Source organism: Microbispora sp. H11081 (genome assembly GCF_012999535.1).
GTDB lineage: Bacteria > Actinomycetota > Actinomycetes > Streptosporangiales > Streptosporangiaceae > Microbispora.
Genome location: NZ_JABBWV010000002.1, coordinates 401007 through 458677, shown reverse-complemented (window position 1 = coordinate 458677; position 57671 = coordinate 401007). Strand labels below are relative to the sequence as shown.

47 protein-coding genes (2 of these 47 cut by a window edge) are annotated in these 57671 nt (G+C 72.7%); 24 read left to right on the top strand and 23 right to left on the bottom strand.

Annotated features, from left to right (window positions below):
* A protein-coding gene (locus HHX31_RS07165) for a helix-turn-helix transcriptional regulator (RefSeq protein WP_249345682.1) crosses the window boundary here: on the bottom strand, nucleotides 1-1253 show its 5' portion. It extends 220 nt beyond the left edge of the window; only the first 1253 of its 1473 coding nucleotides appear in the window; its start codon is at nucleotides 1251-1253; the stop codon falls past the left edge of the window.
* A gap of 244 nt (nucleotides 1254-1497) precedes the next feature.
* Here HHX31_RS07165 and aceA point away from each other — a divergent pair, with 244 nt between their 5' ends.
* Complete coding sequence (gene aceA, locus HHX31_RS07160; RefSeq protein WP_169946292.1) at nucleotides 1498-2790, top strand: isocitrate lyase; 1293 nt, start codon at nucleotides 1498-1500, stop codon at nucleotides 2788-2790.
* Between the two features lie 120 nt (nucleotides 2791-2910).
* Here the strand turns inward: aceA and HHX31_RS07155 are convergent, their stop codons facing one another.
* The 6 genes from HHX31_RS07155 to HHX31_RS07130 all read right to left on the bottom strand — a co-directional run bounded on the left by HHX31_RS07155 (nucleotide 2911) and on the right by HHX31_RS07130 (nucleotide 11001).
* Nucleotides 2911-3723, bottom strand: a complete 813-nt coding sequence (locus HHX31_RS07155; protein WP_169946290.1) for an ABC transporter ATP-binding protein — start codon at nucleotides 3721-3723, stop codon at nucleotides 2911-2913.
* A gap of 45 nt (nucleotides 3724-3768) precedes the next feature.
* Nucleotides 3769-5481: a serine/threonine-protein kinase gene (locus HHX31_RS07150; protein WP_169946288.1), complete on the bottom strand. Its 1713-nt coding sequence runs from the start codon at nucleotides 5479-5481 to the stop codon at nucleotides 3769-3771.
* Between the two features lie 227 nt (nucleotides 5482-5708).
* Complete coding sequence (locus tag HHX31_RS07145; protein WP_169946286.1) at nucleotides 5709-8249, bottom strand: ABC transporter permease; 2541 nt, start codon at nucleotides 8247-8249, stop codon at nucleotides 5709-5711.
* Nucleotides 8250-8999, bottom strand: coding sequence for an ABC transporter ATP-binding protein (locus HHX31_RS07140; RefSeq protein ID WP_169946284.1), 750 nt, complete (start codon nucleotides 8997-8999; stop codon nucleotides 8250-8252).
* 242 nt (nucleotides 9000-9241) lie between these two features.
* A complete protein-coding gene (locus tag HHX31_RS07135) occupies nucleotides 9242-9889 on the bottom strand; it encodes a TetR/AcrR family transcriptional regulator (RefSeq protein ID WP_169946282.1) in 648 nt (215 codons plus the stop codon).
* Nucleotides 9890-10020: 131 nt separating this feature from the next.
* Nucleotides 10021-11001, bottom strand: coding sequence for an alpha/beta hydrolase (locus tag HHX31_RS07130; RefSeq protein WP_169946280.1), 981 nt, complete (start codon nucleotides 10999-11001; stop codon nucleotides 10021-10023).
* Between the two features lie 306 nt (nucleotides 11002-11307).
* Here HHX31_RS07130 and HHX31_RS07125 point away from each other — a divergent pair, with 306 nt between their 5' ends.
* Genes HHX31_RS07125 through HHX31_RS07115 form a run of 3 tightly spaced genes read left to right on the top strand, consistent with a single transcriptional unit; the run spans nucleotide 11308 to nucleotide 13713 of the window.
* Nucleotides 11308-12108, top strand: coding sequence for an ABC-2 family transporter protein (locus tag HHX31_RS07125; protein WP_169946278.1), 801 nt, complete (start codon nucleotides 11308-11310; stop codon nucleotides 12106-12108).
* A 6-nt stretch (nucleotides 12109-12114) separates the two neighbouring features.
* Nucleotides 12115-12903: an ABC transporter permease gene (locus HHX31_RS07120; RefSeq protein WP_169946276.1), complete on the top strand. Its 789-nt coding sequence runs from the start codon at nucleotides 12115-12117 to the stop codon at nucleotides 12901-12903.
* A 3-nt stretch (nucleotides 12904-12906) separates the two neighbouring features.
* Nucleotides 12907-13713 carry an ATP-binding cassette domain-containing protein gene (locus tag HHX31_RS07115; RefSeq protein ID WP_169946274.1) on the top strand — a complete coding sequence of 269 codons (807 nt, stop codon included), beginning with the start codon at nucleotides 12907-12909 and terminating at the stop codon, nucleotides 13711-13713.
* On the opposite strand, the gene HHX31_RS07110 is transcribed toward HHX31_RS07115, so the two are convergent.
* Nucleotides 13637-14113, bottom strand: coding sequence for a hypothetical protein (locus tag HHX31_RS07110; RefSeq protein WP_169946272.1), 477 nt, complete (start codon nucleotides 14111-14113; stop codon nucleotides 13637-13639). The two genes, HHX31_RS07115 and HHX31_RS07110, sit on opposite strands and share 77 nt — an antisense overlap.
* Before the next feature lie 241 nt (nucleotides 14114-14354).
* On the opposite strand from HHX31_RS07110, the gene HHX31_RS07105 reads away from it, so the two are divergent.
* The 3 genes from HHX31_RS07105 (at nucleotide 14355) to HHX31_RS07095 (ending at nucleotide 20130) form a co-directional block, all read left to right on the top strand.
* Nucleotides 14355-15773: an aspartate aminotransferase family protein gene (locus HHX31_RS07105; RefSeq protein WP_169946270.1), complete on the top strand. Its 1419-nt coding sequence runs from the start codon at nucleotides 14355-14357 to the stop codon at nucleotides 15771-15773.
* A 63-nt stretch (nucleotides 15774-15836) separates the two neighbouring features.
* Nucleotides 15837-17570, top strand: a complete 1734-nt coding sequence (locus HHX31_RS07100) for a GAF domain-containing protein (protein ID WP_169946268.1) — start codon at nucleotides 15837-15839, stop codon at nucleotides 17568-17570.
* A gap of 142 nt (nucleotides 17571-17712) precedes the next feature.
* The gene (locus HHX31_RS07095) at nucleotides 17713-20130 is read left to right on the top strand and encodes a hypothetical protein (RefSeq protein ID WP_169946266.1); all 2418 of its coding nucleotides are present in this window, start codon (nucleotides 17713-17715) and stop codon (nucleotides 20128-20130) included.
* A gap of 29 nt (nucleotides 20131-20159) precedes the next feature.
* Here HHX31_RS07095 and folP read toward each other — a convergent pair whose 3' ends face one another.
* The 3 genes from folP to HHX31_RS07080 form a co-directional block, all read right to left on the bottom strand.
* Nucleotides 20160-21041: a dihydropteroate synthase gene (folP, locus tag HHX31_RS07090; protein WP_249345680.1), complete on the bottom strand. Its 882-nt coding sequence runs from the start codon at nucleotides 21039-21041 to the stop codon at nucleotides 20160-20162.
* Between the two features lie 247 nt (nucleotides 21042-21288).
* Nucleotides 21289-22158, bottom strand: coding sequence for a LysR family transcriptional regulator (locus tag HHX31_RS07085; RefSeq protein WP_169946264.1), 870 nt, complete (start codon nucleotides 22156-22158; stop codon nucleotides 21289-21291).
* A gap of 617 nt (nucleotides 22159-22775) precedes the next feature.
* Entirely contained in the window at nucleotides 22776-23024 is a 249-nt protein-coding gene (locus HHX31_RS07080; protein WP_169946262.1) for a hypothetical protein, read from the bottom strand.
* Between the two features lie 171 nt (nucleotides 23025-23195).
* On the opposite strand from HHX31_RS07080, the gene HHX31_RS07075 reads away from it, so the two are divergent.
* From HHX31_RS07075 to HHX31_RS07055, 5 genes are all read left to right on the top strand, one after another.
* Complete coding sequence (locus HHX31_RS07075; RefSeq protein ID WP_249345678.1) at nucleotides 23196-24275, top strand: neutral zinc metallopeptidase; 1080 nt, start codon at nucleotides 23196-23198, stop codon at nucleotides 24273-24275.
* A gap of 231 nt (nucleotides 24276-24506) precedes the next feature.
* Nucleotides 24507-26135, top strand: a complete 1629-nt coding sequence (locus HHX31_RS07070; protein WP_311931641.1) for an LCP family protein — start codon at nucleotides 24507-24509, stop codon at nucleotides 26133-26135.
* A 149-nt stretch (nucleotides 26136-26284) separates the two neighbouring features.
* Nucleotides 26285-27646 (top strand): S8 family serine peptidase, encoded by a 1362-nt coding sequence (locus HHX31_RS07065; protein WP_169946256.1) that lies wholly within the window; start codon nucleotides 26285-26287, stop codon nucleotides 27644-27646.
* Between the two features lie 31 nt (nucleotides 27647-27677).
* Nucleotides 27678-27941: a hypothetical protein gene (locus HHX31_RS07060; RefSeq protein ID WP_311931640.1), complete on the top strand. Its 264-nt coding sequence runs from the start codon at nucleotides 27678-27680 to the stop codon at nucleotides 27939-27941.
* On the top strand, nucleotides 27938-28504 hold the full coding sequence (locus HHX31_RS07055; protein WP_169946254.1) for an AAA family ATPase: 567 nt from the start codon (nucleotides 27938-27940) through the stop codon (nucleotides 28502-28504). The genes HHX31_RS07060 and HHX31_RS07055 overlap by 4 nt, the downstream gene beginning before the upstream one ends.
* Here HHX31_RS07055 and HHX31_RS07050 read toward each other — a convergent pair.
* Nucleotides 28501-29088 (bottom strand): TetR/AcrR family transcriptional regulator, encoded by a 588-nt coding sequence (locus tag HHX31_RS07050; RefSeq protein WP_169946252.1) that lies wholly within the window; start codon nucleotides 29086-29088, stop codon nucleotides 28501-28503. The genes HHX31_RS07055 and HHX31_RS07050 overlap by 4 nt on opposite strands.
* A 127-nt stretch (nucleotides 29089-29215) precedes the next feature.
* Here HHX31_RS07050 and HHX31_RS07045 point away from each other — a divergent pair, with 127 nt between their 5' ends.
* A complete protein-coding gene (locus HHX31_RS07045; protein WP_249345676.1) occupies nucleotides 29216-30130 on the top strand; it encodes a zinc-binding dehydrogenase in 915 nt (304 codons plus the stop codon).
* Nucleotides 30131-30214: 84 nt separating this feature from the next.
* Here the strand turns inward: HHX31_RS07045 and HHX31_RS07040 are convergent, their stop codons facing one another.
* Entirely contained in the window at nucleotides 30215-30982 is a 768-nt protein-coding gene (locus HHX31_RS07040) for an ion transporter (protein ID WP_311931639.1), read from the bottom strand.
* Between the two features lie 93 nt (nucleotides 30983-31075).
* On the bottom strand, nucleotides 31076-32227 hold the full coding sequence (locus HHX31_RS07035) for an ROK family transcriptional regulator (protein ID WP_169946247.1): 1152 nt from the start codon (nucleotides 32225-32227) through the stop codon (nucleotides 31076-31078).
* 241 nt (nucleotides 32228-32468) lie between these two features.
* Here HHX31_RS07035 and edd point away from each other — a divergent pair, with 241 nt between their 5' ends.
* The 3 genes from edd to eda are packed head-to-tail and all read left to right on the top strand — an operon-like array spanning nucleotide 32469 to nucleotide 35868.
* Nucleotides 32469-34298, top strand: coding sequence for a phosphogluconate dehydratase (gene edd, locus HHX31_RS07030; RefSeq protein WP_169946245.1), 1830 nt, complete (start codon nucleotides 32469-32471; stop codon nucleotides 34296-34298).
* The gene (locus tag HHX31_RS07025) at nucleotides 34205-35254 is read left to right on the top strand and encodes a glucokinase (protein ID WP_311931638.1); all 1050 of its coding nucleotides are present in this window, start codon (nucleotides 34205-34207) and stop codon (nucleotides 35252-35254) included. The genes edd and HHX31_RS07025 overlap by 94 nt, the downstream gene beginning before the upstream one ends.
* Nucleotides 35251-35868 carry a bifunctional 4-hydroxy-2-oxoglutarate aldolase/2-dehydro-3-deoxy-phosphogluconate aldolase gene (gene eda / locus HHX31_RS07020; RefSeq protein WP_169946241.1) on the top strand — a complete coding sequence of 206 codons (618 nt, stop codon included), beginning with the start codon at nucleotides 35251-35253 and terminating at the stop codon, nucleotides 35866-35868. Before HHX31_RS07025 ends, eda begins: the two co-directional genes overlap by 4 nt.
* A gap of 339 nt (nucleotides 35869-36207) precedes the next feature.
* Here the strand turns inward: eda and HHX31_RS07015 are convergent, their stop codons facing one another.
* Genes HHX31_RS07015 through HHX31_RS06995 form a run of 5 tightly spaced genes read right to left on the bottom strand, consistent with a single transcriptional unit; the run spans nucleotide 36208 to nucleotide 42002 of the window.
* Entirely contained in the window at nucleotides 36208-37230 is a 1023-nt protein-coding gene (locus tag HHX31_RS07015; RefSeq protein ID WP_169946238.1) for a LacI family DNA-binding transcriptional regulator, read from the bottom strand.
* Nucleotides 37231-37240: 10 nt separating this feature from the next.
* Nucleotides 37241-38854: a glycoside hydrolase family 13 protein gene (locus tag HHX31_RS07010; protein ID WP_169946236.1), complete on the bottom strand. Its 1614-nt coding sequence runs from the start codon at nucleotides 38852-38854 to the stop codon at nucleotides 37241-37243.
* A 26-nt stretch (nucleotides 38855-38880) separates the two neighbouring features.
* Nucleotides 38881-39747, bottom strand: a complete 867-nt coding sequence (locus HHX31_RS07005; RefSeq protein ID WP_169946234.1) for a sugar ABC transporter permease — start codon at nucleotides 39745-39747, stop codon at nucleotides 38881-38883.
* Nucleotides 39741-40703 (bottom strand): carbohydrate ABC transporter permease, encoded by a 963-nt coding sequence (locus tag HHX31_RS07000; RefSeq protein ID WP_169946232.1) that lies wholly within the window; start codon nucleotides 40701-40703, stop codon nucleotides 39741-39743. Before HHX31_RS07000 ends, HHX31_RS07005 begins: the two co-directional genes overlap by 7 nt.
* Before the next feature lie 3 nt (nucleotides 40704-40706).
* Nucleotides 40707-42002, bottom strand: coding sequence for an extracellular solute-binding protein (locus HHX31_RS06995; protein WP_169946230.1), 1296 nt, complete (start codon nucleotides 42000-42002; stop codon nucleotides 40707-40709).
* Nucleotides 42003-42315: 313 nt separating this feature from the next.
* Between HHX31_RS06995 and HHX31_RS06990 the strand changes: the two genes are divergently transcribed.
* On the top strand, nucleotides 42316-43593 hold the full coding sequence (locus HHX31_RS06990; RefSeq protein ID WP_169946228.1) for an ABC transporter ATP-binding protein: 1278 nt from the start codon (nucleotides 42316-42318) through the stop codon (nucleotides 43591-43593).
* 6 nt (nucleotides 43594-43599) lie between these two features.
* Here the strand turns inward: HHX31_RS06990 and HHX31_RS06985 are convergent, their stop codons facing one another.
* On the bottom strand, nucleotides 43600-44256 hold the full coding sequence (locus HHX31_RS06985; protein ID WP_311931637.1) for an amino acid-binding protein: 657 nt from the start codon (nucleotides 44254-44256) through the stop codon (nucleotides 43600-43602).
* Nucleotides 44257-44581: 325 nt separating this feature from the next.
* Here HHX31_RS06985 and HHX31_RS06980 point away from each other — a divergent pair, with 325 nt between their 5' ends.
* From HHX31_RS06980 to HHX31_RS06965, 4 genes are all read left to right on the top strand, one after another.
* On the top strand, nucleotides 44582-46003 hold the full coding sequence (locus HHX31_RS06980; protein ID WP_169946226.1) for a cell wall metabolism sensor histidine kinase WalK: 1422 nt from the start codon (nucleotides 44582-44584) through the stop codon (nucleotides 46001-46003).
* Between the two features lie 124 nt (nucleotides 46004-46127).
* Nucleotides 46128-48212, top strand: coding sequence for an N-acetylneuraminate synthase family protein (locus HHX31_RS06975; RefSeq protein ID WP_311931636.1), 2085 nt, complete (start codon nucleotides 46128-46130; stop codon nucleotides 48210-48212).
* Nucleotides 48209-49159, top strand: coding sequence for a glycosyltransferase family 2 protein (locus HHX31_RS06970; protein ID WP_169946222.1), 951 nt, complete (start codon nucleotides 48209-48211; stop codon nucleotides 49157-49159). The genes HHX31_RS06975 and HHX31_RS06970 overlap by 4 nt, the downstream gene beginning before the upstream one ends.
* Nucleotides 49152-50426, top strand: coding sequence for a polysialyltransferase family glycosyltransferase (locus HHX31_RS06965; RefSeq protein ID WP_311931635.1), 1275 nt, complete (start codon nucleotides 49152-49154; stop codon nucleotides 50424-50426). Before HHX31_RS06970 ends, HHX31_RS06965 begins: the two co-directional genes overlap by 8 nt.
* Here HHX31_RS06965 and HHX31_RS06960 read toward each other — a convergent pair.
* Nucleotides 50415-51026, bottom strand: coding sequence for a helix-turn-helix domain-containing protein (locus tag HHX31_RS06960; protein WP_169946220.1), 612 nt, complete (start codon nucleotides 51024-51026; stop codon nucleotides 50415-50417). The genes HHX31_RS06965 and HHX31_RS06960 overlap by 12 nt on opposite strands.
* 62 nt (nucleotides 51027-51088) lie before the next feature.
* Here HHX31_RS06960 and HHX31_RS06955 point away from each other — a divergent pair, with 62 nt between their 5' ends.
* Nucleotides 51089-52321 carry a benzoate/H(+) symporter BenE family transporter gene (locus tag HHX31_RS06955; RefSeq protein WP_311931634.1) on the top strand — a complete coding sequence of 411 codons (1233 nt, stop codon included), beginning with the start codon at nucleotides 51089-51091 and terminating at the stop codon, nucleotides 52319-52321.
* Between the two features lie 206 nt (nucleotides 52322-52527).
* Complete coding sequence (locus tag HHX31_RS06950) at nucleotides 52528-54183, top strand: TIGR03767 family metallophosphoesterase (RefSeq protein WP_169946219.1); 1656 nt, start codon at nucleotides 52528-52530, stop codon at nucleotides 54181-54183.
* A 7-nt stretch (nucleotides 54184-54190) separates the two neighbouring features.
* On the opposite strand, the gene HHX31_RS06945 is transcribed toward HHX31_RS06950, so the two are convergent.
* Both HHX31_RS06945 and HHX31_RS06940 read right to left on the bottom strand, forming a co-directional pair.
* On the bottom strand, nucleotides 54191-55654 hold the full coding sequence (locus tag HHX31_RS06945; RefSeq protein WP_211589372.1) for a class I adenylate-forming enzyme family protein: 1464 nt from the start codon (nucleotides 55652-55654) through the stop codon (nucleotides 54191-54193).
* A complete protein-coding gene (locus HHX31_RS06940; RefSeq protein WP_169946217.1) occupies nucleotides 55638-57191 on the bottom strand; it encodes an NAD(P)-binding domain-containing protein in 1554 nt (517 codons plus the stop codon). Before HHX31_RS06940 ends, HHX31_RS06945 begins: the two co-directional genes overlap by 17 nt.
* A 62-nt stretch (nucleotides 57192-57253) precedes the next feature.
* Between HHX31_RS06940 and HHX31_RS06935 the strand changes: the two genes are divergently transcribed.
* Nucleotides 57254-57671: the start of an aromatic amino acid ammonia-lyase gene (locus HHX31_RS06935; RefSeq protein ID WP_169946215.1), read on the top strand. The gene runs 1088 nt beyond the window's last position; the window shows 418 of its 1506 coding nt (coding positions 1-418); its start codon is at nucleotides 57254-57256; the stop codon falls past the right edge of the window.

Sequence of the window (57671 nt, the reverse complement as noted above, 5' to 3'; positions counted from 1 at the left end):
AACCACCGCGACTCGCGGTAGGGCACGCCCAGGGTGATCGCGAAGTCCTTCTCCTGCGACGGGTCCACGTGGGCGACGCAGAAGTACGTGCCGGTGGGCGAGTCGCAGTACTGGTAGTACAGCGAGAAACGGTCCGGCGAGTGGAAGACCTGGCGGCCCGACCACTGCTGGCACAGCCGCTGCCCCTCGATCGCGCCCTGCTCGTCGGCGGGGAAGACGATCCCGTCGTTCTCGTACGCCTTGTAGATGATCCCGCCGGCGTCGTTGCGGACGAAGTGGCACACCAGGTCGAGGTGGCGGGTGGCCAGGTTGGTGAACCGGTGCGCCGCCATCTCGTAGGACACCGCGAACACGTCGCGCAGGTCCTCCACCGACAGCGCCTTGTCCTGCTTGGCCTCCCGCAGGTACGGCACGGCCGCCGTCTCGGGCACGAGAACGGCCGCGGCGAAGTAGTTGGCCTCCACCCGCTGCCGCAGGAAGTCGGCGAAGTCGCCCGGCTTGTGGTGCTGGAGCGCGATGTGCCCGAGCGTCTGCAGCAGCACGGTACGCGGCGTGTGCATGCCCAGGTGCTGGCGTTTGACGTAGATGCGCCGGTTGCGCAGGTCGGTCACCGAACGCGCCGACCGCGGCAGGTCGGGCGCGGTGTGGACGGTGAACCCGAAGTGCGACACCAGCGCCTGGACGGTGCTCTCCGACAGCGCGCCGGCCCGGTAGCCGACGGCGGTCAGCGCCACGGCGGCGGCCTTCTCGATCTCCTCGAAGTAGTTGCCCAGCTCGCGCTGCCTGCGCCGCAGCTCGGCGTTGGCCGCCCGCGCCTCCTCCGGCGTGGCCGTGCCCTTCGCCTCCCTGGCCTTGAGCTCCTCGAACAGGCCGAGGATGTGCTCAAGCACCTCGTTGGGCACCCGCGCGGAGACCTTCAGCCGGCTCAGGCCGAGCCCCGCGTAGAGCGGGTCGCGCTGGGCCTCCTCCAGGGCGATCTCCAGCTGGGCCCGCCGGTTCGGCGCCTGCCTGCGCAGCAGCTCCTCCACCGGCACGTTCAGCGCGGCGGCCAGCGACTTCAGCAGCGAGAGCTTGGGCTCGCGCTTGCCGTTCTCCAGCAGTGAGAGCTGGCTGGGCGCCCGCCCGACGCGGTCGCCGAGCTCGGAGAGCGTGAGACCGCGCTGCTTGCGCAGGTGCTTGAGCCGCTGGCCGAAGGCCAGCAGATCGAGCTCCTGCGTCAAAGACAGCGGTTCTTCGCCCAGCACGGAGGTCATGAACCCGATCCTATGTGGAAAATCGGTGGTTCTTCCAGAGGCACATGATCCAGGCCACCCGATTGGTCTAGTCCAATCGTAAAACTTCGCGTTTCTTCGCTGACTAATACCGCCCAGTCTTGCATCTCAAGGAAATTTTGTCATTCTTTCGGTAGCCGTCGGCTTGTGGGTGTCTTGATATCGACACAAACTCGGAAGCAAGCCCCAGGTGACGCCAACGTACGCAACAAGGGAGTGACCGGAGATGTCGGATCGCCTCACCGCAGCCGCTCAGCGGCTGCAGCAGGACTGGGACACCAATCCACGATGGAGCACCGTCGAGCGGACCTACACGGCCGAGGACGTCGTCCGGTTGCGCGGGTCGGTGCAGGAGGAGCACACGCTGGCCCGGCTCGGCGCGGAGCGCCTCTGGGATCTCCTGCACCACGAGGACTACGCGCACGCCCTCGGCGCGCTGACCGGCAACCAGGCGGTCCAGCAGGTGAAGGCGGGCCTCAAGGCCATCTACCTGTCGGGCTGGCAGGTGGCGGCCGACGCCAACCTCAGCGGCCACACCTACCCCGACCAGAGCCTCTACCCGGCCAACTCGGTCCCCGCCGTGGTCCGCCGGATCAACAACGCGCTGCTGCGGGCCGACCAGATCAGCTGGGCGGAGGGCGACGAGGACGCGCCGCACTGGCTGGCGCCCATCGTGGCGGACGCCGAGGCCGGCTTCGGCGGCGTGCTCAACGCGTTCGAGCTGATGAAGGCCATGATCGCGGCCGGCGCCGCCGGCGTGCACTGGGAGGACCAGCTCGCCTCGGAGAAGAAGTGCGGCCACCTCGGCGGCAAGGTGCTGATCCCCACCGGCCAGCACATCAAGACCCTGAACGCGGCCCGCCTCGCGGCCGACGTGGCGGGCGTGCCCTCACTGGTCATCGCGCGGACCGACGCCCAGGCCGCGACGCTCCTGACCAGCGACGTGGACCCCCGCGATCGCGAATTCTGCACCGGCGACCGCACCGCCGAGGGCTTCTACCGGGTCCGCAACGGCGTCGACGCCTGCATCGCCAGGGGCCTCGCCTACGCGCCGTACGCCGACCTGCTGTGGATGGAGACCTCCACGCCCGACCTCGACGTGGCGCGCGAGTTCGCCGAGGCGATCAAGCGGCGCCACCCCGAGCAGATGCTCGCCTACAACTGCTCGCCGTCGTTCAACTGGCGCAAGCACCTCGACGACGCGACGATCGCCAAGTTCCAGCGTGAACTCGGCCACATGGGGTACAAGTTCCAGTTCATCACCCTGGCCGGCTTCCACTCGCTGAACTACTCGATGTTCGACCTGGCCAGCGGCTACGCCGAGGCGGGCATGACCGCGTACGTCGGCCTCCAGGAGGCCGAGTTCGCCGCGGAGCGGCGCGGCTACACCGCCACCCGGCACCAGCGGGAGGTCGGCACCGGGTACTTCGACCTGGTCAGCACGGCCATCTCGCCCGACTCCTCCACGACGGCCCTGAAGGGCTCGACGGAGGAGGCGCAGTTCGCCGGGACGCGCTGAGCGCGGCCCGGCACGGGCCCGCGGCGCCCGTCGCCGATCCGCAGGCCACCCCCGTGGGGATCTGACGGATCGGCGGCGGGGCCGCCGTGTACGGCCGGGCACGACCCCCCGGCGCCGTGGTCAGACGCGCAGCGCGCGGGCGTACCAGCGGCCGTCCAGCGAGTCGATGCGCAGCCGCCGGCCGAAACAGTCCGACAGGTTCCCGCCGGTGAGCACCTCATCCACGGGACCCGCGGTGACGATGCGGGTGTCCCGCATCAGCAGCGCGTGCGTGGTGGTGGCGGGCACCTCCTCCAGGTGGTGCGTGACCATCACGGTCGTGAGCCCCGGGCGGGCGCGGGCCAGGTCCTCAAGCGCCTCGATCAGATCCTCCCGCGCCGGCAGGTCGAGACCCGCGAACGGCTCGTCCAGCAGCAGGATCGCCGGGTCCGCCATCAGCGCCCTGGCCACCCGGACCCGGGCCCGCTCCCCCTGCGAGCACACCTGGAACCGCCGGTCGGCGAGGTCCTTGCAGCCGAGGTCGGCCAGCAACCGGTGGGCGCGTTCCCGCTCTTCGTCGCCGTACCTGTCCCACAGCGGCGCGCTCGTCGCGGTGTGCCCGGTGAGCACGACGGTCAGCGCGGTGGCGCCCTCCTCCTCCAGCAGCGACTCGTCCACGAGCCGCTGGCTCGCCGCCACCAGGCCGATGCTCCTGCGCAGCTCCCGCAGGTCGACCTGGCCGAGCCGCCGCCCGAGCACCGTCGCCGTCCCCGAACTCGGATGGCGTACGGCCGCGGCGACCGAGAGCATCGTCGTCTTCCCCGCGCCGTTGGGGCCGAGGATCACCCAGTGCTGCCCGTGCTCCACCCGCCAGCGGGCCCCGCTCACCAGGGTCCTGCCGACCACGCGGACGGTCACGTCGTCCAGTTCGAGAGCTGCGTCCTTCGCGTTCATGAGCAGACAGCATGCTCCATGGGCGCGACCGCTCACGACCGCGTTTCAGGGAATGGACGGCGCCGGGGTGGTGATCACCCCGGGCGACTCGCTCACCGTGGGCGGGGCCGGGGTGGACGGCTGCGGCTCCCCGTCTCCCCACTGCGGCTCGGCGGTAACCCCCGTCGTCGGCACGGGGGGATGGCCCTGCCCCGGATGTCCTGGCTGTCCCGGTGGCCCGGGATTCCCCGGATTCCCGGGCTTTCCCGGCTGTCCCGTCGGGGCCGGCCGACCGGGGCGGCAGTCCCTCCCCCGCCCGGGGCCGCAGTGCCCGTCCACCGGCGGGCGCACGGTCACGTCCGGAGACGGCGGCGTGGGCACGGTGGTGCTCCGCGCGCTCTCCGGGGTCGCCGGCCCCGGCGGCGGCATGGTCCGGGTGGCCGTCACGGTCACCCTGGGCCTGGCGGCGTCCGCGATCGGCACCACCGGCGGCCGCGAGGTGCCGATCTTGTCCTCGGGCGGGATGGCCGCGTCCTCACCGGGGACGACCACACGCAGCGAGGGCGGCGGGTCCGCCGTGCTCTCCATGCGAGCCGCGCCGGTGCCCGCCGCGACCACGGTCACCGCGGCGATCGTCACGGTGGCGAGCGCCGCGAAGCCCGCGTGGGACAGTTGCGCCCCCGAGCGCGCCGCCCTGCGCCGGGCCGCCCTGCCCTGCGCGTCGCCCTCCGCCGTACCCGATGGCGTTCCCTGAGCCGCTCCCCGCGCCGGTGCGGCTGCCCCGGTCGCCCGCGCCGCGGCGGCCCGGGTGCGCGCCCCGCGTACGGCCGCCCGGCCGGGGGCGGCGCCCGACGGATGGGGCACCGGCTGCCAGATCTCGTCGAGCACGGCGGCGACCGCGCGCCGGGGGTCCGCGGTCGCGTGCACCCCGCCCTCGGCGAGCAGGAAGGCCAGCAGCCTTGCCGCGTCGGGGCGCTCGGCGGGCTCGCGCCGCAGCGCCACCGCCACGGCGTCCCACAGCGGCTTGGGCACGGCGTCGATCCTGGGCTCCTCGACCAGGATGCGCCGCGTGAGCACATCGAGGTCGCCGGCGCCGAACGGATGCCGCCCGGTCGCCGCGAACGCGACCAGGCAGCCCCAGGAGAAGACGTCCGAGGCGGGGATGGCGTGCCCGCCCCGCAGCCGCTCGGGCGCCACCCACCCGGGGCTGCCCATGATCTGCCCGGCCTGGGTGTGCGCCATCGCGACGTCGAGGTCGCGGGCTATGCCGAAGTCGATGACGAAGGGCCCGCGCGGTGACAGCAGCACGTTGCCTGGCTTGAGGTCCCGGTGGACCAGCCCCGCCTCGTGCGTGGCCACCAGCGCCGCGGCGGTGCCGAGTGCCACGCCGTACGCGAGGTCGGGTGTGAGCGGCCCCCGGGCGGCGACGACCTGGGAGAGCGCGGGCCCGGGGACGTACTCGGTGACGAGGTAGGGCCGATCGCCGTCGAAGCCGTCCTCGATGACGGCGGCCGTGCAGAACGGCACCACGCGGCGGGAGAGCGCGACCTCCTCGGCGAACCTGGCCCGCAGCGTCGGGTCGCCCAGGTGCACCGGATGCGGCGTCTTAAGTGCGGCGTATCCCCCGCCCGGATGCTCGGCCAGGTAGACCACGCCCATGCCGCCGCTGCCCAGCCGGCCGAGCAGCAGGTAGCGCCCGACGACGACCGGGTCGCCCACGGTCAGCGGGCGCACACCGGGAGGCATGCCGTTCTGGAAGGCCGATCCGCCACGTGCCATACGGACGCTACCTCTCTCGAAGTGCCGCACAGCAACTGTGGCCGGTTGGAACGCGCCACGTGTTCAACTAGCGCCAAGCGGCATGAGAGGTAAGGCCAATGGCACCAGAAGGTAAGGTCCACCCGCGATACCGCAGGTCACATATGCCTCAATAGTTCCAAACTCCACTAACTCGGGCCGGGAACCACCGTGGTTCCCGGCCCGAGCCAAGGGTCACGCCCCGGCCGTCACTCGGCGACGACGGCCCTCAGGACGTCCACCTTCGCGGCCTTGCGCGCCGGGGTGATGGCCGCGAGCACGCCCGCGGCCGCGGCGGCCACGGCGTACACCAGCGGCAGCGCCACCGGCACCTGGAGCACGGTGATCCCCTCGTCGGCCAGGGCCCGGGCCGCGGCCGTGCCGAGAGCGAGCCCCAGCACTGTCCCCAGCACGGACCCGATCGCGGCCACCAGCACCGCCTCCCAGCGGACGCAGGCGCGCACCTGCCGCCGCGTCATCCCGACCGCGCGCAGCAGGCCGAGCTCCCTGGTGCGTTCGAGCACCGACAGCGCCAGGGTGTTCACCACGCCCAGCAGCGCGATGAGCACGGCCAGGCCGAGCAGCACGTTGACCAGCCCGAGCAGCTGGTCGACGGTGGCGCTCTGGGCGGCGTTGAACTCGTCGGTGTCCTGGACCGCGACGTTCGGGTAGCCGGCCAGCGCCGCGCGCACCGACCGCTTCAGGTCGTCCGCGGGGACACCCTCGGCCGCCCTGACGAGGACCACGGCGTCGAGCCGCCCGCTGAAGTTCGCCTCGTGGGCGGCGAGCGTGACCAGGTAGCCGGCGCCGAGGAGCGTCGTGTCGGTGTAGGTGCCGGCCAGCCGCATCACCTGGTCCCCGGTCTGCGGGAACCGCAGCGTCACCTCGTCGCCGAGCCGCCAGCCGTGCGTCTTCGCCTCGTCCGCCGCCACCATGACCTCGCCGTCGGCGAGCTTCGGCAGCGAACCGGAGCTGACCCCGATGTCGGCCACCTGCTCCGCCGTACGCGGGTCCACCGCCGCCACCGAGGTGGTCTTCCCGGCGACCTGGATCCGGCCGTACCGCATCGGCGAGACGACCCCGGCCTCGGGCAGCCCGCGCAGCTCGTCCGCCGCGTCCGCGGGGATCCCGGCCGCCAACTGGCTGCTCGCCTTGAGGATGAGGTCGGCCCGGTTGGCACGTTCCATGACGTCGGCGACCGAGGCCTTCATCGAGGTCGCGACCACCGTCATGGCCACCACGACGGCGAGCCCGATCATGAGCGCGGTGGCGGTGGACGCGGTGCGGCGTGGCGCCCGTCCCGCGTTCTGCCTGGCCAGGGCCCCGGCCATGCCGAGCCGTGCGACCGGCGCGCCGAGCACGGCGACGAGCGGACGGACCAGCGCGGGAGCCAGCAGGATGAGCCCGAGGAAGGTGGCCAGCGAACCGATCGCCGCGGCGCCGCCGCGGGACGGGCCGGCCACCGCCCAGGCGAGCGCGGGCAGGCCGGCCACGAGCAGGACGCCGCCCGCGATGATCCGGCCCTTCGGCAGCGTCCTGGCGGGCGCCGCCGACTCGCGCAGCGCCGCGATGGGCGGGATGCGCGTGGCCTTCCACGCCGGCACGAGCGCCGCCGCCAGCGTCACGCCGAGCCCGACCACGAGCGCGGCGACGACCGTGCGGGGCTGGAGTTCGATCGTCGTGGTCGGCACGTCGATCCCGACCGAGGCGAGCAGGCCGCGCAGCGCGCCCGCGACGAGCAGGCCCAGGCCGAGCCCGAGCGCCGACGCCAGCAGGCCGATCGCCACCGCCTCGGTCAGCACGGAGCCGAGCAACTGCCGCCTGCGGGCGCCGATGGCGCGCAGCAGCGCGTGCTCCCGCCCTCGCTGCGCCACGAGGATCGAGAAGGTGTTCCAGATCAGGAACGCGCCGACGAGCAGCGAGACGCCCGCGAAGCCGAGGAAAGCGGTGGTGAAGAAGCCGAGACCGTCGCGGACCGCCTTGCTGGCCTCGCCGGCCACGGTCGCGCTTGTCACCGCCTCCAGGTCGGCGGGCAGTACGGCCGCGACCCTGGTCCGCAGCTCGTCGGGACTGATCCCGTCGGACGCGCGGACCGAGATCTCGTCCACCTTGCCCTCCATGCGGAGCACCGTCTGCGCGGTCCGCAGGTCGAACGCGGCGAGTGTCGCTCCGGCGAGGTTGTCGGCGTCGCCGAACCCGAGGACGCCGGCCACGGTGAACTCGGCCGGTTTGCCGGACTCGAACACGATCCGGATGCGGTCGCCCGGGGCGAAGCCGTACTTGCGGGCGGTGGCCGCGTCGATGGCCGTCTCCCCAGGCCCGGACGGCCCGCGTCCGGCCCGTGGAGCGATGGCGCCCGCGAGCCCTCTGTCCTGGGCGTAGCTGACCCCGAGGGTCGGAGCGCCACCGGGCTGGATCGGCGTGCCCGACTTGTCGAGCATGAGCGCGTAGCCGGTCAGGCCGCCCTCGGCCGCGGCGACGCCGGGCACCTTCCTGACCGTGTCCACCACGGCCTCGGGCATGGCGCGGCCCGACCCGAGGGTCGTGGTGTCGGTGAAGGCGGGCCGGCCCCGTACGGTGACGTCCGTGCCCTGCCCAAGGTCGGAGTACATCTTGTCGAAGGTGGCGGTCATCGTGTCGCCGAGGACGAACGTCCCGGTGACGAACGAGACGCCCAGGGCGATGGAGATCGCCGTGAGCACCAGCCTCAGCTTGCGTGCGGCCAGGCCCTTGAGTGCGACGCGCAGCATCTAGCCACCCAGCTTCTTCATCGCGTCGAGGATGCCGTCCGCGCCCGGCCGGATCATGTCGTCCACGATGCGGCCGTCGGCGAGGAACACCACCCGGTCCGCCCGTGCGGCGGCGAGCGGGTCGTGGGTCACCATCACGATGGTCTGGCCGAACTCGTCGGCCGCACGCCGCAGGAAGGCCAGCAGTTCGGCGCCGGAGCGCGAGTCCAGCGCTCCGGTGGGCTCGTCCGCGAAGAGGATCTCCGGCCGGGTGATCAGCGCCCTGGCCGCGGCCACCCGTTGCTGCTGCCCGCCGGACAGCTCCGCCGGCGTGTGCCGGAGGCGCCGCGCGAGCCCCACCGCGCCGACGACGGTCTCGAACCACGCCGGGTCCGCGCGCCGGCCCGCCAGGCGCAGCGGCAGCTCGATGTTCTCCGCGGCGGTCAGCGTGGGGACCAGGTTGTAGGTCTGGAAGACGAATCCGAGCCGGTCGCGCCGCAGCAGCGTCAGGTCGTTGTCGGACATCCCGGAGATCGGGGTGTCGGCGATGTAGACCTCGCCCGAGGTGAGCGTGTCCAGTCCCGCGAGGCAGTGCAGCAGGGTCGACTTGCCCGACCCCGAGGGGCCCATGATGGCCGTGAAGGCGCCCCGGGCGAACTCCACGCTGACGCCGTCGAGGGCGCGGACGGCGGAGTCGCCCTGCCCGTACAGCTTGGTCGCGTTCACCGCGCGGGCGGCCGTCGTGAGCAGGGTCGTGCTGGGGGGAGACAAAAGAGAAACTCCATCTTCCGAGCAGGCGGGATCCTCACACCTGCCATACGTACATCGTTAAGGAGAAGCCTTACGGCGCACGGAATGTTACTGGTCGGTCTCTGCCTGGTGCCACGCGGGAGGGGGTGGAAGCCACGGAAGGACCCGAGCGCGGGTGCGGGAGGCCCGGGCCCCGGGGCGAATGCGGGTGCGCGCCGGGCACCCGTGACGGCGAGCCGCGGGCCAGCCGCCCGCGGCACTGCTCAGCCGGCGGCCGGCTCCGCCGCCGCCAGGCCCGCGAGCACCAGCTCCAGGCCGAACTCGAACTCCGCCTCGGCGTCCTGCTCGCCCAGGATCGGGAAGATCTCCGCCACGTTGGGCAGGTGGCGGCCGAAGGAAGCCGTGCCGAGGGTCTGCGGCTCCTCCGCGGCCAGCGGAAGCCGCGGGGCGATGGAGTAGCCGCCGAGCTCGATGTCGAAGGCGCCCAGGGAGTAGGCGACGAGGGCGCGGTAGGCGCGGGCGGTCTTCTCCGGGGAGAAGCCGCCACGGCGGCAGGCGCGGAACGCCGCCTCGGCGACGGCCAGCGCATCGGGGGTGCGCGGCGGGAAGCGGGCGATCAGCGGGGCGGCCTTGGGGTGCGACAGCCCGACCCGGCGGATCGAGCGCATGATGATCCGCAGCGCGTCCTTCCAGCTCGCGTCCTCACCGGGCACCGTGACCTCGGCGAGGAGCAGCTGGGTGACGGCGTCCAGCACGGCGTCCTTGTCGGAGTAGTGGTGGTAGAGCGCCATCGCGGAGGAACCGCAGGCGGTGGCGAGCTTGCGCATGCTGAACGCGTCCACGCCCTCGTGGTCGACGAGGGCGAGCGCCCGCTCGGCGATGCCGCGCTCCGACAACCCGCGATGCGGCATCGAGCCCTCCCCTCGGTCACGCCAACGGCCCTCACGGCCTTCCGGGAGCCAGGGCGCAGTGGCCTTTACTGGGTCGACATCGTACAGCCCGCCCTTAACGGCGTACGCGGTAAGACGGAAAGGGGATCGGGTCAGGCGGCCTCGACGCCCGGGGTGGCCCGGTGGACGTCGACGGCGTCGGTGAAGCGCGCGACATGTTCGAAGAAGAGGCGGCCCTCGGGGAGGACGTCGGCGAGGAGGGGGAAGATGTGCGGCATGCGGTTCCACTCCTCGTAGGTCACCTGCACGCCGTTCTCCCTGGCGCTGACGGCGACGTGGCGGGCCTCGTCGCGCAGGACCTCGGTGGAGCCGGTGACGATCATCAGCGGGGGGATGCCGGTGTAGTCGCCGTACACGGGGGACACGAGGGGGTCGTGCGGGTCGAGGCCGTCGGTCCAGCGGCGGGCGAGCCAGTCGACGCGGCCGGCGGGGAGCATGGGGTCCGCCCAGACGTTGGCGCGGCGGCGGCTGGAGCTGAGGTCGGCCCACGGGGACAGGCAGATCCCGGCGGCGGGGAGTGGCAGGCCGCGGTCGCGCAGGGACAGCAGCGTGGCCAGGGTGAGGTGGCCTCCGGCGGAGTCCCCGGCCAGCACGATGTCCCGGGAGTCGTACCCGAGGCCGAGCAGCCGCTCGTACGCCTGGAGCGCGTCCGTCAGCGACTCCGCGAGGGAGTGGACCGGCCCCTGGCGGTAGTCGAGCGAGAAGACGGGGCGGCGGGTGGCGGCCGACAGCCGCCACGTGATCGGCCGGTGGGTGGCCGGGGAGCAGACGAAGTAGGCGCCGCCGTGGAAGTAGAGCACCACCTTGCCCTCGTCCAGGCCGGGCCCGCCGTGCACCCATTCTCCCGTGCACGAGCCGACACCGTCTGGAACGATGGACACGTGCTTGGGGAGCATGCCGGGGACCCGCTCGCCGAGGCACATGAGGCGGCTGGCCACGGCCATCCCGGCGGTGTTGCGCACGAGAATGGTGGAGATCGGCTTCATGGTGCCCCGCAGGACTCCGTTGATCGCGGCGGCCTGCCAGCTGACCGGATATTCCGGACGAACATCTACATTCAGCTTATGCTCCATGCAAGCCTCCCAAAAGGGACATTCCCCATTAGGTCAACCGTTCTACCTGCTGGGATGTTTCACTCCCCTTACAGGCGTGTTACGAGAAGGTAACGTCTGCAGGTCATGGAGCACCGCCGGAGGTCATTCGGCGGCTCCGCTGCCCTGGGCGTCTCCTGTCAAGCCCTATTTCGGCGCGGTGCCGGTAAACGCTGCGCAAAGAATCCGTATAAATGACCATAAGAAAGGCGGCGGGGGCCCTGCGGACACCGGCGTACGGGCGGTGACCGGGACGGAGCCGCGCCGCGTGCGCCGCCCCGCCCGCCGATGAGCCCCGGCCACGGCGCGGCCGTCTCCCTTTACCCGCTCCTGGCGTGGTACGGCTTCCGCAGGCACGCCACCTACTGGACCGCCGCGCTGGCCGGGGCGTTCACGAACACCGTCTTCGGGGTGCTGCGCGCGTACGTGCTGATCGCGCTGTGGCAGGCGAGGCCGGGCCTCGGCGGGTACGACGTCGCGGCGGCGGTGACCTTCACGTTCCTCACCCAGGCGTTCATCGGGCCCATGCAACTGTTCGGCGGCGGCCTCGACCTGCCCCAGCGCATCCGCAGCGGCGACGTGGCGCTCGACCTGGTCCGCCCCGCGCCCCTGCAGGCGTGGTGCCTGTCGGAGGACCTGGGCCGGGCGGCGTACCTGTTCGCCGTCCGCGGCCTCCCGCCGGCCCTCGTGGGCGCGCTGCTGTTCGGCCTCGCCGCCCCGCGCGCGCCGGCCGCCTTCCTCGCGAGCGTCGTCCTGGGCGTGGTCGTGAGCTTCGGGTGGCGCTACATCGTCGCGCTGGCGACGTGCTGGGTCATGGACGACCGGGGCCTCGCGACGCTGTCGATGGTGCTGACCACGTTCTTCAGCGGGCTCATGCTGCCTCTGGCGATCTTCCCGGGGTGGTTCGGCGACCTCGCCCGCGCGCTGCCGTGGTCGGCGATGGCGCAGGTGCCGGCCGACGTCTACCTCGGCACGGCCGAGCCCGGCGGAGCCCTCGCCTTCCAGGCCGGGTGGGCCGCCGTGCTGATCGCCCTGGGCGCGCTCATGACCGGCGCGGCCCGCAGGAAGGTCGTGATCCAGGGTGGGTGAGCGGACGTGATCAGGACGTACGCGCTGCTCGCCTGGACCTGGACGCGGGCCGCGGCGCAGTACCGGCTCTCGTTCACGCTGGTCACGCTGGGCGCCTTCGTCGTCGGCGGCCTCGACATCGCGGTGATCTGGGTGATCTTCGCGAACACCGACACCCTGGCCGGGTTCGCCCTGTCCGAGGTCATGCTCCTGTACGGCGCGTCGCAACTGGCCTTCGCGCTCGCCGACCTGCTGTTCGGCAACGTCGACAGGATCAGCCAGCACATCAGGGCGGGCACCCTCGACGTCATGCTGATCCGGCCGGCTTCGCCCTTCGCGCAGGTGGCGGCCGACCGCTTCAGCCCGCACCGGATCGGCAGGGCCGCCCAGGCCGCCGTGGTGCTGGGCGTGGCCCTGGCCCGGCTGGAGATCCCCCTCGGCCGCGTCTGGATGGTGCCCGTCATGGTGGCGTCGGGGGCGGTGATCTTCACGGCGCTGTTCACGCTGGGCGGCGCGCTGCAGTTCCTGCTCACCGACGCCCCCGAGGTCGCCAACGCGTTCACCTACGGCGGGGCGATGCTCAACCAGTATCCGCTGAGCGTCTACGACGCCCGCATCGTCCGGGGGCTGACCTTCGTGCTGCCCCTGGCGTTCGTGAACTGGCAGCCGGGCCTGTACGTGCTCGGCCGGCCCGACCCGCTCGGGCTGCCGTCCTGGACGGGCCTGCTGTCCCCCGCCGTCGCGCTCGCGCTGGCCGCCGTCGCCGCGCTGGCCTGGCGGGCGGGGATCCGCCGCTACCGATCGACGGGGAGCTGAACAGTGATCGAGGCAGACGGGGTCGGCAGGACCTTCACGGTCCGCCGCCAGGTCGTGCACGCCGTACGGGACCTGTCCTTCCGCGTCGCGGCCGGGGAGTTCGCCGCCTGCCTCGGCCCGAACGGCGCGGGCAAGTCCACCACGATCAAGATGCTGACCGGGATCCTCACGCCCACGTCTGGCCGGGTCACCGTGGCCGGTCTCGACCCCTCACGGCGACGTACGGCTCTCGCCCGCAGGATCGGCGTGGTCTTCGGCCAGCGGACGACGCTGTGGTGGGACCTGCCGCTGCGGGACAGCCTGGAACTGGTCCGGCTCCTTTACAAAGTAGATCGCAAGGTGTTCCGCGAGCGGCTGGACGAGATGGCCGACCTGCTCGACCTGGGCGGCTTCCTGCGGACGCCGGTGCGCCAGCTCAGCCTCGGGCAGCGGATGCGGGGCGACATCACCGCCGCCCTGCTGCACGACCCCGCCGTGCTGGTGCTCGACGAGCCGACGATCGGGCTCGACGTCGTCAGCAAGGCGGAGGTGCGCGACTTCCTGCGGCGGCTCAACGCCGAACGCGGCACGACCGTGCTGCTGACCACCCACGACCTGGGCGACGTCGAGCGGCTGTGCCGCCGGGTGCTGCTGATCGACCACGGCCGGCTCGCCTTCGACGGGACGGTGGACGACCTGCGCGCGACGGCGCCGGGACGGGCGTCGATCGAGGACGTGGTGGCCGACCTGTATCTCAGAAGCCGAGGGACTCCTCGTACTCCTCATCCTGCTCCTCTTCCCGCTCGCGACCTGCCCAGCGAGACGGCATGAGCACCGGGAGGAACAACGCGACGCCGAGCAGGCCGTACACGCCGGTGGACAGCAGCGTGAGCATGCCGCGGCCGGCCTGCAGCAGTTCGGCCTCCACCGACGGCCCGGTGGGCACGAGGCTCGCGGCGCGCGACACGTCGAGCACGTAGACCACGGTCCAGGCCAGCAGGGCCATCGACGGGACGAACGCCGCCAGCGGGGACACCCTGCCGACCAGCACCAGCCCGAGCAGCAGCCCCGCGACGGCCATCACGCCGAGGGCGATCAGCATGCGGGTGTCGTTGGCGGGGTCGACGCTCTGGGCCGCTCCCCGGACCGCCTCCTGTGACGCCCATCCACCACCGAGGAGAAGAGCCGCCGCGACGACAACGCCCACGAGCAGCCCGAAGAAGTGCCGCATGCACACCGCCTTGGGTGAGAGGTCCGGCGCAACACTAGCGACAAAGAACGGCAAAAAGCAGCACTTACGCCATACATGATCGGCGGCATCGTCCGGCGCCGTCGCGCCCGGCTTCCGCCCGCCCCTCACGCCGGTCACCGGCGCGCGGGCCCACGGCCACCGGCGGTACGGTCCACCTGGAGGACGCCTCCCCCGGACCGCGCGCCGTCGTCCGGATCCCCCTGGCACGTTGAGGAGTTCCATGCTTCCCGACCACGGCATGCCCGTCGCCGAACTGCTCGCCGAGCTGACCGCGCTGAAGGCCGCCGACCTTCCGGTCCGCGGCGGCAAGGTGACGGCCTACGTCTACGACACCGGCCTGCCGGAGGTGCACGAGGCAGCGCATCGGGCGTACGCGGAGATGCTCGAGGTCAACATGCTCGACCCGACGGCCTTCCCCAGCATGGTCGCGCTCGAGCGGCAGGTCGTCGGGGCGGTCGCCGAGCTGCTCGGGCGTCCCGGCGCGCCGGGCATCTTCACCGGCGGCGGCACCGAGTCGATCATGCTGGCGGTGAAGGCCGCCCGCGACGCCCGCCCCGGCGCCACCCGGATCGTGCTCCCTGTCACCGCGCACCCGGCGTTCCACAAGGCCGCGCACTACCTCGGCATGGAGATCGTGCCGGTCCCGGTGGACCTCGCCACCTACCGCGCCGTCGTCCCGGCGTTCGAGGACGCCCTGGACGAGCGGACCGCGCTGGCGGTCGTCTCCGCGCCGTCCTACCCGCAGGGCGTCGTCGACCCGGTCGAGGAGGTCGCCGCGCTCGCCGCCGCCCGCGGCGTGCCGTGCCACGTGGACGCCTGCGTCGGCGGCTGGCTGCTGCCGTGGCTGCGCGCGGCGGGCGCCACGGTCCCGCCCTTCGACCTGAGCGTGCCCGGCGTCACCTCGATCTCCTGCGACCTGCACAAGTTCGGGTACGCGCCGAAGGGGGCGTCGGTGCTGCTGTTCCGCGACGCGGAACTGCGCCGCAGGGCCTACTTCGCCTCGGCGGCCTGGCCCGGCTACACGATCGTCAACGCCACCGCGCAGAGCTCCCGGTCGGCCGGCCCGCTCGGCGGCGCCTGGGCGACCCTGCGGGCCCTCGGCCGGGAGGGCTACCTGGAGCTCGGCCGCAGGACGCTGGAGGCGACCAGGCGGCTGGTGGAGGGCGTGCGCGAGATCCCCGGCCTGCGGGTGCTGGGCGAGCCGGAGGCCGCGCTGGTCGCCATCGCGGGCTCCCCCGAGGTGGACGTCTTCGTGCTCGCCGACGAGGCGCGCAGGCTCGGCTGGTTCCTCCAGCCGCAGCTGTCGTACGCCGGGATCCCGGCCAACATCCACGTGACGGTCACCGGCGTGACGCTGGCGGGGGTCGGCGCGATGCTGGAGGTGATCGCGGAGGCGTCCGAGGCGGCGCGGAAGAGAGGGCTGGCCGAGGTGCCCGACGGCCTGCCCGAGCTCATCGCGTCCCTCGACCTCGACGCGCTGGACGACGCCACGTTCGCCGAGCTCGCCGCGTCGGTGGGGATCGACCTCGCCGGCGCCGGCCAGTCCGGGATGGCGGTCGTGAACGCCGTGCTCGACGCGCTGCCCGCCGCGTCCCGCGAGGCGGTCCTCGTCCGGTTCCTCTCCGTCCTGTACGCCTGAGTCGCCTCTCACGGGGGGACGCCCACTGGGCACCCGCCCTCCGGCGATGCCAGACTTCGCGTCATGAGGGAGAACGAGCAGGGGCCGCTGTTTCCCGGCATGCGGCTGGATGATCTGCTGGCCGAGTTGCAGTCGCGTCTCGAAGCGGTGCTGGCCACGCGCGACCGGGTGCACGCGCTGCTGGAGGCGGTCGTGTCGATCGGCAGCGACCTCGACCTGGAGGTCGTGCTGCGCCGGATCGTGGGGACCGCGACGACGCTGGTGGACGCGACCTACGGGGCGATGGGCGTGATCGGGGAGGACAACACCCTCATCCAGTTCGTCCCCGTTGGGCTCAGCGAGGAGGAGATCGCCAGGATCGAGCACTGGCCGCACGGGCTGGGCCTGCTCGGCCTGCTGATCAAGGAGCCGCAGACGCTGCGGCTGTCGCACATCTCCACCCACCCGGAGTCCTACGGATTCCCCCCGGGGCATCCCCCCATGGGCAGCTTCCTCGGGGTGCCGATCCGGGTGCGCGACGAGGTGTTCGGCAACCTGTACCTGACCGAGAAACGCGGCGGCGGCGACTTCGACGAAGACGACGAGGCGATCGTCGTGGCCCTGGCCACCGCCGCGGGCGTCGCGATCGAGAACGCCCGGTTGTACGAGGACAGCCGGCGGCGGGAGACCTGGTTGCAGGCCTCGTCCGACATCACGACCCGGCTGCTGTCCGGGGGCGAGCCGCAGGACGTCCTGACGCTCATCGCGCGGCGGGCGCGGGAGATGGCAGACGCCGACACCACGGCGATCCTGCTGCCCGGCCCAGGCCGCGAAACCCTGCGCGTGGCCCTGCGGGACACCGCCCCCGCCGACACCACCGGCGACGGCGCCGCCCCCGGCGAGAGCGCCCCCGGCGAGGGGCAGGTGCCGGTGGAGGGTTCGCTGGCGGGCCGCGCGTTCCTCAGCGGCGAGCCGCAGGCGCTGGACGACCCGGGCGGCGAGGTGTGGCCGGCCGGTTCCGAGAGTCCTGACGCGGGACCGGTGGCCGTGGTGCCGCTGGGCGCGCCGGGGGCGGTGCACGGGGTGCTCGCCCTGGTCAAGCGGCCGGGGCGGATGCCGTTCAGCCAGTCGCAGCTGCGGATGCTGCACGCCTTCGCCGGGCAGGCGGCCATCGCGCTCGAACTGGCCGAGGCCCGCCGCGACGCCGAACGGCTCGGACTGCTGGAAGACCGCGACCGGATCGCCAAGGACCTGCACGATGTGGTCATCCAGCGGCTGTTCGCCGTGGCGATGACGTTGATGAGCGCGGTGCGCCTGGTCGAGCGGCCCGAGGCGTCCTCGCGGCTGCAGACCGCCATCGACGAACTCGACACCACGATCCGCCAGATCCGCTCGACGATCTTCGCTCTGCAGACCCCCCGGGAGCACAGCGCGCCCAGCCTGCGGGCCCAGGTCGTCGATCTGGTCGAGGGCGCCCGCGGTCATCTGGGCTTCATGCCGGGTCTGAGCCTGGAGGGCCGGCTCGACAACGACGTGCCCGCCGAGATCGCCGGGCATCTGCTCGCGGTGCTGCGCGAGGCGCTGTCGAACCTGGTGCGGCACGCCAAGGCCGGCCGCGCGGACGTCACCGTCCGCGCCGCCGGCGGGCGGCTGACACTCCTGGTCGTCGACGACGGCGTCGGCATCCCCGCCCAGGGCCGCCGCAGCGGCCTGCGCAACCTCGCGGAACGCGCCGAGCAACTCGGCGGCGCCTGCACCGTCACCTCCCCGGAGACCGGCGGCACCCACCTCGAATGGAGCGTCCCCCTGCCCGGTTGAGATCGCCCCGCCCGCGCCGTACGCGGAAGGGGCGACGGGCCTCCGCACGCCGGGACCTCCGGCCGGCGGTCCTGCCCGTCCGCCTCTGCCCGCGACGGCCTCACGGGCAGGACGCTGGAGGCCCCGGCGAGAGGAAGGGGCGATGCGCGCCTCGGTGGCCCGCCCGGAGCCGAACCCGCTGTTCGAGGACCCGGCGTTGTTCGACATGTACATGACCGCGCTGGATCGGGTGATGGCGCGGCCGGAGATCAGGAGCGCGCTGACGGACCTCCGCCTGCCCGGGAGCGAGGTGCGGTCGCGGCTGCTGACCGGCGCGCACCGGGTGCTGAGCCTCGCGCCGGACGAGTACGCCGCCTACCTGGCCGAGCTGTCCAGGCGTGCCCGCCCCGGCCTCGGCGACCTCCCCGGTCCTGATCGGCAGCCCGAGCAGGCCGCACGGACCCGGCTCGGCCTCGGGCTCACCGGCGCGGGCGCCCTCATGCTCGCGTTCGGCGCCGTCACCTGGTGGTGGGACTGGTCCTGGATCGGGTTCTGGGCGGGGGGCACGACGATGGCGGCGGCCGCCGCGACCCGCCTGCTGTCCGGGCCGCGTACCAGGCTCGTCGCCGGGCACACGGTCCTGCGCCCGGGACTCGTCCCCGACCGTCACTCGGCGCTGGCGCTCGCGCGCGACCGCCTGATCGTGGCGGTGAGCCGGGTCGAACTCCTCGCCCAGGTGCGGACCATCCTCAACACGATGCGGGAGAACCGCTTCGACCACGCCTTCTCGGTGAGCCGCAGCCCCGGCCTGAGCGAGGTGTACGACAGCGCGTACAACGTGGACACCCGGACCATCGGCGAGGTCGACGCGCTGATCAGGAGCGTCGCGGGGATCAGCCTCGGCATCGCCGGTCCCCGGGGGTCCGGCAAGTCCACGATCGTGCGGCGCTACTGCTCCCCCGGGCCGCCCCCGGCCTCCCCGGGCGCTCCTCCGGGCGCTCCTCCGGGCGCTCCTCCGGGCGTTCCTCCGGGCGTTCCTGCGGGCGCGACGCGCGGTGACCTGCGCTGCATGGTGTCCGCGCCCGTCGACTACGCGGCCCGCGACTTCGTGCTCCACCTGTTCGCCACGTTCTGCCGGGCCGTGGTCGCCCGTTACGCCGATCACCGGCGCGCGGGCCTCACGGCGCAGGGCCCGCGTCTCCGCGGGCTCAGGCGCGTCGTGGCCGAGCAGGCCGGGACCGCCGCCGCCCGTCGCGCTCTCGTCGTCCTTGGCCTCCTGCTCGTGGCGGCCAAGCCGGTCTCCGTCGTCCTGGGAGTGCCGATGGTGTGGATCGTCGCGCCGGCGGCGGCCGTCGCGCTGTCCGGGCCGGCGCGCCAGGTGAAGCGGTGGAGCGGCCTGGTCGCACGGCGGCGCGCGGCCCGGCGGGCCCGGGCGGGCATCGTGGCCGCGGCCAGACACAACCTGCTCAGAGTCCGGTTCCTGCAGTCGCGCGACCTCGGGTGGTCGGGCGGGATCGCGCTCGTCCCCGGGTTCGAGGGCCGGATGGCCCGGAGCGTCACCCACGCGGAACAGCCGCTCGGCTATCCGGAGGTCGTGGAGCGGTTCCGGTGCTTCGCCGACCGGGTCGCCGTGTTCGCGCACGCCCGAGGGGAGAACGTGTTCGTCGGCGTGGACGAACTCGACAAGATCGGGTCCGCCGACCAGGCCGCACGCTTCCTCAACGAGATCAAGGGCATATTCGGCATCCCCCACGTCTACTTCATGATCTCGGTGTCCGACGACGCCCTCATGGCGTTCGAACGGCGAGGCATCCCGGCGAGGGACGCCTTCGACAGCTCCTTCGACGAGATCGCGCGCGTGGGGCTGCTCGACTACGCGGAGAGCCGCAGGCTCCTCTACCGCCGGGTGATCGGGCTGAGCGAGCCGTACGTCGCTCTGTGCCACGTGTTGTCCGGAGGACTGGCCCGCGACCTGATCCGGTCGGCGCGCCGGTTGGTGCGCGCCGGCGCCTCCCTGACGGCGGCAGGCCCCGGCGGGGAGGCGGCCGAGGTCGTCATGGAGGCCGACCGGTATGTGCTCGCGATGGAGGACGTCGCCGGTCAAGGGACGGGCGTCGCGCCGCCCTCGCTCGGCGACCTGTGCTCCGCGCTGGTGCGGGACGAACTGACCCGCAAGGCCAGGGCCATCGGCCACGCGCTCAGGGACGCCCGCCCCGGCGGGGGCGGAGACCTGGAGGAGATCCTCTACGACATCGGGTACGCGGGAGGCGCCGCCAGGCCGCCGATGGAGATCGTCGACGCCGTGCTCGACGGCGGGCGGGACGAGTCCGCGCAGGTGGCCCGTCTTCGCCTCTGCTTCGCCGCCTACGCCTACTTCTGCTCGGCCCTGCAGGACGTGTTCCGCGATTCTCTGGGCCCCGACCGCATGCGCGAGTGCGCCGACGACGGGAAGGGGCCCGGCGGCTTCGACGCGCTCGCGAGCGCGCGGCACGCGTTCGCGATCGACCCCCGCATCGCGTGGGCCAGGGTGACCGGCTGCCGACGGGCGTGGAACCTCGAAGTGCGGGAGCTTCCCGGCTGACCATAAATAGGGCTGGCGGCGGACACCGCTCAGACCGGCGCGCCGCCGAGGCGGGAGACCACGGCGAGAGCCGTACGGGCGCTCGCCGCGTCGTGCACGCGGAACACCCGCGCGCCCTGCAGCGCGGAGACGGTGAGCGTGGCCAGCGTGCCCGCGTGGCGCTCGGACACGGGCAGGCCGCCCAGGGTCTCCCCGACGAAGTCCTTGTTGGAGACGGCCACCAGCACCGGCCACCCCGTGGCCGTCAGCTCGCCGAGCCGCCTGCCGATCTCCAGCGAGTGCCAGGTGTTCTTGCCGAAGTCGTGGGCCGGGTCGATCATGATCGCGTCGCGGCGGACGCCCGCGGCGACGGCGCGCTCCGCGAGGTCCGTCGTGTAGGCGATCACGTCGGCCACCACGTCCGCGTACGCGACGCGGTGGGGCCGGGTGCGCGGCTCCACCCGCCCGGCGTGCGCGCACACCAGGCCGATGCCGTACGCCGCGGCGACCTCCGCGAGCTCGGGGTCCACGCCGCCCCAGGTGTCGTTGAGCAGGTCGGCCCCGGCCTCCGCGACGACCTTGGCGACCTCCGACCGCCAGGTGTCGACACTGATGATCACGTCGGGGTGCCGTTCGCGCACCGCGGCGACGACCTCGGCCACGCGGCGGATCTCCTCGGCCGGGTCGACCTCGGCGCCGGGACCGGCCTTCACGCCGCCGATGTCCACGATGTCCGCCCCTTCCTCCACCAGGCGGGAGGCGGCGTCCACCGCGGCGGAGAAGGCGTAGGTCGATCCCCGGTCATAGAAGGAGTCGGGGGTCCGGTTGACCACGGCCATGACCGCGAAGTCGCCGGGGCCGAAGGCACGGCCGCGCAGGCGCAGGACGGACGGAGGGCCGGGCGCCTCGGCGGGCATCGGCGTAGTGGACATCGCCCGCCAGCGTACTAGAGCGCGGTCGAGGCGGGCCGGGCAACGGTCCGGTCATCCCGCCGCCGTGACCACCGCTGCCCCTCCGGCCCGGACCGGCGTCCAGACCCGTGCCCGGCGCCCTGGCGGCGGCGACGCGGCGCATGCCAACCTGGGCGCACAGGGCCGCGAGCGGCGCGGCGACGCCGCCGACACGCTCCATGGGAGGCGCCGGGCGTGGGGTGGAACGGTCCAATTCCAGGGCATGCGATTACGCCGCGGAGCCGCCCTCAGCCAAGGCCACGAAGTCCTGCGCCATCGCGGGCAGCCGCCGCCGGGCGTGCACGACCGCGATGACCTTCCGGAGGGAGGGATCGAGCGATCGGACGACCAGACCGGCCCTGGCCGCCTGCTCGGCCATGCTCCGGTACCACAGCAGCGAGACCCGCCCCTCCCGTACGGCCCGCAGCCAGCCCCGGCGCTCGTCGGACTCGATGGCGGGGATCGGGCGGACGCCGTACGTGACGAAGATGTGGTCGAACTCCCTGCGGCGCGGGCTTCCGGCGGCGGGCAGGACCAGCCGCATGCCGTTCAGCCGGGCCACCGGGACGGGGTCGGGCAGGTCCAGGCCGGGAGGAGAGATCAGCACGATCTCCTGGCGTTCGAGCGGATGGCTCACCAGGTCGGTGGGCACGGGGAGATCGGTCAGGCCGAGATCGGCGCGCTGCTCACGGAGCGCGCTGACCACGCCCTCGCGGCCCTCGCACCGCACGATGTGCACCCGGATGCCGGGATGCTCGGCGGCGTAGGCGGGCAGCAGGCGCCCGGCGAGACCGGGCTCCAGGCTCGGTGTGGAGGCGATCCGCAGTTCGGCGCCGGACGAGTTGCCCTGCGTCGCGAGGGCCTCGATCTCGGCCACCGCGTCGAGGGCCTCGCGGGCCAGCTTCACGACCCGGCGTCCCTGGGCCGTCACGACGACCCCGCGACCCGAGCGCGCGAACAGCGTCATCCCGAGTTCGCGTTCGAGGTCGCGTATCGCGCGGGACAGGGCGGGCTGCGCGATATAGAGCGATCTGGCGGCATCGGTCATGGTGCGGTGCTCCGCAGTGGCGACCACGTAACGGAGCTGCTGCAGATTCATGCGAAAAACGCTAGGGCAGACGAGCCCGGCGATTCCGGAACATCGCAGAGATCACGCCGGTCGATTACCCATCGTGCCCGACATCTGCAACATCCGTGATGGATGAGATTTCAGTATCCTTCTGCCCCAAATCCATAAAAGGGGGCAAAGTCGTGGCGCAGCAGCACCCTCCCGAGGATCCGCACGGGGGGAGTCATCCCTATTCCGGGCCGCCGTTCCCACCGCCGCCCGAGGCCGCGGACAGGACGCCGGACAGGACGCCGGACGGGACGCCCGACGGAAGGCGGCCCCCCGGCGCGACGCCCGGACCCTACGGCCCGCCCGCCTGGGGCGGCCAGGAGGGCGGCGTGGCGCAGCCGGGGCCCGGAGCGTGGAACGGGCCGTCAGGATGGCCTTCCCCGCCCGCCGAGCAGCCCGCCGAGCCGCCCGTCGAGCAGCCCGGCGCTGCCTCCTACCCACCGCCTCCGCCGCGGAACGCCCCCGCCCCGGGCCCGGCGCAGCAGCGGCCCGCGGGGCCGCCCCAGGGCGGCGCGCAGCCGTACCCGCGGACGCAGCCGTACCCACCGGCGCAGGGGTGGCCGGGCGCGACCGGTGAAGGCCCGTACGCACAGGGGCACTCACAGGGGCAGGCACAGGGGCAGGCACAGCCTCCCGGCGCCTACCCGCCGCCTCCCGCCGCGCCTGCCGGTCCCGCGTACGGGCCTTATGGAGCGGCGGGCCATCCGGGCGGCCATCCGGGCGGCCAGGCGTACGCGCCGGGCGGGCCGGGCGCCCACCCGTATCCGCAGGACGGCGGGCTCCATGCCCCGCCGAGGAACCAGGCCGCCCAGGCCCCGCCGCAGCCCCTCCCACAGTCCCCCGCGCATTCCTCACCGCATGCCCCACCGCCCCCGGCGGCTCCGCCCTGGGGGGCGCCCCCGCAGGGGACACCGCCCATGCCGCAGGGCGCGCCGTTCGCGCCCGCGCCGCCGCAGGGGCCCGGCATGCCCCAGGGACCCGGCATGCCCCAGGGACCCGGCATGCCGCAAGGACCCCTGATGCCACCGCAGGGGCCGGGGACGCCTCCGCAGGGGCCGGGATGGGCGCCGCAGCCTCCGCCTCCCCCGCGCGGGCCGGCCGCGCCCTACCCGCCGCCCGCCTGGCGCCCGCCCCGCCGCAAGTCCGGCGCCGGAGCGGTCATCGGCGCGCTCGTCGGCGTGCTCGCGGTCGCCTTCGTTCTCGTCGTCGTCGTGAGCGCGCTGGCCAACCTGCCGGACCGTGACGAGACGGTCTCGGCCCGCGCGCTCCCGACCCTCACCTTCTCGCCGTTCCCGTCGCGGGACGGCACCCGGGAAACGGAGCCGGCCCGCGAACCCACCTCGCGGCCCACCTCACAGCCCACGACGCGACCGACTCCGGTGCTCAACCGCACGACGAAGAACAACAGCCTCTACCGGGCCGGGGCGCTGGCGAAGCCGAACTGCCGGGCCGCGAACTCCAACATCTACAACCACGCCCAGCTCAAGGCGCTGATCCTCAAGACCGGGACGTGCATGGGCAAGGCGTGGGCTCCGGCCCTGCAGCGGGTCGGGATCGATTGGAGCCCGCCGAATTACATGATCGCGGCCCGCAAGGGCAGGGGGGCCTGCGGCGACTATCCCTCCCCCGGCAGCAACGTCCCGTACTACTGCCCGAGAAACAGCACGATCTACGCCTCCACCTCGGCGATGGCCAAGGAGTACGGCCCGCTCGGGTCGTGGAACGGGATCATCATCAGCATGATGGCCCACGAGTACGGCCATCACATCCAGAGCGTCTCGGGCATCTCCGACTCCTGGTGGCGGCAGACGCTCGACTCCACCTCGCGCAGCGGACGGCTCGCCCTGACCCGGCGGCACGAACTGCAGGCGACGTGCTTCGGCGCCATGTTCATGCGCTCGGTCTCGGCCTCGTACCCGATCGACGCCACCCGGCGCAACACCCTCCTGTGGGCGTACAGCCACCTGGGCGATCCGCCGGGAGGGACGCGCGACCACGGGAGCACGCGCAGCAACGCCGCGTGGTTCCGCCAGGGCTACACCCGCCCGGCCACCCACCAGTGCAACACCTGGGTCGTCGGGTCCGCGTCCGTGTCGTGATCAGCGGCCGAGAACTGCGTCTACCTTGTCCGGATATGGGGGTTAGAATCCCTAGCCACAGCTTGGAGGAGAGAGCGGTGAACCATGCGAGACGGGGGTCCCGCTGACGACACCGGAGGTCCCCGCGAAGGCCGGCGCCCAAGCCGGCCGGGCGGGAGCCCCAGTCAGCCTGGCGGAAACGCAGCTCAGCCCGGCGGGGGCCCGACTCAGCCTGGTCAGCCCGGTCAGCCCGTGACCGGGCCGGGCGCGGAGGCGGGCGGGGTCCCCGGCGCGGCGGACCAGCGTGCCGGGGGTGGGGGCGAAGGCGCGCCCACGGGTTCGCGGCGCGCGGCCGGCACGCGCGGCGAGGCCGCGCGTTTCGGGCGCCCGCTGACCACCGCCTCCCTGATCGGCTGGACGGCCCTGTCCGCCGTGGTCCCGGGGGCGGCCCATCTGCGGGCGGGCAACCGCCGTACGGGCATCGCCCTGCTGGTGACGTTCGGCGTCGCGCTGGTCGCCCTGGCGGTCCTGGTCCTCAACCTGAAGGACAACGCGGGCGTCGTGCTGCGCGGAAGCACGATGACCGCCGTGATGGTGGGCGCGGCCGTGTTCGCGCTCGCCTGGTTCGCGCTCGTGCTGCTGTCGTTCGTCGCCCTGCGCCCGCAGCGCCTGAACCAGACCGGGCAGGTGGTGTCCGGCATCGTCGCGGGGGTGCTGTGCGTGGCCGTGATGGCGCCGTTCGCCTTCACCGCGAACACGGTCAGGACGGCCGGCCAGTTACTCGACGACGTCCTCGCTCCGGCCGACGACGGCTCGACCCCCTCCCCCGTACGCGCGGAGGACCCGTGGAACGGCCGCAAGCGGGTGAACTTCCTGCTGGTCGGCGGTGACGCCGCGGGCAACAGGATCGGGGTGCGCACCGACTCGATGACCGTGGCCAGCGTGAACATCGCCACCGGCAACACGGTCCTGTTCAGCCTGCCGCGCAACCTCCAGTACGTCCGCTTCCCCGCGAGCAGCCCGCTGCGCAAGGTGTTCCCCAACGGCTTCAACGACGAGAGCCAGGGCCTGCTCAACTCGGTGTGGTACTACGCCGACAACAACCCCGAGATCATGGGGGGCAAGAACCGGGGCGCGCAGGCGCTCAAGGACGCCATCGGCTACACCCTGGGCCTGCACATCGACTACTACGCGATGGTCGACATGTACGGTTTCGCGGCCCTGATCGACGCGGTCGGCGGGCTCAAGATCCGGGTCGAGCAGGACGTGAAGTGGGGCGGCAAGTTTGGCACCGCCGGCACCATCAAGGCCGGTTACCGCACGCTGAACGGCGAGGAGGTGCTCTGGTACGGCCGTTCGCGAGTCGACAGCGACGACTTCTCCCGCATGAGCCGCCAGCGCTGCGTCATCGGCGCGCTCGCCCAGCAGGTGACCCCGACCACGGTGCTCGCCAACTTCAACAAGATCGCGGCGGCGACCCGGCACATGTTCCGCACCGACATCCCACGCGACCTGCTCGAACACCTCGTCCCCCTCGGCATGAAGGTCAGGAACGCCAAGATCACCAGCCTTCAGTTCGTGCCGCCGCTCATCTACACGGGCAACCCCGACTGGGCCAAGATCAGGAAGCTGACCCTGGAGGCGATCCGCGAGTCGATGAGCGATCGGGCCGCCGTCGCGGCCACCGCGTCGCCGATGACCTCCGGCGGAACGACGGCGTCCGCGGCCCCATCGGGCTCCCCCACGGGGTCCGTGTCGCCGTCCGCCTCGCCGAGCCCGTCGCCCACGCGCACGCCGGTCGTCGCGGGGGCGAGCCCGCACTCCACCCCCACTCCCAACGACAAGCCGGCCAAGAGCCTCTCGGAGCTGTGCGGCTTCTGACCCACGGCACCTGAGCGACCCACGGCACCTGAGCGACGCCACGGGACGGTTTTCCGCGAAGGCGTGGACGCGGCCTCTCTGATGCAGCAAGGTGGTCGCGTAGCGTGACAACGCCGTCACAATTCGCCGAGTAACGGAGTGGACTCGTCGTGCGCGTACTCATCCAGTTGCGTCCGTCCCCCGACCTGGTCGCCGCGGTCGCCGACCCGTCGGTCTCCTCGACGGCGTCGGACGTCGCCGACGGCCTGCCCGGGGTCGTCCTCGACCGCTCCTACGCCCCCGTGGCCGTGCCCCGCCCGATGCCCGCGTCCCCGGGCGGGGACCCGCTGTCGCTCAACCAGCCGCTGGTCTTCTCCATGGCGCCGCAGGACGCGTCGGTCGTGGTCCGCGGCGAGATCGCCGACGACGAGGTCACCAGCAGGGTCTCCCTCCTGCCGGCGACCCGCCGCGACGTGGTCGCGGTGTACGCGGACCCGGCCATCGAGACGACGCTCACCTGCGCGGGCGATCCGGCCGTCGGCGACTGGCGCGACGTCGAACGGCTGCTGCGTGTGGCCGACCTGTCGGCCGAGGGGCTGGACGGCTCCGGCGTCCCCCTGGCCGTCATCGACACGGGCGTCAACGCGGCGTACCTCAAGGCCGCGCGCGGCCACGACGTGACGATCGACCACGAGCGAAGCTGGAGCCCCAAGAGCGTCTCCGGAACCCCCGGGGACTTCCCGGTCGACCACGGCACGATGTGCGCCTTCGACTCGCTCATCGCCGCGCCCAAGGCGTCGCTCCTGGACGTGCCCGTGCTGCTGTCCCGGCGGCAGGGCGGCTCGACGCTCGACGGCCTGCTGTCCGACGCGATCGCGGCGTACGCCCACCTGCGCGACGTCCTCGACGCCCAGCCCGCCGAGTCGCGGGCGCTGGTGGTCACCAACAGCTGGGGGTCGTTCTCCCCGCGCTGGGACTTCCCCGCCGGTCACCCCGGCAACTACTCCGACAACCCCGCCCATCCGTTCAACCTGATCGTCGGCAGCCTGGCCGAGGCGGGGGCGGACATCCTGTTCGCCGCCGGCAACTGCGGGACGCAGTGCCGCGACGGCAGGTGCGCCTACCCCGACCGGCCCATCGTCGGGGCGAACTCCCATCCACGCGCGCTGTCGATCGGCGGGATCGACACCAACGGGACGCGGGTGGGCTACTCCTCCCAGGGCCCGGGGCGGCTGACGGCGCGCAAGCCCGACATCTGCGCCTACACCCACTTCGCCGGCTCGGGGGCGCTCGGCGACGGGGAGCCCGACTCCGGCACCTCGGCGGCCTGCCCCGTCGCGGCCGGGCTGGTCGCCGCGGTGCGCTCCCGGTGGCCCTCCACCGTGCTGTCCCCCGCCCAGCTCAGGACCCTGCTGCGCCGGACGGCCGATGATCGCAGTGCCGTAGGGTATGACCACGACTACGGGTACGGCGTGGTGGACGCCGCCGGCGTCATCGCCGCGCTGCGCCGCCGCGCCGCCAAGGCGGCCTGAACGCACGGCGTTACCAGGGGAGGCGGGGCCGGTGGCCGAGGTGCTCATCACCGTGCGGCTTCCCGCGCCCGCGACGCTGGAGGCCGCGATGCGGCGGCTCGACCTCAGCGAGGACGAGGTCGACACCGCGTACGGCCTCGTGCCGATCGACCCGGACAAGAACCTGTACGTCCTGCGGGTGACCGAGGACGCCGGCCGGCGCGTCGGCGGCCACGACGGCGGCGGGGCGGACGACGGGAAGGCCGGCGGGCCCTACTCTGATCCGCCGATCGAGCCGTACGGGCCGCCGAGATGAGCGCTCCCGTCTGGGTGGTGTCCGGCCCGCCCGGCGCGGGCAAGTCGACAGTCTGCGACCTGCTGCTGGCCCGGCTCGACCCCGTGCCCGCGCTGCTCGACAAGGACACGATGTACGGCGGCTTCGTCGAGGCCACGCTCGCCGCGCACGGCAGGCCGCCGGGCGAACGCGAAGGGCCGTGGTACGACGAGCATGTCAAGCGGCACGAGTACGCCGGGATGACGGCGACGGCCAGGGAGATCCGCTCCCACGGCTGCCCGGTGATGCTCGGCGGGCCGTTCACCTCCCAGGTGCACGACGCGGCGCTCTGGCGGGCGTGGGTGGACGCGCTGGGCGGCCCCGAGGTGCGCCTGGTCTGGATCCGCTCCGACGGCCCCACGCTGCGGGAGCGGCTGGTCCGCCGGGGACTCGCCAGGGACGGGCAGAAGCTGGACAGGTTCGCCGAATACCTGCGTGCCATCCGCGTGGACGAGCCGCCCGCCGTGCCGTACGACGAGGTCGACAACCGCCTCGGCGCCCCGCCGCTCACCGCCCAGATCGACCGGCTGCTGACGAGGACCTAGGCGGTCTTCGTCCGATGGACGTGAAACGCCTGGATCACCAGCGCGGCGAAGCGCCGGGAGGCCACGACCCGGGCGGCGGTGGAGGCGGCGTGGATGCCCCTGTTGGCCGTGAGCATGAGGATCAGGTCGTCCAGGACGAAGTCGGGGCGCAGGTGGCCGGTGTCCTTGGCGCGGCGGGCGAGTTCGGCGAGCGAGTCCAGCATGTGCCGCCGGTTCGCCGCGACGTCCGTCGCGCCGGGGAAGGCCGCCATGAAGGCGCCGGTGAAGCCCTGGTTGCGGGCGTGCAGCTCGCAGATCCTCTCGATCACGAGGCAGAAGCCGCGCCACGGATCGGGGTCGGCGCATCCCTCCTCGACGATGGCGTGGCACGCGCGCATCTCGTCGGCGAAGGCTTCCGCGACCAGCGTCCGCTTGGTCGGGAAACGGCGGTAGAGGGTGGCGGGGCCGACTCCGGCCCGCCGGGCGATCTCCCGCATCGGAGCGTTCAGGCCTTCGGCGGCGAACAGCGCGCGGGCCGCCTCCAGGATGCGCTCCCGGTTGTCCAGGGCGTCGGCGCGCAGCAGGTGAGGCAAACGGTCGCTCACCGCTCTCACTTTAGCCAGGCGGCCCGCGGCGGCCTTTAGCGTCCTGGCCAGTCCCCCCGACCGGTCCCACAGTGTGGAGAAGACATTGAAGGCAGTCGCGATTCAGGCGTTCGGCAGTCCGGATGGCATGGAAGTCATCGACGTCCCCGCCCCGGCGCCCGCCGCGGGTCATGTGTTGATCACCACCGAGGCGATCGGCGTCGCCGGCGTCGACGTCGTGATCCGGCGCGGGGCCCTGGCCGCCTACGGCTTCGCCGAGGGCCATGTCCCCGGCGGCGAGGTGGCGGGCACCGTGACGGCCGTCGGCGACGGCGTCGACGCCTCGTGGATCGGCCGGCGAGTGTGGGCGTTCACCGGCGTGGGCGGCGGCTACGCCGAACAGGCGACCGCTCCCGTCGAGGAGGTCCTTCCCCTCCCCGAGGACCTGTCCGCCGTCGACGCGGTGACGCTCGGCAGCTCAGGGGTAGTGGCCCACTTCGCGCTCGCCCACGCGCGTTTCGCCCCCGGTGAGTCGGTGCTGGTGCGCGGCGCGGCCGGCAGCATCGGGATCACGGCGGTCCAGCTCGCGGCTCGTGGCGGCGCGGGCGCGGTGGCGGTCACGACCTCGTCCGCCGAGCGCGGGGAGCGCCTGCGCGCGCTCGGCGCGACCCACGTGCTCGACCGGCTGGGGGACGGCGACGGTCCCGCGGGCTACGACGTCGCCATCGACGTCGTCGCCGGCCCCGGCATGCCCGCCTTCCTCGAACGGCTCGACCCGAACGGCCGCATGGTGGTCGTCGGCGTGGTCGGAGGGCAGCCACCCGCGGACTTCGGGACCACGCTGATGGCGTCGTTCCGCAAGTCGTTGTCGTTCGCCACCTTCAGCGCCGGCACCGTAGCCGGGCCCGCCCGGCGTGCCGTGAGAACCGCGCAGTTCGCCGCCGCGACCCGAGGGGAGCTGCGGACGGTGGTGCACGAGGTGCTGCCGCTGGAGCACGCCGTGGCTGCGCACCGGAAGATGGACGCGGGCGAGGTGTTCGGCAGGATCGTGCTGGTCCCGTAGTCCCCGCGGCTCACGCGCGGGCGCGGATCGCCCGGTCTCGGGTCCGTACGCGGCCACGGGCCGTGTGGGCCACGGGGAGGCCGGTCACGCGCTGGGCACCCGTTCGCCCAGGCTTTCGCGCAGGCCCCTGATCTCCTCGCGCAGGGCCGTCAGCTCGGCGAGCGTCGAACTGTCGGCCCTGGCCTCCTCCTCCATCGCGCTCACGACGACCGCGATGAAGAGGTTCAGCACGACGAAGGTGCAGATGAGGACGAACACCACGAAGTAGATCCACGACGAGGGGTGCGACACCATCAGCTCGCGGTTGATCTCCGACCAGCCGTCTCCCGTCATGACCTGGAACAGCGTGTACAGCGTCGTGGGCAGGTCGCCGAAATACTGCGGCGCGGCCGCGCCGTACAGCTTGGTGCCCATGACGGCGGCGACGTAGAGGACGAGGCCGAGCAGGACGACGATCGACGTCATCCCGGGGATGGCGGTGAGCAGCGCGGAGACCACCCGGCGAAGCGACGGCACCACCGAGATCAGCCGCAGCGCCCGCAGGACGCGCAGCGCCCGCAGCACCGACAGGCCGCCCGCGGTGGGGAGGAACGATATGCCGACGATCAGCAGGTCGAAGACGTTCCAGGAGTCGCGGAAGAACCGCCACCGGTAGACGTACATCTTGGCCAGGAGCTCCACCACGAAGATGTACAGCGCGACGTGGTCGGCGAGGTGCAGTGCCGTGCCGTAGCGGGCGACAGCCTCCGCGGAGGTCTCGACGCCCAGCGTGGCCGCGTTGACGATGATCACCACGGTGATCGCCTGCTGGAACCGCCGCGACTCGATCAGGCGGCGGACACGTTCACGCACGAAGGACTCCTGGGGGCATGGAAGATCGGCACAGAGCCTAGTGCCATCGGCCGGGAGATCCGTCCTCATCCCGTCCCCGCCCCGGCGCCGCGGTCAGCGGGCGGCGGCGTCGATGGCCTGGGCCGACAGGACGTGGTCGAGGACCATGAGGGCGCAGCCGGTGATGCCCGCGCCCGGCCCGAGGCGGCCGCGCTCGATGCGCAGGCTGCGGGTGGCGAGCTGGGTGGATCGCCGGTAGACGACCTCGCGTACGCCGGACACCAGCGGCTGGAACATCTCGGCGACATCGCCGCCGAGGACCACGACCGCGGGGTTGAGCAGGTTGACCGCCCCGGAGATGACCTCGCCTAGCCAGCGGCCCGCCTGCCGCACCACGGCCATGGTCTCCGCGTCGCCGGCGCGGACCAGTGCGGTCACGTCGGCCAGCGACGTCACGTCGCGGCCCTTGGCCCGCAGGCCGCGCAGGATCGCGGTGCCGCTGGCGACCGAGTCGACGCAGTCGAGGTTGCCGCAGCGGCACAGCACGCCTCCGCCGTCCCGCACCGGGATGTGCCCGATCTCCCCGGCGGCGCCGAGGGCGCCGCGCAGGATGCCGCCCCCGGAGATCACGCCCGCGCCGATGCGGGTGGAGACCTTCACGAACAGCAGGTCGTCGAGTTCGGAGGCGTAGACGACGCGGTGCTCGCCCATCGCGATGACGTTCACGTCGTTGTCCACGAGCACCGGCACGTGGAACCGCTCCGCGATGACCGGCGGGATCACCACGCCGGTCCAGCTCGCCATCACACGGGCGCTCTCAACCCGCCCGGCGGCGAACTCCACGGTCGCCGGAACGCCGAGCCCGATGCCGACGACGTCGTCCCGCCCGTCGAGCAGCTTCTCCCAGGTGTCCATGAGCAGGGGCAGCACGACGTCCGGCCCCTCCTCGACGTCGATGTCCAGGTCCGTACGGCTCAGCACCTCGCCCGCGAGGTCGCACAGCGCGATCTGGGTGCGGCGGGCGCCGAGCGAGGCCACCGGGACGACTCCCCCCGAGGCGGCGAAGCGCAGCCGTACGGGCGGGCGGCCTCCGGTGGACGGCCCCTCCGCGTCCTCCACGATCAGCCCGCGCCGCAGCAGGTCGGCGACCCGGTGCGCGACCGCCGGCCGGGACAGGCCCGTCACACGGCCGATGTCGGCACGCGTCACCGCCTCCCCGCTCCGGATGAGCTGGAAGACCTCGCCGACGGTAGCTAAACGTGACATCACGCGTAAGTGAAGCATAGGGACTCACCAAAGTTCAATGACTTATTCATTCGGAGTTACAAAACTCGGCTTGATAAGTGGCAGAACTTCCCGATACTGTCCCTTCCGTGCCCAATCGACACCTGGTGCCCGATCAAGGAATCGGGGGCCGGACCGGTCGCCGGGCACATGTCCCCGCGGCGACGAGCCCGGGACACGTTGAACCCCGCCTCGCGGCGGCACCGGCAGGAGAGGACCTTCCGTGACGAACCCCGTTATCACCGAGGTCACCGAGCGCGTGGTGGCGCGCAGCCGAGACAGCCGCGAGGCCTACCTGGAGCGGGCGCGCCGCGCCGGGGCCGAACTGCGCGAGCGGGGGCCGGCCCGGGCGCGGCTCGCCTGCGCCAACCTGGCCCACGGCTTCGCGGCCGCGCCCGCGGGCGACAAGCTCGACCTGCGCGGCACGGCGAAGCCCGGCGTGGCCATCGTGACGTCGTACAACGACATGCTGTCGGCCCACCAGCCGTACGAGACCTACCCGCCGGAGCTGAAGCGGGCCGTCCGCGAGGCGGGCGGCGTGGCGCAGGTGGCGGGCGGCGTGCCCGCGATGTGCGACGGCGTCACCCAGGGCAGGGCCGGCATGGAGCTGTCGCTCTACAGCCGCGACGTCATCGCCATGGCGACCGCGATCGCGCTGTCGCACGACATGTTCGACGCCTCCCTGCTGCTCGGGGTCTGCGACAAGATCGTTCCGGGGTTGCTCATCGGCGCCCTGCGCTTCGGGCACCTGCCCGCGATGTTCGTGCCCGCGGGGCCGATGACCTCGGGCCTGCCCAACAAGGTCAAGGCCAGGGCGCGGCAGTCTTTCGCGGAGGGCAGGATCGGCCGCGCGGAGATGCTCGACGCCGAGGCCGCGTCCTACCACTCCCCCGGAACCTGCACGTTCTACGGCACCGCCAACTCCAACCAGCTCCTGGTGGAGGTCATGGGCCTCCACCTGCCCGGGGCGACGTTCGTCAACCCGCACACCGAGCTGCGTCACGCGCTGACCCGGGCGGCGGCGCGGCGGGTGGTCGAGATCACCCCGCACGGCGAGGAGTACACGCCCGTCGCCGAGGTCGTGGACGAGAAGGCGATCGTCAACGCGGTCGTCGCGCTGCTCGCCTCCGGAGGCTCCACCAACCACACCATGCACCTGGTCGCCATGGCGGCGGCCGCCGGCATCGAGCTGACCTGGGACGACATGGCGGTCCTCTCCAAGGTCGTGCCGCTGATCACCCGCATGTACCCCAACGGCGAGGCCGACGTGAACCACTTCCAGGCCGCGGGCGGCATGGCGGTGTTCATCGGCGAGCTGCTCGACGCCGGGCTGCTGCACGAGGACGTGCTCACGGTCGCGGGACGCGGCCTCGGCCACTACCGCGCCGCTCCCGTGCTCAAGGAGGGCGCGCTGGTGTGGGAGGAGCGGACCGAGCCCGGCTCCGACCCGAGCGTCCTGCGGCCGGTCGCCGAGCCCTTCTCCCCCGACGGCGGCATCCACATGCTGTCGGGCAACCTCGGCCGGGCGGTGAGCAAGGTCTCCGCCGTCAAGCCCCAGCACCTGGTGATCGAGGCCCCCGCCAAGGTGTTCGACGACCAGCTCGACCTGCTCGCCGCGTTCGAGCGGGGCGAGCTCGACGGGCAGGACTTCGTCGCCGTCGTCCGCTACCAGGGCCCGCGGGCCAACGGCATGCCGGAGCTGCACAAGCTCACGCCGCCGCTGGCCGTACTGCTCGACCGCGGCCAGCAGGTGGCCATCGTCACCGACGGCCGCATGTCCGGCGCCTCGGGGAAGGTCCCCGCGGCGATCCACCTGTCCCCCGAGGCCGCCGACGGCGGGCCGATCGCGCTGGTCCGCGACGGCGACGTGATCCGCCTCGACTCGGCCGCCGGCACGCTCACCGTCCTCGCCGACCTCACCGGCCGTACGCCCCAGGGCGCGCCGCTGACCGACGAGCAGTGGACCGGCACCGGCCGCGAGCTGTTCGCCTCCTTCCGCCGCGCGGTCGGCCCGGCCGAGCGCGGCGCGAGTGTCTTCGGAGGTGCCGCGTGAGCCTTCCCTGGCTGGTCGCGGACATCGGCGGAACCAACGCCAGGTTCGGTTTGGTGACGCGGCCCGGAGGGCAGCCGGAGGCGGTAGCCGTTCTAGACGTTTCCCAGCATCTCGGCCTTGCCGATGCCGTAGCCGCTTATCTCGCAGACCATGCGGGCGGAGTTCGGCCGGGGGCCGCGTGCCTGGCGATCGCCGGTCCGGTCGACAAGGACCGGTACCGGCTGACGAACGCGGGATGGTCAGGATCCGTGCGCGAACTCGGCCTCCCGCACACCATCCTGCTCAACGACTTCGAGGCGCTGGCCATCTCGCTGCCGCACCTGGCGGGCGACGACCTCGTGCCACTCGGCGGCCCCCCGCCCGCCGCCGGCCTGGCGAAGGCCGTGCTCGGGCCGGGCACCGGGCTCGGCGTGGCCGGGCTGATCCCCGTACGGGAGGGCTGGCAGCCGGTGCCGGGCGAGGGCGGGCACGTCGCCGTTCCCGTCGTCACGGACCTGGAGATGGAGATCGTGCGGGCGCTGCACGCGGACGGCCTGCCGTACGTGGACGCCGAGCACCTGCTGTCGGGCACCGGGCTGCCGCGGCTGCACCGCGGCCTCGCGCTCGTCCGCGGCGTCGCGCCCGAGGCGCGCACGGCGGCGCAGATCACCTCCTCCGGCGACCCGCTCTGCGTCGAGACCGTCGAGGTCTTCCTCGCTCTGCTCGGCGGCTTCGCCGGCGGCGTGGCGCTCACCCTCGGCGCGCGGGGCGGGGTCTATCTCGGCGGCGGCGTGCTGCCGCGCATGGTCGATCGGATCCCGGGCAGCGCGTTCCGTGCCCGGTTCGAGACGACCGCCCCGGCGCTGGCGGAGTACGCGGCCGCGATCGCCACCTCACTGATCATCGCCGAGCAGCCTGCGCTCACGGGCTCGGCCGCCTGGCTCGCCCAACGATTTCCCGATGTGGAGCGTGTATGACCAACCTTCTCGACCTCGCGCCGGTCATCCCCGTGGTCGTCCTCGAGGACGCAGGGAGCGCCGTCCCCCTCGCCCGGGCACTGGTGGGCGGCGGCCTGCCGGTCATCGAGGTCACGCTGCGGACCCCGGCCGCCCTCGACGCCATCCGGCGGATCGCCGCCGAGGTGCCCGAGGCCGTCGTCGGCGCGGGCACCGTGCGCTCGCCGGAGGACGTGGAGGCCGCGGCGGAGGCCGGCTCCCGCTTCCTCGTCTCCCCCGGCACCACGCCCGGCCTGCTCGCGGCCATGCTCGCCTCCGGCGTGCCGTTCCTGCCCGGCGTCGCCACGGCCACCGAGGCGATGACGCTGGCCGAGCGCGGGGTGCGCGAGCTGAAGTTCTTCCCCGCCGAGCCCGCCGGCGGCGTCTCCTACCTCAAGGCGCTCGGCGGCCCGCTGCCCGATGTGCGGTTCTGCCCCACGGGCGGGATCACCCCGTCGAACGCGCCCGCCTACCTCGCCCTGCCGAACGTCGGCTGCGTCGGCGGAAGCTGGCTCACGCCGCGCAGCCTGGTGACGGCGGGCGACTTCACCAGGATCGAGAAACTCGCCTCCGAGGCCGCGGCGCTGCGTCCCTGAACGCCGCCTGAGCCTCCCCTGCTCGCCGGTTCCGCCCTTCCTCCCTCGACGGAGCCGGTGCCATGCTCGTGCCCGCGACCCGGGCACGTCCATGGGTGCCGGGCCCGCGACCGCTCACCGGCGGTCACGGGCCCGGCGTCGTCTCACGGCACCGCGCCCCGCGACGCGTCCGGGCTCTCGCGGACGGGGGCGAGGACCCTGCGGTGCATGATCACCGAGGGCGTCTTTCGAGGTCACACGGGGTTTGACACCGTTCAGTGCATGATCACGCACGGTGGACGCCCAGGTCGGCGGCCGTGCGTGCGACAAACTACAAGATCACGGTGGGGGGTGTGGGGGTTAGCGGTTGAGGAGGGGGCCTGAGCTGGTGGAGCCGCGCACCACGAGTTCGGGGCGGTAGACCAGTTCGACGTGCTTGGCGGGGGTGCCACCGATCTCTTCTAGCAGGGTCTCGACGGCCGCGGCCGCCATCGCGCCGATCGGCTTGCGCACGGTCGTCAGCGGCGGGTCGGTGAACGCCATTAACGGCGAGTCGTCGAACCCGACGACCGACACGTCCCCGGGCACCGACAGCCCCCGCTCGCGGGCGGCGCGGATCGCGCCGAGCGCCATGAGGTCGCTGGCGCAGAAGACGCCGGTGCAGCCCCGGTCGAGCAGCGCGGCGGCGGCGGCCTGCCCGCCCTCCACGGAGAACAGCGAGTGCTGGACGAGGTCGTCGACGTCGGTCAGGCCCAGCAGTTGCTCCATCGCCTGCCGGAAGCCCTCGATCTTGCGGATGACCGGGACGAACCGCCGCTGCCCCAGCGCCAGCCCGATGCGCTCGTGCCCGAGGTCCACCAGGTGCCGTACGGCCAGGCGCGCGGCGAGCCGGTCGTCCGGCGAGATGAACGGCGCGGCGATGGCCTCGTTGTAGCCGTCCACGAACACGATCGGCACCCCGCGGCCGGTGAGCCGGGTGTAACGGTCCATTCTCGCGGTGGTGTCGGCGTGCAGGCCGGACACGAACACGATGCCGGACACGCCCCGGTCGAGCAGCATCTCGGTGAACTCGTCCTCGGGCGCGCCGCCGGGCTCCTGCGTGCACAGGACCGGCGTGTAGCCGTGCTGGATCAGCGACTTCTCCATCGCCTGGGCGAACGACGGGAAGATCGGGTTGCCGAGCTCCGGGATCACCAGGCCGATCAGCCCGTTGCTGCGCCTGCGCAGCCGCTGGGGCCGCTCGTAGCCCATCAGGTCGAGGGCGGTGAGCACGGCCTGGCGGGTGGCCGCGGAGACCCCCGCCTTGCCGTTGAGCACACGGCTCACCGTCGCCTCGCTCACTCCGGCCTGAGCGGCGATGTCGGCGAGCCGTGTGGTGTTCATGAGCATCACCCTAGACAGAGATCCCGGTCCACCAGGTCGCGGAGTCGGGAGCGAGCCGCACGACTCCGCCCGACGTCTCCGGCCCTCCGCTGGCCAGCAGCAGGTCGCCCGGCGCCCCGATCTCCACCCAGTCGTAGGTCATGTTGAGGACGCAGACGAACGACTCGCCGCGGCGGAACGCCAGCGTGCCGGCCGGGCTGTCGAGCCAGGTCAGCGTGCCGTCGCCCAGCTCGGGACGCTCCCGCCTGAGGGCGAGGGCGGTCCGGTAGAGGCCGAGGGTCGAGGCGCCGTCGCGCAGTTGCGCCTCCACCGACAGGTCGCCCCAGCCGGCCGGCATCGGCAGCCAGCTCTCCTGAACGCCCGGCGGAGTGAAGCCGTGCGGCGGCTCCCCCGCGGCGGTCCACGGCAGCGGCACCCGGCAGCCGTCCCTGCCGCTGTCGGGGTCGCGCAGCCGCTGCGGGTCCCGCAGGTATCGCTCCGGCAGGTCGAGCACCTCGGGCAGCCCGAGCTCCTCGCCCTGGTAGATGTAGGCCGAGCCCGGCAGCGCGAGCATGAGCAGCGCCGCCGCCCGCGCCCTGCGCAGGCCGCGCTCGCCGCCGCCGTAGCGGGTGACGTGCCGCTTGACGTCGTGGTTGGACAGCACCCAGGTCGGGGGCGCGTCCACCAGGGCCGACGTGCGCACCGACTCGTCGATGACCTCGCGGAAGCGGGCGGCCTCCCACGGCGTCTTGAGGAAGTGGAAGTTGAATGCCTGGTGCAGCTCGTCCGGGCGGACGTAGTTGGCCAGCCGCTCGGGTGAGGGCGCCCACGCCTCCGCCACCCCGATCCGCTCGCCGTCGTAGGAGTCGAGGATGCGGCGCCACGTCCGGTGGATCTCGTGCACGCCGTCCTGGTCGAAGAACGGCACGACCTGCTCGCCGATCATCTCGGCCTGGCCAGAGGCGCCCACGTCGGGCAGTCCCGGCGCCTTGACCATGCCGTGCGCCACGTCGACGCGGAAGCCGTCCACGCCGAGGTCCAGCCAGAACCGCAGCACGTCGGCGAACTCGTCGTGCACCTCCGGGTGCTCCCAGTTGAGGTCCGGCTGCTCGGGCGCGAACAGGTGCAGGTACCACTGGCCGTCCCCGACCCGGGTCCAGGCCGGCCCGCCGAAGATCGACTCCCAGTCGTTGGGCGGCAGTTCGCCCGCCGCGCCCTTGCCCTCGCGGAAGATGTAGCGCTCCCGCTCAGGGCCGCCCGGCTCCGCCCGCAGCGCCGCCTGGAACCAGGGGTGCCGGTCGGAGGTGTGGTTGGGCACCACGTCCACGATGATCCGGATGCCCAGCGCGTGGGCGTCCGCGATCAGCGCCCGGGCGTCGTCCAGCGACCCGAAGATCGGGTCGACGTCCCGGTAGTCGGCCACGTCGTACCCGAAGTCGGCCATCGGCGAGGGATAGAACGGCGTCAGCCAGACGGCGTCCACGCCGAGGTCGGCCAGGTACGGCAGGCGGCTGCGCACGCCGAGCAGGTCGCCGATCCCGTCGCCGTTGCCGTCCGCGAAGCTGCGGACGTACACCTGGTAGATCACCGCGTCGCGCCACCACCTGGTCGTGACCGCGGGCGGCTGGACGGCGAGTTCTGTCATTGGGCTCCCCCGATTCTCATATTGGTTCACGCCTTCGTCGCGCCGGCCGTGAGACCGGTGACGAGGTGGCGCTGGACGAGCAGGAAGACGGCGGCCGCCGGGACGGCGATCAGCACCGACGCGGCCGTGAGCAGGCCCCACTCCGCCTTGTGCTGGCCGACGAACTGGCTCAGGCCGACCGCGAGCGTGTACTTGTCGTCGCCCGTCATGAACGCGGTCGCGTACGCCACCTCCGCCCAGGCGGTGATGAACGAGTAGAACGCGGCCACGGCCAGGCCGGGTTTGGACAGCGGCAGGATAAGCCGCCAGAACGTGCCGAAAGGAGTCAGGCCGTCCACCCGGCCCGCCTCGTCGATCGTCACGGGGACGGTGTCGAAGTAGCCCTTCATCATCCACGCGCAGAACGGCACGGCGGAGGTGAGGTACGCGATGACCAGGGAGGGGAACTGGTTGATCAGCCCGAGCCCGGCCATCAGGTTGTAGATCGGCACGATCAGGATCGCCACGGGGAACATCTGCGTGACCAGCAGCATCCACATCACCGAGCGGAACCCGGGGAAGCGGAAGCGGCTGACCGCGTAGCCGGTCGTGGCCGACAGCAGCACGCCGAGCACGGCCGTGATGAGCGACACGACGACGGAGTTGGCGGCCCACGTCAGGAACCGGGTCTCCCCCAGGACCTGCGTGTAGTTGGCGAGCGTGGGGTGGTCGACCGGCGCCACCGACGCGGTCTCGATGACCGCGCGCGGCTTGAGCGAGGTAAGCACCAGCCACGCGACCGGGAACACCGACACGACGCTCGCGGCGACCAGCGTGAGGTGCAGGGCGATCGACCTGCCGGGGGTGCGCCTGTCGCGGCTCCACGCGCCGGCGCGAGCGGCCCGGCTCACCATGCCTCCCCCTGCCGCCTCAGCGCGCGCCGGTAGACGGTGGCCAGCACGACGAGCAGGGCGAGGATCACCATGCCCCAGGCGGCGGAGCCCGAGTAGTTCCTGATGCCCTCGAACGCCTGGCGGTAGGCGTACGTCACGAGGATCTCCGTGGCGCCGCCCGGTCCTCCCCTGGTCAGCAGGAAGATGACCGGGAACTGGTTGAACGTCCAGATCGTGCCGAGCAGGACGACCGTGCTGGACACCGGGCGCAGGCCGGGAAGCGTGATGTGGCGGAAGCGCCGCCACGGCGATGCGCCGTCGACCTCGGCGGCCTCGTACAGCTCCCGCGAGATGGCCTGCAGGCCGCCGAGCAGCGCGAGCATCATGAACGGCACGCCCAGCCACACGTTGCAGGCGATCACCGAGACCTTGGCCCAGAACGGGTCGTCGAGCCAGGCGACGCCGGCGAACCCGGCGGCCCGCAGCATGGCGTTGACCACGCCGAACTCGCCGTTCAGCAGGTAACGCCAGATGAAGGCGGACACGAAGGCGGGCACGGCCCAGGGCAGCACGAGCAGGATCCGGTAGAGCGACCGCAGCCGCATGGGCCGGTTCAGCAGCAGCGCGAGGCCGAGGCCGATGCCGACGTGCAGGGCGACGCACACGACGGTCCACACGACCGTCCAGGTCAGCCGGCCGAGGAACTCCGGCGAGGTGAGGATGCTCGCGTAGTTGCCCAGGCCCACGAACTCGTAGGTGGACGGGATGACGTTCATCCCGATCGTGCGGCCCATGTTGCCCTCGGTCGCGTCGGTGAGCGACAGGTAGATCCCCCGGACGAGGGGGTAGCCGACCAGCACCAGCGTCACCACGACGACCGGCGCGGTCATCGCCCAGGCGTACCAGTGACGCGACAGGAGGCGCCGCGCCCCGCTGAGGGGCGCGGCCCTTCTCGTCACGACGACGTCGGCCGTCATCGCCTACAGGCTCCAGCCCTTGAGGATGCCCTGGTAGGCGGTGGCGACGTCCTTGAGCATGGGCTCGGTGGAGGTCTGCCCGCCGGCGAGCTTCTGGTAGCCCTCGACCAGGGGCTGGAACAGCGAGGCCGCCTCGGGGATCCAGGGACGCTCGACGGCCGTCTCCATCGGCTTCTGCCACTGCGCGATCTTCGGGTTGGCGGTGGCCTCGGGGGCGCTGTAGGCGGGCGTGCGGGTCGGCAGCAGGCCGAGCTTGCCGGCGATCTTCGCCTGGCTCTCCGCGCTCGCCATGTACCGCACGAACAGGTAGGAGGCCTCGAGGTTCTTCGAGCCCGCGTACACGGTGTAGTCGTGGCCGCCCAGCGGCGAGCCCGCCTTCGCCGAGCCGGCCGGGACCGGGGCGACGCCGAAGTTGTCCGGATTGTCCTTGAACACCTTGCCACCGAGGTTGTCGGCGTTCGACCACGGCCCATTGAAGATCATCGCGACCTTGCCGTCCTTGAACGCGGTCTGGGCGTTCGTGTAGCTGTCCTGGAGCGCGGGCTTGACGGCGGCACCGGACGTGATCAGGTCTTCGACGATCCTCACCCCCGCCACGCTCTGCGGGGACGAGATCGTGATCTTCTTGTTCTGGACGTCGACGAAGTCGCCGCCCTCGCCGTAGATGAACGGAAGCAGGAAGTAGGCGTCCACGTTCAGGGCGATTCCGCCGGCTCCGGTCTTCGACTTGACGTCGAGCGCCACCTTCTTGAGGTCGGCCATCGTGGCCGGAGGCTCGTCGTAGCCCGCCTTCTTCAGTAGTTCCTTGTTGTACAGCAGGCCGAGGGTGTCCGTCACCTGCGGCACGCCGTACGTCTTACCGCCGAACCGGGCGCTGGCCGCAGGGACGGGCAGGAGTTCCTCGGGCTTGTCGACGGCCGTGGTGCCGTCCAGCGGCGCGAGGTAGCCGAGCGAGGCGAACTCCGCGACCCAGCCCACGTCGGTGCGCAGCACGTCGGGGGCGCCCGACCCGGACTGCGCGGCGGTCTTGAACTTGTCCCGCGCGTCCGCGAACGGCACGTTCACGTAGTTGACCTTGATGTTCGGATACGCGGCCTCGAAGCCCTTGACGATCTCCTGGAAGGCCGGTCCCTCCGTCGTGGCGTCGGAAGTGTCCCACCAGGTGACCGTTCCTGACACCTCGGCGGGAGCGGCGCTCCCGGCAGGGGCCGGACCGGCGTCGCCGGAACCGTCGCCACAGCCGGTGACCGCCAGAGCGAGCGCCGCGGCCACGGCCGCGGCTGGGAGGAGTCGTCTCATCGGCGTCGCACTCCTTGCTCAGGGGGATTTGAGCGGAACGTAACAGCGGGGCGGACGCCGTGAAAGAGCTTGCAGAAAGTTTCCGTAATTTCGTTACATTTACGGGCGCGGCTGCGGGGCGCCGGAGGTCACGACCCCCATATGACGGCCATCTTTATTGTGCGAAAAGTCCGAAGTAACCATAAGTTGCACGTAGATGACGGATCTTTCACGACACGTATGGACATGACCCCCCGTGACGCGATGTACTACCTCATCATTCACACCGATGGCTGGGGATCCGGGCATTCCTGTCCGGGAGGAACGAGCTGGCATGAGCACCGTCGTCCTCGACAACGTTTCGAAGATCTACCCGGGGGGGTACCTCGCGGTCGACCGCATGACACTCCGCGCGGGCGAGGGTGAGCTCCTCGTCCTGCTCGGACCGTCGGGCTGCGGGAAATCCACGCTGCTCCGCATGATCGCGGGACTGGAGGAGATCACCACCGGCGACCTGTGGCTGGGCGGGCAGCTCGCCAACCACCTCGCCCCCCGGGACCGGGACGTCGCGATGGTCTTCCAGAACGGCGCCCTGTATCCCCACAAGACGGTGCGCGGCAACCTGTCCTTCCCGCTGGAGATCGCCAAGGCCGATCCCACCATGGTCAAGCAGCGGGTCGTGGAGCTCTCCCGCGCGCTGCACATCGGCGAGACGCTGGACCGGCGGCCGGGCACGCTGTCCGGAGGCCAGCGTCAGCGCGTGGCGATGGGCCGCGCCATCGTGCGCCAGCCCTCGCTGTTCCTGATGGACGAGCCGCTGTCCAACCTGGACGCCGGCATGCGCACCGAACTGCGCATGGAGATCTCGTCGCTGGTGCGCGCCCTCGGGGTGACCACCATCTACGTGACGCACGACCAGGTCGAGGCGCTCACCCTGGCCGACCGCATCGCCATCATGAACCGGGGCGTGCTGCAGGACATCGGCACCCCGGCGCAGGTCTACAACGATCCCGCGACCGCGTTCACCGCCGCGTTCCTCAATTCGCAGCAGCTCAACCTGCTCGCCGCCACGGTACGTACGCCGCAAAATCAGTACATAATGCTCGATTTTGGGCCACATCAACTCACCATGCCATGGACCGATCCACGGGCGTACGCCGTGTCCCAGCACACCGGAATGCAGGTGATCGTGGGAATCCGGCCCGACGGGCTGGTCCCCGTGCCGGAGAAGACGGAAGGCCCGACCTTCTTCGGGCGGGTGCGGACGCTGGAGTATCACGGTCACGAATGGCTCGCCTACCTGGAGGCCGGGATCCCGGGCGTCGTGGTACCCGAGCCGCCGGACCGCCGCCAGCTCAACGGCTCCGCGAACGGCGGCAGGGCACGGTCCATGATGCGCCGGCTGCTGAACGGCTCCGCGGCGCAGGAGGAAGAGGAGCCGCAGCCGAGCTCGCAGTCGCAGTCGGGCACGCATCGCCGCGCGGACCTGGTCGTCAGGCTCGGCAACCGCCCGGTGTGGCGCGCGGGCGAGCACGGCAGGGTCGCCGTCGACGTCTCCAGGCTCATGCTGTTCACGATGGACGGCGCCCGCATCGACCCGCCGCGCCGCTGAACATCCTCACACGGGGCGGCTGACGCCGCCGGCCAGCACGGAGACGATCCCCACCAGCCGGACGATCTTGTCAAGCTCCGCCCGGTGGAACGCCGGGCCCTGGGAGCGCGCCACCACCAGGTGGACGCCGTCCATCGGCACGCTCGCCAGGTGCACCCCGCCCTCCTCGAACGCCGAGGCGCGCAGCGGGGTGAGGTCGGCCGCGGGCACGGCCTCCGGCGCCTGCCAGCTTCCGTGGACGATCGTGCCGTCGGCCGAGTCGACCGCCACCGCCCACTCGGCGCTGACGAGGTCGGGCACCGCGTCGACGAGGGTGACGTACGCACGGTGCGGCTCCGCGGCGACGTGGCCGAGCAGGTCGTAGTCGGGGGTGGATCCGGGCGTCTCCCTGGTCGGCCACACGGCCTCCACCCGCACGCCGGGGACCACCCCGATCCGCTCGCGCAGCTCTCCCGGCTCGAAGACGCCCGACCAGGAGACGGTGAAGTCGTCCACCGCGCGGCCCGCCTGCCGCTCCAGCACGGTGACCTGCAGGATGTCGGCTCCCAGCACTCCGAAAGCGCGGGCCACCTGGCCGAGCACCCCGGGCCGGTCGGGGAGCGACACCCGAAGCCGCAGCAACATCCCCACCACCTCCTTCTCCTGCTCCTTCTCGTGCGACACCAACAGTGTCTGACACACGTTTCGCCCCTGTTACAGGGGCGGGTCATGGAACGCCCGCCCTGTTTCCGGTAGTCGCGGCAAACCCGTACGCGAGGCGGAAAATCATCACCTTCCCCCACATACTGGCCGATACAGGGCACACTGCGCGACGAGCGCGGGACGGTCCAGCCCATCCGGCGGCGTACGGGGCCGGGCGAGGGCGGACCCCGGCGACCGGCACACCGGCCGCGCCCGGTTTCCCGCATTGAGCAACTTTTAGCAAGTTTGGGGCGAGCTTTTCACTGTCACGAGTTTCCCTAAAGATGACCATGAGTAGCCTCGGGTAATGCTCCTCCCCAGGCGCTCCCCGACGCTGCGGCTCCGGCTGGCGCTCCTCGCCACCGGCACCGCGGCGATCCTGCTGATCCCGCTCGCGATCGTGGTGCACGTCCTCGTCCGCGTCGCGGTCGCGGACAGCATCTGGGACGAGAGCCTGGACACCGCCACCCACATCGCCGCGGAGATCCGCGCCGACCGCCTGAGCGACCCCATCCCGGTCGGCCGGAACGGCATCGACCTGATCGAGGTGACCGGGCCGGACGGCCACATCGTCGCCGAGAGCGCCGCGGCCAGGCAGCTGCCGCGGCTGAGCCCGTTACGCACGACCCCCGGCCGCGAGGTCACCCAGACGACGGCCTGCTCCCCCACCGGGCACGACTGCCTCTACGTGACCGTGCTGCGGATGTCCCCCGGCTACGGCGCCGACCTCGTCTACGCGGGCCGGGCGGCTCCGCCGATACTCAACACCCCCTTCACGCTGCCGGCGCTGCTCCTGGCGGCGCTGCTGCTCACCGCGCTGACGGGCTGGACTGCCTACCGGGTCACCGGCCGCGCGCTGCGGCCGGTGGAGGCGATCCGCACCGAACTCGCCGAGATCACCGAGAAGAACCCCGGCGGCCGCGTGCCGGAGCCGCCCGGCGACGACGAGATCTCCCGGCTGGCCCAGGCCGCCAACGACGCGCTGTCCCGGCTGGACATGTCGATCCAGCGGCAGCGCCAGTTCGCCGCCGACGCCTCGCACGAGCTGCTCACCCCCATCACCGCCATCCGCGCCCAGCTGGAGGGCGCGCGGCTGCACCCCGAGGACACCGACGAGGCCGTCGGCGCCGCGCTGCGCGACACGGAACGTCTGGAGGCGATCGTCTCCGACCTGCTGCTGCTCGCCAGGATCCCCACGCTTCCCGAGACCGTGCGGGAGGAGCTCGACCTGTCCCACCTGGTCGTCTGCGAGGTCGAGCGGCGGCAGGAGCGGCTGCCGACGCACATGCACAACACCCCGGGGGTGATGGTCAGGGGTCTGCGCCGGCACCTCGCCCGGGTGGTGACCAACCTGCTCGACAACGCCGAGCGGCACGCGCTGACGCTGGTCTGCGTACGCGTCGAGCGCACCGAGCACGAGGCCGTCCTGTACGTGCGCAACGACGGCCGGCCGATCTCCGAGGCGGACCGCGAGCGGATCTTCGAGCGGTTCTACCGCACCGACGCGGCACGCAGCCGCGACCGTGGCGGCACGGGGCTCGGCCTGGCCATCGCCCGCGAGGTCGTGGAGGCGCACGGCGGATCCATCCGCGTCGAGGACGTCACGGACGGCGAGCCCGGCGTGCGGTTCGTGGTCACGCTGCCGCTGGCCGCGGAGGAGCCGGAAGGACCGGCCGAGCCGGAGAAACCGGCCGCACCGGCCGCGGCGTCCGGTGACACCCAAAGTTAATACCGGCGCCCTTGGTCGTTCAGCCGAGTAACCCCGAACGAAAGGACCTGCTGGCTAGTTTTCGGGACACCCCGGCCCACCTGGGTCACACGGGTTCCCGATGTCGCAGGTAGAGGAGTCACTCGTGCGAGTGCTGGCCGTCGTCCCCGCCCGTGGAGGCTCGGTGGGCGTCCCCCTGAAGAACCTGGAGAAGGTGGGCGGCGTCCCGCTCGTCGCCCGGGCCGTGGACGCCTGTCTGCGCGCCGAACTGGTGGACGACGTGGTCGTCAGCACCGACCACGACCGGATCGCCGAGGCCGCCACGGCCGCGGGCGCCCGCGTCGTGCGCCGTCCCGCGGAGCTCAGCGGGCCGGCCGCCTCCAGCGAGACCGCCGTGCTCCACGCCCTGTCCGAGCTGTCCGGCGAGGAGCCGGAGATCGTCGTGCTCGTCCAGTGCACCAGCGCGTTCCTCGACCCCCGCGACCTCGACGCCGCCGTCGCGAAGGTGCTGGACGGCGAGGCCGACTCGGTCTTCTCCGCCACCGAGACCTACGAGTTCGTCTGGACCGGCGCCGGCCGCGGGGTGAACCACGATCCGGCCGTGCGCCCCCGCCGCCAGGACCGCGAGCCCCACTACCGCGAGACCGGCGCGTTCTACGTCATGCGCACCGGCGGCCTGCGCGAAGGCGGCCACCGGTTCTTCGGCAGGGTCGCGGTCCAGCCGGTGCCCGCCAGGCACGCGGTCGAGATCGACACCCCGGAGGACCTGGAGATCGCCCGGGCGCTCGCCCCGTTCGTGGACGAGCCGCTGCCCATCGACGTGGACGCGGTCGTCACCGACTTCGACGGCGTGCACACCGACGACCGCGCGTTCGTCGACTCCGATGGCCGGGAGATGGTCGCCGTCAGCCGCTCCGACGGGATGGGCATCGCCCTGCTGCGCCGCGCGGGCGTGCGGGTGCTCGTGCTGTCGACCGAGCGCGACCCGGTCGTCGCCGCCCGCGCCGCCAAGCTCGGCGTGCCGGTGGTGCAGGGCCTCGGCGCCAAGGACGGCGCGCTGCGCGAGTGGCTGGCCGCCGAGGGCCTGGACCCCGAGCGGGTGGCGTACGTCGGCAACGACGTCAACGACCTGTCGTGCATGGCGATCGTCGGCTGGCCGGTCGCGGTGCCCGACGCCCACCCCCGGGTGCGGGCCGCCGCCCGCGTCGTGCTGTCGGCCTCCGGGGGCTCCGGGGCCGTGCGGGAGCTGTCCGACCGGGTGCTCGCGGCCCGCCCGGCCGCCGCGCTGGAGACCGTCCCCGCGCCCGTCATCGCGCCCGTCATCGCGCCCGTCACCGCGACCCGCCACCTCGCGCAGCCGCGGCCGGTGCGGATCGGCCGGTCGCTGGTCGGCCCGGGGCAGCCCGTGTACGTGATCGGCGAGATCGGCATCAACCACAACGGCGACGTCGACATCGCCCGCAAGCTGATCGACGTGGCCGCCGACGCCGGCTGCCAGGCCGTGAAGTTCCAGAAGCGCACCCCGGAGATCTGCGTGCCGCTCGAACAGCGCGACCAGATCCGGCAGACGCCGTGGGGCGAGATGACCTACATGGAGTACAAGATCCGGACCGAGTTCGGCGCGGACGAGTACGGCCACATCGCCAAGTACTGCGAGGAACGCGGCATCGACTGGTTCGCCTCGCCCTGGGACGTCCCGTCGGTGGAGTTCCTGGAGGACATGGACGTCGTCGCGCACAAGGTCGCGTCGGCCTCCGTGACCGACCACGAACTGCTGCGCGCCCTGGCCGCCACCCGCAAGCCGGTCATCCTGTCCACCGGCATGTCGACGATCGAGGAGATCGACGCGGCGGTGGAGATCCTCGGCACCGAGCGCCTGGTGATGATGCACGCCACCTCCACCTATCCGCTCCCGCCGGAGGAGGCGAACCTCCGCATGATCACCACGCTCCGGCAGCGGTACGGCGTGCCGGTCGGCTACTCGGGACACGAGCGCGGCCTGCAGATCTCGCTGGCCGCGGTGACGCTGGGCGCGGTGACCGTAGAGCGGCACATCACCCTCGACCGGGCGATGTGGGGCTCCGACCACGCCGCCTCGCTTGAGCCCACCGGCCTGGAGCACCTGGTCCGCGACATCCGCATCATCGAGACCTCCCTCGGCGACGGCGTGAAGCGCGTCTACCCGGGCGAGGAGGCCCCGCGGGCCCGCCTGCGCCGCGTCACCGCATGATCACACTCTCGGTGGTCGTGCCGGTCCGGGACGGCGAGGCGTACCTCGGCGACGCGCTCACCTCGCTCGTGCGCAACCGCACGAGCGAGTTCGAGACCGAGGTCGTGATCGTGGACGACGGGTCCACGGACGCGACCGCGGAGGTCGTCGAGGACTTCCGGCGCGACCTGCCGGCGCTCACCGTCGTCCGCAACCCGGCCCCGCTGGGGCTGGCCGGCGCCCGCAACGCCGGGCTGAAGCCGGCCGCGGGCCGCTACGTCACCTTCCTCGACGCCGACGACTGGCTCGCGCCCGGCTACCTGCCCCGGCTCGTCGCCGCCATCGACGGGCTCGGCTGCGACTTCGTCAGGGTGGACCACGTGCGGGCCGAGGGCCGCAGGCGGGAGACGCAGCGGGCGCCGCAGGCGCGCCGCGGCGTCGTGCTGGACCCCCGCGACGGCATCCTGCCCGCCGGCGAGAAGACCATGGTCGACTACCCCTACGCCTGGGCCGGGATCTACCGGCGCGAGCTGGGCGACCTGCTGACCTTCCCCGACGGGCTGCACACCGCGGAGGACCGCCCGTGGATCTGGCGGCTGCACCGCCTCGCCCGGTCGTACGCCGTGGTCTCCCTCGCCGGGGTGTTCTACCGGCGGGGGCTCACGGCCTCCCTCACCGGCATCGGGGACGAGCGGCAGCTCCACTTCTTCGACGCCTACGAGATCGTGCTCGACGAGACGGAACCCGAGTTCCTGCCGAAGGCCGCGCGCAACCTGTGCGCGCTGCTCGCCCACCACGTCGAGCTGGCCGGCCGGTTCGCTCCCGCCGTACGCGACCGGTTCGACGAGCGGGCGCGGGCGGCGCTCGCCCGGCTGCCGCGCGAGACGCGCGCCGAGGCCGTCGGCGGCCTCGAACCCGAGCGGGCCGCCCTGCTGGGTCCCTATCTGCCGGGAGGGCCGGGTGCCTGACTCCACGCTGTTCTACGCCTCCACGCTGTTCGGCGCGATGACGCTCGCGGCGGCGGCCGACGAGGGGCGGTTCCGCGGCGGGCCACGGGTCCTGCTGGTGTCGAACAACGCGGCGATCCCCGAGGTGACCCCCGCGCTGGACGAGACGCCGGGGTTCGCCGCGCTGCGTGACAGGTTCGACCACGTCCTGTCCTGGAACGAGATCATCGCGCCGCTGCATCCGTCGGACTGGAAGCCGCGCTCGATCGAGACGCCCATGCTCGGCCGCCTGCTGCGCGGCCTGCTCGGCGAGCCGGGCGAGCTGGTGCTCGAGTCGATCGCGGTGCCCCCGTCGCGTACGCTCGCGGGCCTGGTCAGGGACTGCCCGATCAGCGTCTACTCCGACGGCCTGATGAGCTACGGGCCGACCCGCGACCCGCTGCCCGGGGAGATCGCCGGCCGGATCACCCGGCTGCTCCACCTCGACCTCGTCCCCGGCCTCGTCCCCCTGCTCCTGGCCGAGCACGGCGTGCCGGCCGAGGCCCTGGCGGACGTGTCGTTCACCTCGGTGACGGGCCGGGTCGCGGAGGCGGCGGAGGCCGCGCCGCGCGCCGACGCGGTCGTCCTCGGCCAGTACCTGTCCGCGCTCGGCCTGGTCACCGCGGCCGAGGAGGCCGCGCTGCACGAGCGCCTGCTGCGCGGCGTGGCGGCGCGCGGCCACCGCACCGTGCTGTTCAAGCCGCACCCCGCCGCCGGGCGGCGGCACGCCCGCGAGCTGCGGCCGGTCGCCGCGGAGCTGGGCGTCGAGCTCCTCGTGGCCCCCGCGGCGACGCCCGCCGAGGCGTGTTTCGCCGCGCACCGCCCCGCACTGGTCGCCGGATGCTTCTCCACGGCGCTGGTGACCGCGCGGCGGCTGTTCGGCCTGCCCGTCGCGGCCGCCGGCACCGATCTGGTGCTCGAACGGCTCACGCCGTATGAGAACAGCAACCGGATCCCGGCGACGATCGTGGACGCGGCGCTGCCCCGTCTTGAGGCGGACGGCACGATCACGGAGCCGCCCGCCGCCGACCTGCCCGCCCTGGTCGCGGCCGTGGGCTACTGCATGCGGAGCACGGCCCACCCGGGGCTGCGCGAGACGGCCGCGGCCTACGTGCGCGCCCATGGGCCCGCGCGCTACTTCAAGAGGCGCAGGCTGGAGACGCTGGGCCTGATCGACCCCCCGCCGCCCCCGCCCGCACAGCCGCCCGCGCGGCCGGTCTCACGCCTGCGCCGCCTGCTAACCCGCTGACGACCGCCGGGCAGCGCCCTCGGGAGCGCCCCCGGCGGCGGCCGCAGGGTCGTGGGGGGTGCGGATGAGGAGGATCGCCAGCGCCTCCTCGCCGCCGAGGGCGGCGTAGACGTGGGGGACGTCGGAGGCCCACGAGAGGTGCTCCCCCGGGCCCGCGGTCAGCGGCGCGGCGGCGGGGCCCGTCCTGATCGTCCCCTGGACGACCGAGAGGTGCTCGGTGACCCCCGGCGGATGCGCGGGCGAGGTCTGCTCGACCCCGGCGAGGATCCGCAGGCGCAGCATCTCGTAGGTCGCGCCCGGCTCGCGGAACACCTCGAGCAGGGTGGAGACGACGGCCCTGCCCCGCACCGGAGAGGCGTCACCGGCCGGGGCGCCGGGGTCCAGCGTCAGCGCGCTCATCGGCACCGACAGGGCGGCCGCGATCGCGTACATCGTCTCCAGCGTGGGGTTGCGGGTGCCGTGCTCCAGCCCGGAGACGGTGGCCTTCCCGACGCCGGCCCTGCGGGCGAGCTCCGACAGCGACAGCCCGCGCGCCTCACGAAGCCCGCGCAGCCGCCGCCCGATGGCCGGGTCGAACCGGCTTGTCCCATCTTCACCCACCTGGCTATGGTGTCACCTGAAATCGTTCCGTAAACGGAACGATCGGATCAGGGGAGGCGCGGGTGCGGAATCTGCAGCCGGTGCTCGCCGGGCTCGTCAGCGCCGTCGTCGGTTACGCCAGCTCGTTCTCCGTCGTCCTCGCCGGACTGGGGGCGGCCGGGGCCGACTCGCGGCAGGCGGCCTCCGGCCTGCTCGCGCTGTGTGCCGGCATCTCCGTCGCCGCCGCCGTCCTGTCCGTGCGGTACCGCATGCCCATCGCGATCGCGTGGTCCACTCCGGGCGCCGCGCTGCTCGTCTCGGCCGGGCACGTGGCAGGCGGGTACCCGGCGGCCATCGGGGCCTTCGCTGTGTGCGGGGTCCTGACCGTGCTCGCCGGGCTCGTCCCGTGGCTGGCCCGCGGCGTCGCCGCGATCCCCGGCCCCATGGCGGCGGCCATGCTCGCGGGCGTCCTGGTCCCGCTGTGCACCGCCCCCCTCCGCGCTATGGCGGACGTCCCGCTGCTGGCGGGGCCGGTCATCCTGACCTGGGCGGTGCTGGTGCGGTACGCCCGCCAGTGGGCGGTCGCCGGAGCGCTCGCCGCGGCCGTGGCCGGCCTCGCGATCAGCGGCGCGGCGTTCCCCGCGGCGTCCCTGCGCCCCGACCCGGTGTTCACGATGCCGACCCTGACGCTCCCGGCCGTCGTGGGGATCGCGCTGCCGCTGTTCCTGGTGACCATGGCGGGACAGAACGTGCCGGGGGCGGCCGTCCTGTCGACCTACGGCTACTCCGTGCCGCTGCGCGGCGCACTGGTGACCACAGGGCTCGTCAGCACGGCCGCCGCGCCGTTCGGCGGGCACGCCGTCAACCTCGCCGCCATCACCGCCGCCCTGACCGCCGGGCCCGACGCCCACCCCGACCCGGGCCGCCGCTGGATCGCCACCCTGTCCCTCGGCGCCGGACAGCTCGCGCTCGGGCTGGGCGCCGCCTTCGCCACCGCGCTCGTCGTGGCCTCACCTCCCGTCCTGGTCACCGCCGTGGCCGGGCTCGCGCTCCTGCCCGCCCTCGCCTCCTCGCTCGCCACCGCCTTCACCGGTCCCGACCTGCGGGAGGCGGCGGCCGTCACCTTCGTCGTCACCGCCTCGGCGACCTCCATCGCGGGCATCGGATCGGCCTTCTGGGGGCTGATCGCCGGCTCGCTCGCGCTCCTGCTCACCCGGCGCCGTACGGCACCGCCGCCGCCTGAGCCGCCCGCGCCTTCAGCGCCGCCGGCCGAGCCGGCGCCGCGCGCGGAGGCCGAGCCGGCCCGCCCGGTATAGGTGACGCTTCGGCAGCGGCTGAGACGGCTCTTCTGAACGGCGGTGAAGCGGCGGGCTTCCGGCCCGTTGCCGCCCGATGTCATGTCGCCCGCGGCTGTTTCCCGGCGTCAGATGGCTGGACGGCGTTCCCGCCGTGTTAGGCCGGCGGTCATTCCCGCTGTCAAACATCCCCAGTGGACGTTCGCCTCGACGCCACTGGGGAAATCATGGATTCCGCCCTCAGCCGCCGCGCCTTCCTCCTCGCCTCCGGAGCGACCGCCTCCGGTGTCGCGCTGGACCTCGCGCTGTCCGCCGCCCCCGCCGCCTCGGCCGTCGCACCCTCGGCCGTGGCGTCCCTGACGACGGTCGGCGCCGTCGCCAGGCCGCACGGCGCCGGCGGATACCGCAGGCTGTCCGACGGCCCCGGCTGGCGCCGGGTGACCCGCACGGAACTGGCCGGCGCCAGGAAGGACAGAGCAGACCGCCGTACGCCGCTGGCCTGCTTCGTCCAGCTCACCGACCTGCACATCACCGACACGCAGAACCCGCAGCGCTACGAGTTCCTGCGCGGCGCGGACCTCGGGTCCTGGCGCCCGCAGGAGGCGCTGACCGCGGTCGGCGCCGTCTCGCTGATCGAACGGATCAACCAGCTGCGGTACGGCCCGGCCACCCGCGCGCCGATCGGCTTCGTCATGACGACGGGCGACAACACCGACAACAACTCCCGGATCGAGATGGAGTGGTTCCTCACCGCCATGAGCGGCGGCCGCTTCACCCCCGGCACCGGCGACCCCGGCGCGTACGAGGGCGTGCAGAACTGCGGCCTGGGCCTCTACTGGCAGCCCGGCTCAGGCCTGCGCGACATCGACAAGCGGGCGGGTTTCCCGCGTCTGGAGGGCTTCCTGGAGGCGGCCGTCCGCGAGGTGAGCAGCCCCGGTCTGGCGGTGCCGTGGTATTCCACCGCCGGCAACCACGACCGGCTCTTCGGCGGCGCCTACTCCCCGGCCGGCGGCTTCTTCGCCGACCTCGCGACCGGCTCGCGCAAGCTCTTCGACCTGCCCGCGTCCGAGGCCGGCGCCGTCTACCGGGCGCTGCGCCGGGGCGACCCCACGGGCGCCCGCTTCCGCGCCGTGTGGAAGCGCTACCGGAGCAGGACCCGCACGGTCACCGCCGACGAGCGCCGCGCCCCCCTGAGCCCGCACGCCTACGTCGCCGCCCACCTCGACCCGGCGTACACCGGGGCGGGACCCGTCGGCCACGGCTACACCAGGGACAACCTCGACAGCGGCCGGCTGGACTACTCCTTCAGGATCGCCGACCGGGTCGTCGGCGTCAGCCTGGACACCACCGACCGCGGCGGCGACTACCGCGGGTCGGTCGGCACCCGGCAGCTCGCCTGGCTGGAGCGGACTCTGAAGGCCCACGCGGACGACATCGCGCTGATCTTCAGTCACCACCCGAGCTGGGCCATGACCAACCTCACCCCCGACCCGGCACGGCGTGGCGAGCGGCGCCACGGCGGGCAGGAACTGCTGGCGGTGCTGAGAAGGCACCGCAACGTGGCCGCGTGGATCAACGGCCACTCCCACCTCAACAGGATCGTCCCCCAAGGGGGGTTCTGGGAGGTCTCCACCGCCTCCCACGTCGACTACCCCCAGCTCGCGAGGGTCGTCGAGCTGGCCGACAACCACGACGGGACGCTGTCGCTGTTCACCACCCTGGTGGAGTCGGCCGCACCGCACCGCACCGACTTCGCCGACCTGTCCCAGAGCGGCCTGGCCTCGCTCTACCGCGAGCTGTCGTTCAACTCCCCCGGCACCAGGAGCGGCCTGGCGGGCCTGCCCGGTGACCGCAACACCGAGCTTCTGCTGAGGAAGCGCTGACGGGCGGTCAGGGGGCTCGCGACGTCAGCAGGCGCTTGTCCGGTTTGCCGTTCGGCGTCAGCGGCACCTCGTCGATGACGGTGAAGGTCGCGGGAACGCACTCGCCGCCGAGCCGCTCGCCGACCAGCGTGCGCAGCGCGTCGAGGTCTGGGGTCCGGTCCGCCGCCGGCACCACGAACGCGTGCACCGCCTCGCCGGTGTCCTCGTCCGGGGCTCCGACCACGTACGCCTCCGCGACGTCGGGGGAGGTGGCCAGGACCCGCTCGATCGGTCCGGTGTAGTGGAGGTTGGCGTTGACGATGACGACGTCCCGGGTCCGCCCGGCCAGGTACAGCCGTCCGTCCTCGTCGAAGTGGCCCAGGTCGCGGGTGCGCACCCACCCGTCGACGAACACCTCGGCGGTCTCCGCCGGCTCGGCCCAGTAGCCGACGGCCTGAGCGGGAGTGCGGACGTACAGCTCGCCGTCGGCGCCGGGCGGGACGGGCCGGCCGTCCGCGTCCCGGATCTCGACGTCGACGACGCCGGGCGGGACCCCGACCGACGGGGGGACGTCCCACGGCGTCGCCATGGAGATCGTGCCCGTCTCGGTCTGCCCATAGCCGTGGAACACGACAGGGCCGAGCACCTCGGACGCCTCGCGGAGCCTGGACGCCTCCAGCGGCGACCCGGACACCATGAGCGCCCGGAGGCTGCTCAGGTCGGCCGGGGCGGTGCGCTGGGCGGCGACGAGTCTGTACAGGCGGGGCACGGTGATGACGCTGGCGGTCGCCCGGTGCCTGGTGATCGCCTCGGGGAACGCGGGCGGGTCGGCGACGACCATGGTCCCGCCCGCGGCGAGCGTGAGCACGCCGTACTCCATCATCACCTGGCTGCTCAGCGACCCGAACACCAGATAGCGCCCCAGCCGGGAGGCCAGTTCGCGGATCGCGGGCGGCCACGCCGCCGGGCGGGCCGTCCAGGCCGCGTCCATGGCGGCGTAGGTCTGCGCGCACGCCTTGGGCGTGCCGGTGCTGCCGCTGGTGTAGACGAGCCTGGCGACGTCCCGCGGCCGGCCGGACAGGCGCAGCGGACCGTCCCCGGCGGGCACGGCCAGCAGTTCCGCGACGGTCAGCGTGCGCCGCGCGTGCTCCGGGCCGGTGGCCGCGTCGGTCACGACCGCGGTGACGTCCTGGTGGAGCACGTGGCGCAACTGGTCTCGGGGCAGCCCGGGCCGCACCCCGACGGCCCGGGCTCCCACGACGTAGACGGCGATCGTCGCGGCGAACGCCTCCGGGGTGACGCCGAGCACCATGGCGAGGCCGTCCCCCGGCCCGACGTCCGCGGCGCGCAGCCCGGCCGCGATCCGCCGGACGAGGCCGAGCATCTGCGCGCCGGTGACGGCACGGGCGCCGTGCTCGAAGACGGGCCGGTCCCCGGCCGCGGCCAGGAGGTCCAGGACGGCACGCGGGTACGGTTCAGCCGGCGTCGGCAAGGCACTCCTTGACGAAGACGGCCAGCGGCTGCTGGTGCACCTGCGGCAGGTTCCACTCGTTCTCCAGGTTCTCCGCGAGGTGGTGGACGCCGGCCGGCGCGCCGTCCCGGTAGTGCCGCACCACCGGGTGCAGGTAGCTCGCGTCATGGGCGTTGACCGCGTCGTTCTCGACGACCCTCGGCACCGAGATGTCGAAGGGGTCGACCGCGTCGTGGTCCGCGCCGTACTCCAGGGTGACGACGAACGTGTGCGGGGCACGGCCGAGTCCGCCGTCCGCCACGTACGCCACCGGGACCTCCTCCTGGTAAAGCGCGGTCTCCCCGTCCACGACGACGACGTCGCCGAGCACGCCGAACTGCTGCCACAGCGCCGACGAGCGGTTGACCCTTGCGATGATCGCGTCGGCGATCGCGTCAGGGGTGGGCTCGACCCGCTCGGCCGGCCAGGCCGCGCCGTGATACCGGGCGGTCAGGATCCGGTAGAGCGCGCGCACGCCGTACCGGAAGCCGTGGATGAACCCGCTGGTGGCCCTCTTGAAGTCGCGTTGCTGGGTGAGCGTGCCGGCGAAGTACAGATCGGGCACGTTGACGGACTCGTACGCCGGCGTCTGCTCGGGGAAGCGATCGTCGATGACCAGCGCGGGCCGGCAGCCGTCGTCGAAGATCGAGGCGTCGAACCGGAAGCCGGTGCAGACGATCACCCGGTCGTAGAACAGCTCGCGCAGCGCCTCCACCGTGCGGGCGTAGCGGAACATCACCCGGTAGCCGCCGTCGGCACGGCGTTCGATGCTCTCCACGGTGCCGTCGAGCACCGAGTTCTGGGACTTCAGCTGGTAGCTGTCGAGGAAGTTGTTGTTCACCGCCCGCAGGTGCCCGACGTAGTGCGACTGCCAGGCCATCCTGATGGAGTGCGGCCCGGCCACGTGGATGACCGCCGCCTGCTCCATGAGCGCGTCGGCGGTCTCGAACCCCGAGTTGCCCTTGCCGATCACCAGGACCCGCTGGTCGGTGAAGGACCGCGGGTCGGTCTCGAACGTGTCGTACCGTTCGGCGAGTTCGATGCCCGGGATCTGCGGGACGTACAGCTGAGAGACTCCGGTGGCCACGACCAGCCGCCGCCCCCGCCACGAGCGTCCCTCGCGGTCGGTGACGGTGAACCCGTCGTCGTCCCTGCCGATCCGGAAGACGTCGACGCCGTACCGCACCCGGACGCCGTTCGCCTCCGCGTAGTCGGACAGGTAACGCACGAGATCGTCGGCCTGCGGGAAGTACTTCTCGCTGTAGCGGGTGAACAGCAGGCCGGGATCGTCGCTCAGCAGCGAGTTCCAGTCCATCCGCAGCCGCAGCTCAGGGTCGTCGTACCCCGTGTGCACCTTGTTGATGGAGATCAGCTGGCGGTGCCGCGGGAACCGGGTGAAGAAGGTGCCCGGGCCGGCTCCGCGCTCCAGGACGACGTAGTCGTGACCGCCGTGTTCGAGCTCCGCGGCGAGCTGTAGCCCGGCCGGTCCTGCCCCGATGATCAGGTAGTCATGCGCCATGAGCCGGAAGCTACGTACGTAATCTCATAGGTTTCTGAGAATCGGCTGCCTACAGTCCGGGCATGCCCGCCGCCGAAGCCACCATCGACCTCAGCGCTCCGCTGCGCTCAGCCGACCTACGCCGCGCCGCGACACCGGTGTCCGTCGTGGTCGGCGCGTCCGTCCGCGACCGCGTAGAACGCGGCCGCGGCTTCCTCCGCGACGTGCGGGAGGACGAGCGTCCCGTCTACGGCGCGACCACCGGATTCGGCGCCCTGGTCGGGTTCGCCGGCCGGGAGGAGGAGGCCGACCAGTGTGACAACACCCTGGCCCACCTCGGCGCCGGGCAGGGGCCTGACCTGGCCCATGACGTGAGCCGGGCCGCGATCCTCGTGCGCACGTGGTCGCTCGCCCAAGGGGCGTCCGGGGTCTCCGCGCACGTGGTCGACGGGCTCGCCGCGATGTTCACGACGACGTTCGTCCCGGCGATCCCGCGCTACG

Bases quoted from the DNA above. Each gene is read 5' to 3' on its own strand.
- aceA (WP_169946292.1), top strand. From the start codon at position 1,498: ATGTCGGATCGCCTCACCGCAGCCGCTCAGCGGCTGCAGCAGGACTGG.
- HHX31_RS07155 (WP_169946290.1), bottom strand. From the start codon at position 3,723: ATGAACGCGAAGGACGCAGCTCTCGAACTGGACGACGTGACCGTCCGC.
- HHX31_RS07150 (WP_169946288.1), bottom strand. From the start codon at position 5,481: ATGGCACGTGGCGGATCGGCCTTCCAGAACGGCATGCCTCCCGGTGTG.
- HHX31_RS07145 (WP_169946286.1), bottom strand. From the start codon at position 8,249: ATGCTGCGCGTCGCACTCAAGGGCCTGGCCGCACGCAAGCTGAGGCTG.
- HHX31_RS07135 (WP_169946282.1), bottom strand. From the start codon at position 9,889: ATGCCGCATCGCGGGTTGTCGGAGCGCGGCATCGCCGAGCGGGCGCTC.
- HHX31_RS07130 (WP_169946280.1), bottom strand. From the start codon at position 11,001: ATGGAGCATAAGCTGAATGTAGATGTTCGTCCGGAATATCCGGTCAGC.
- HHX31_RS07125 (WP_169946278.1), top strand. From the start codon at position 11,308: ATGAGCCCCGGCCACGGCGCGGCCGTCTCCCTTTACCCGCTCCTGGCG.
- HHX31_RS07110 (WP_169946272.1), bottom strand. From the start codon at position 14,113: ATGCGGCACTTCTTCGGGCTGCTCGTGGGCGTTGTCGTCGCGGCGGCT.
- HHX31_RS07105 (WP_169946270.1), top strand. From the start codon at position 14,355: ATGCTTCCCGACCACGGCATGCCCGTCGCCGAACTGCTCGCCGAGCTG.
- HHX31_RS07100 (WP_169946268.1), top strand. From the start codon at position 15,837: ATGAGGGAGAACGAGCAGGGGCCGCTGTTTCCCGGCATGCGGCTGGAT.
- HHX31_RS07095 (WP_169946266.1), top strand. From the start codon at position 17,713: ATGCGCGCCTCGGTGGCCCGCCCGGAGCCGAACCCGCTGTTCGAGGAC.
- folP (WP_249345680.1), bottom strand. From the start codon at position 21,041: ATGTCCACTACGCCGATGCCCGCCGAGGCGCCCGGCCCTCCGTCCGTC.
- HHX31_RS07085 (WP_169946264.1), bottom strand. From the start codon at position 22,158: ATGAATCTGCAGCAGCTCCGTTACGTGGTCGCCACTGCGGAGCACCGC.
- HHX31_RS07080 (WP_169946262.1), bottom strand. From the start codon at position 23,024: ATGCGCGGGGGACTGTGGGAGGGGCTGCGGCGGGGCCTGGGCGGCCTG.
- HHX31_RS07075 (WP_249345678.1), top strand. From the start codon at position 23,196: ATGCCACCGCAGGGGCCGGGGACGCCTCCGCAGGGGCCGGGATGGGCG.
- HHX31_RS07055 (WP_169946254.1), top strand. From the start codon at position 27,938: ATGAGCGCTCCCGTCTGGGTGGTGTCCGGCCCGCCCGGCGCGGGCAAG.
- HHX31_RS07045 (WP_249345676.1), top strand. From the start codon at position 29,216: ATGGAAGTCATCGACGTCCCCGCCCCGGCGCCCGCCGCGGGTCATGTG.
- HHX31_RS07035 (WP_169946247.1), bottom strand. From the start codon at position 32,227: ATGTCACGTTTAGCTACCGTCGGCGAGGTCTTCCAGCTCATCCGGAGC.
- eda (WP_169946241.1), top strand. From the start codon at position 35,251: ATGACCAACCTTCTCGACCTCGCGCCGGTCATCCCCGTGGTCGTCCTC.
- HHX31_RS07015 (WP_169946238.1), bottom strand. From the start codon at position 37,230: ATGAACACCACACGGCTCGCCGACATCGCCGCTCAGGCCGGAGTGAGC.
- HHX31_RS07010 (WP_169946236.1), bottom strand. From the start codon at position 38,854: ATGACAGAACTCGCCGTCCAGCCGCCCGCGGTCACGACCAGGTGGTGG.
- HHX31_RS07005 (WP_169946234.1), bottom strand. From the start codon at position 39,747: ATGGTGAGCCGGGCCGCTCGCGCCGGCGCGTGGAGCCGCGACAGGCGC.
- HHX31_RS07000 (WP_169946232.1), bottom strand. From the start codon at position 40,703: ATGACGGCCGACGTCGTCGTGACGAGAAGGGCCGCGCCCCTCAGCGGG.
- HHX31_RS06995 (WP_169946230.1), bottom strand. From the start codon at position 42,002: ATGAGACGACTCCTCCCAGCCGCGGCCGTGGCCGCGGCGCTCGCTCTG.
- HHX31_RS06990 (WP_169946228.1), top strand. From the start codon at position 42,316: ATGAGCACCGTCGTCCTCGACAACGTTTCGAAGATCTACCCGGGGGGG.
- HHX31_RS06980 (WP_169946226.1), top strand. From the start codon at position 44,582: ATGCTCCTCCCCAGGCGCTCCCCGACGCTGCGGCTCCGGCTGGCGCTC.
- HHX31_RS06970 (WP_169946222.1), top strand. From the start codon at position 48,209: ATGATCACACTCTCGGTGGTCGTGCCGGTCCGGGACGGCGAGGCGTAC.
- HHX31_RS06950 (WP_169946219.1), top strand. From the start codon at position 52,528: ATGGATTCCGCCCTCAGCCGCCGCGCCTTCCTCCTCGCCTCCGGAGCG.
- HHX31_RS06940 (WP_169946217.1), bottom strand. From the start codon at position 57,191: ATGGCGCATGACTACCTGATCATCGGGGCAGGACCGGCCGGGCTACAG.